This is a genomic window from Geodermatophilus arenarius, assembly GCF_042654585.1.
GTDB classification, from domain to species: domain Bacteria; phylum Actinomycetota; class Actinomycetes; order Mycobacteriales; family Geodermatophilaceae; genus Geodermatophilus; species Geodermatophilus arenarius.
In genome coordinates, this window is the sequence record NZ_JBHSGR010000021.1 from 55,762 (window position 1) to 99,284 (window position 43,523).

Consider the following 43,523-nt stretch of genomic DNA (forward strand, 5'->3'; position numbering starts at 1 on the left):
CCGAGGTCGGGGTTGTCGGCGGCGATCTCGCCCAGGATGCCGTTGGTCAGGCCGGCGGCGGTCCAGCTGAACTGGGCGGTCTGGACGGTGATGCCGTCGCCACCGCCGCTGCCGGTGCCACTGCCACTGCCACTGCCACCGGAGCCCGCCTCCTCGCTCGTGCACCCGGCGAGGGCTGCGGTCAGCAGGGCGGTGAGCACCACGGCGGAGGTGCGGGGGCGGAGGGGAGTGTGCTGCATGGGGTCCTCTTCCTGGGGACGTGGGCCCTGACGGGCCGCAGCAGGTGTGGGCACAGTACGAGGCGCAGGCCCCCTGGAGGAGCCTGCGCCTCGTACCGCGGTCGGTCGGGGAGGGCGGCGGCCGGGGTCAGACGGCGGCGGGCCCGACCGGGGCGTCGCCCCGGAGGGTGATGCGGTGCATGACACGGCGCTGGTCGCCGTAGTCGCGGTTGGCGTAGTGCACCGTCGACCGGTTGTCCCACATCACGACGTCACCGACGGACCAGCGGTGCCGCACGACGTGCTCCGGCTTGGTGATGTGCGCGTAGAACAGGTCGAGCAGGTACCGGCTCTCGGCGTCGGAGACGCCCTCGATGTGCGAGACGAAGCCGGGGTTGACGAACAGCCCCTTGCGGCCGGTCTCGGGGTGCACGCGCACGACCGGGTGCGCGACGGGGACGAGGGCGCGGTACTCCTCGCCCTCCCACTTCGTGCGCTCCTCGCGCTGGGCGATGTAGTAGCCGAACTCGCGGGTGCCGTCGTGCACGGCGACGAGCTGGTCGGCCAGGCGCTGCAGCGGCTCGGACAGCGAGCGGTAGGCCAGCTCCAGGTCGGCCCACTGGGTGTCGCCGCCGGTCGGCGGGAGGACGACGGCCCGCAGGACCGATCCCAGCGGCGGCCGGCGCACGAAGGTGACGTCGGTGTGCCAGACGTCGGCGAAGCCACCGGTCGCGCTGTCGAGCGCGTAGATCTCCGGGTGCTGCTCGTCGACGCCCGGGACGACCGGGTGCGACTCGGTGACCTCGCCCAGGCGGCGGCCGAGGGCGATCTGGCCGTCGGGGTGCAGGTCGTGCTGGCCGGCGAAGAACAGCACCTTGTACTCGGCGAGCGCGGCCCGGATCGCCCGGACCTGCTCGTCGGTGGCACGGGCGAGGTCGACGCCGTGGACCCGGGCGCCGATGGTCGGCTCCAGGCGCTCGAGGTCGAGGACGCCGCCGTCGAGGTCGGCGGGCGTGGTCGGGGCAGCAGCGAGCAGGGTCATGCGAGGTCTCCAGGGATGGGTGCGGACGAGCGGACGGGCCGAGGACCGGGGACGGGACTCAGGCCCGACAGAGCGCGCTCGCGCACCGCAGCAGGTCGACGTGCCGGCGCTCGACGAGCGCAATCCGCACAATCCCGACCGACTGCATGGGGATTACCGTAGCGGGTGTTCCCGCCTCCTGACGACTAGGGGTCCCGCCGTGTCCGTGCCCGGCTCGCTGTTCATCGACGGGACGTGGCAGGACGCCCGCTCCGGCCGCGTCCTGCGGGTCCTCGACCCGTTCGACGGGTCGCTCGTGGCCGCGCACGACGCCGCCACGCCCGGCGACGTCGACCGCGCGGTCGCGGCGGCGCGGGCGGCGTTCGAGTCCGGGAAGTGGTCCGGCCTGCCCGCGGCCGAGCGCGCGGACCTGCTGCACCGCACCGCGGACCTGCTGGTCCGCGACCGCGAGCACGTCGCGCTGCTGGAGACGCGCGACACCGGCAAGACCCTGCGCGAGAGCCGGGCCGACGTCGACGACGTGGTCGCGGTGCTGCGGTACTACGCCGGGCTGGCGGTCGTCGACGTCTCGCGGGTGGTCGACGCGGGCCCGGGCGTCGACAGCCGGGTCGTCGCCGAGCCCGCCGGCGTGTGCGCGCTGGTCACGCCGTGGAACTACCCGCTGCTCGAGATCTCCTGGAAGCTCGCCCCCGCGCTCGCGGCCGGCTGCACGGCGGTGGTCAAGCCCAGCGAGCTCACGCCGCTGACCACCGCGCACCTGCTGTCCCTGCTGGCCGAGGCGGGTCTCCCCTCGGGGGTGGTCAACCTGGTGCTCGGCGACGGGGAGGTGGGGGCGGCGCTGGTCGCGCACCCCGGCGTCGACCTGGTCAGCTTCACCGGCGGCACCGCCACCGGCCGCGCCGTCCTGCGCGCCGCCGCGGACACCGTGAAGCGGGTGCACTGCGAGCTCGGCGGCAAGAACCCGAACGTCGTCTTCCCCGACGTCGACGTGGACGTCGCGGTCGACAACGCCCTGTACGCGGCGTTCCTGCACGCGGGGCAGGTCTGCTCGGCCGGCTCGCGGCTGATCGTGCACGCCGACGTGCACGACGCCGTCGTGGCCGGCCTGGTCGCCGGCGCGGAGGCGATCCGGCTCGGCGACGGGCGGGACGAGCGCACCCAGTCAGGGCCGTTGATCTCGGCGGCGCAGCGGGCGAGGACCGAGGGGATGGTCGCCGGGGCCCTGGCCGACGGCGCGGTCCTGGCCGCCGGCGGACGCCGTCCGGAGGACCCCGCGCTGCGGGACGGCTTCTTCTACCGGCCGACGGTGCTGACCGGGTGCCGGCGGGACACGGCCGTCGTCCGCGAGGAGGTCTTCGGCCCGGTCCTCACCGTGGAGACCTTCACCGACGAGCAGGAGGCGGTCGCGCTGGCCAACGACACCGTGTACGGCCTGGCCGGGGCGGTGTGGACCGGCGACGACGAGCGCGCCGAGCGGGTGGCCGCCGCCCTGCGCTGCGGCACGGTGTGGATCAACGACTACCACCCGTACGTCCCCGGGGCGGAGTGGGGCGGGCGCGGGCAGTCCGGCGTCGGGCGGGAGCTCGGGCCCACCGGGCTGGCCGAGTACCGCGAGCTCAAGCACGTGTGGCGGCGGCGGTCGCCGGGCCGCAGCGGCTGGCTCGACTGAGCTCCGCCCGTCGGGCCGGGCGGGTCAGCGGGCGGGCACCAGCTCGGCGACCAGCGCGCGGACCCGCCGCTCGATCTCGTCGCGGATGGGCCGCACGGCCTCGACACCCCTGCCGGCCGGGTCCTCGAGCTCCCAGTCGAGGTAGCGCTTGCCGGGGAAGACCGGGCAGGCGTCGCCGCAGCCCATGGTGACGACGACGTCGGAGGCCTCGACCGCCTCGGTGGTGAGCACCCTCGGCCGCTGGGCGGTGACGTCGATGCCGACCTCGGCCATGGCCTCGACGGCCGCGGGGTTGACCCGGTCGGCGGGCAGGGAGCCGGCCGAGCGCACCTCGACGGCGTCCCCGGCGAGGTGGCGCAGCCAGCCGGCGGCCATCTGGGAGCGGCCGGCGTTGTGCACGCAGACGAACAGGACACTGGGGCGGGCGGTCACGGGACCACCGTCGCAGACGGGGGCTTGACCGCCCGCACGATCGCGCCGTGCAGGCCGGGCGCGACCTCGTGCGTGAAGGTGACCGAGGCGTCGGCGAAACCGGCCGCGGCCAGCCCGTCGAGGTACTCGGACCGGGACAGGGCGCCGGCGATGCAGCCGACGTGGGAGCCGCGCTCGGCGCGCTCGGCCGGGCTCACGGAGTCCTCGGCGACGACGTCGGAGATGCCGATGCGCCCGCCGGGGGCGAGCACGCGGAACGTCTCGGCGAGCACCGCGGCCTTGTCGGTCGACAGGTTCACGACGCAGTTGGAGATGACGACGTCGACGCTCGCGTCCTCGAGCGGCAGGTCCTCGATGGTGCCCCTGCGGAACTCCACGTTCGTCGCGCCGGCCTCCGCCGCGTTGGCGCGGGCGAGGCCGAGCATCTCGTCGGTCATGTCCACGCCGTAGGCGAAGCCCGTGGGGCCGACGCGGCGGGCCGAGAGCAGCACGTCGATGCCCCCGCCGGAGCCCAGGTCGAGCACCCGCTCCCCCTCCCGCAGGTCGGCGACGGCGACCGGGTTGCCGCAGCCGAGCGACGCCAGCACGGCCTCCTCGGGGAGCCCCTCGGTGGCTTCGGCGTCGTACAGGCCGGCGCCGAAGCGCCCGTCGTCCCCGGCCGCCGGACCGCAGCAGCCGCCGACCTCCTGCGCGGCCGCGGCGTAGCGCGCCCGGACCTGCTCCCGCAGGTCCGCCTCCGTCCCGGTCATGGCCCCTCCACGCATCGATGGACGTCGATGACAGGACGGTGCCACACACATCGACGCCTGTCGATATCGACGTCCGTGGATGTCCGGTGCGACACTGGCGCCGTGCCGACGTCGCTGCCGCTCACCCCGGGGACGGACGCGTGCTGCGCGCCGCCGGTCCGCGCACCCCTGAGCGCCGCGGACGCCGCCACCCTGGCCGGGACGCTCAAGGCCGTCGCCGACCCGGCGCGGCTCCGGCTGCTGTCGCTGGTGGCCGCCCACGACGGCGGTGAGGCCTGCGTCTGCGACCTCGTCGAGCCCCTCGGCCTGTCCCAGCCGACGGTGTCGCACCACCTCCGGGTCCTCGTCGACGCCGGCCTGCTCACCCGCGAGAAGCGCGGCGTGTGGGCCTACTACGCGCTCGTGCCCGGCGCTCTGGACTCCCTCGCCGCGGTCCTCACCACCGCCGCGTCCTGAGTCCGCGCCCCGGTACCCGTCGACGTCCGGGGATGCGGCGGGCAGCATCGGGTCATGGACGAGCAGTCGGTCCGGGCCGCGCTGGAGCACTACATCCGTCACAGCGCGGCGGGCGACGAGGACCGCGCCAGCGAGATCTACCACGAGGACGCCGTCCTCGAGTTCCCGCAGTCCGGTGAGCGGTTCGAGGGCGTGGCGAACTTCCGGGAGTGGCGCCGGGAGTACCCGGCCCAGGTCGACCTCGAGATCGTCCGTGTGCGGGGGCGGGACGACTTCTGGGTGGTGGAGGTGCGCGCCCGCTACGACGGTGGCCCGTGGATGTACGGACCGGCCGTCTACGAGTTCCGGGGAGACCGGGTGTCCCGCGAGACGATCTACGTCGGCGAGGCTTGGGAGGCGCCCGGGTGGCGGGCGCGCTGGCGGGCGGCACCCTGATCCTGGAGTGGCCCGACTCACGGGCTGACCTGCGGGGACGTCCCGCGCAGGGGCATCGGCCGGGGCGTCGCGGTGTTGTACCCGTCGATGACCGCACCCGCCCTGCTCGGGGCCCCCTCCCCCACCCGCCTGTGGACGCCCAGCCGCGTCCTCGTCACCCGCTCGGCCGCCGAGCGCCCGCACGGGCAGCGCGTCCTGCGCCGCCTCGAGGCCGCCGGCGTCGACGCGATCGACCTGCTGCCCGGTGACCGGCTGCCCTCGCTGCGCGGTGACGACGACCGCGCGGCGTTCATGGCCGCCAAGGACACGATGGCGCTGGTCGTCCCGCCGCCGTCCAAGCGCCGGCTGCAGCCGATCCCGCCGTCGGCGGACTTCCGGCTCGACCTGGCCGAGGGCTGCCCCGCGCACTGCCAGTACTGCTACCTCGCCGGGTCGCTGTCCGGCCCGCCGATCACCCGCGTGTGGGCCGACCTCGACGAGGTGCTCGAGGGCCTCGACGACTACGTCGGCCGGGGCCGCATCACCTCCGGCACGCTCGAGCGCGGCGGCGAGGGGACGACGTTCGAGGCGTCCTGCTACACCGACCCGCTGGCGATCGAGCACCTCACCGGCGGCCTGGCCCGCATGGTCGAGCACTTCGGCACCCACGCGTGGCCGGGCCCCGTGCAGCTGCGGGCGACCACCAAGTTCGACGACGTCGCCGGGCTGCTGGACCTGCCGCACGGCGGGCGCACCCGGCTCCGGTTCAGCCTCAACGCCGCCCCTGTCGCCCGCCGGTTCGAGGGCGCCACGGCCCGGGTCGGGGCGCGCATCGCCGCCCTGGCCGCCGTCGCCCGCGCCGGCTACCCGGTCGGCCTGACCATCGCGCCGATCATGCCGGTGGACGGCTGGCGCGAGGAGTACGGCGCCCTGCTCGACGCCGTCGCCGCGGCCCTGCCGGCGGACGCCGACCTCACCGTCGAGTGCATCACCCACCGGTTCACGCCGGGCAGCAAGGAGACGCTGCTCGACTGGTACCCGCGGACGAAGCTCGAGATGGACGAGTCGACGCGCACGCTCAAGCGCGGGAGGTTCGGCTCGGTCAAGCACGTCTACCCGAGGGAGACGATGGCCGAGCTGCGCCCCTGGTTCGAGGCCGCCGTCGCCGACCGGTTCCCCCGGGCCCGCTTCCTCTACTGGACCTGAGTCCGCCCGCGATCATGGCGCCGGGACCGTGCCGGACGGCCGGCGGCGGTCACGGCGCCATGATCGTCGGGCCAGGCGACCGGGATCAGGCGGCCGGGATGAGGCCGTTCGGGTCGAGCACGTACTTCTTCGCCGCGCCCTGGTCGAACTCCTGGTAGCCGCGCGGCGCCTCCTCGAGCGGGATCACCGTCGCGTTGACCGCCTTCGCGATCTGCACCCTGTCGTGCAGGATCGCCATCATCAGCTGGCGGTGGTAGCGCATGACCGGGCACTGGCCGGTGGTGAACGCGTGCGACTTCGCCCAGCCCAGGCCCAGCCGGATCGACAGCGACCCCTCCTTCGCCGCGTCGTCGACCGCGCCCGGGTCGCCGGTCACGTAGAGGCCCGGGATGCCCAGCGCGCCGCCGGCCCGCGTGATGTCCATCAGCGAGTTGAGGACCGTGGCCGGCGCCTCGCGGGAGGCGTCCGAGCCGTGCCCGCGCGCCTCGAAGCCGACGGCGTCGACGCCGCAGTCCACCTCGGGCGTGCCGAGGATCTGGTCGATCTGGTCCTTCGGGTCGCCCTGGGAGACGTCAACGGTCTCGCAGCCGAAGCTGCGGGCCTGGGCCAGCCGGTCGGCGTTGAGGTCGCCGACGATGACGACGGCGGCACCGAGCAGCTGCGCCGAGGCGGCCGCCGCGAGCCCCACCGGGCCGGCGCCCGCGATGTAGACCGTCGAGCCGGTGCCCACGCCGGCGGTGACGCAGCCGTGGTAGCCGGTCGGGAAGATGTCCGACAGCATCGTCAGGTCGCGGATCTTCGCCAGCGCCTGGTCCCGGTCGGGGAACTTCAGGCAGTTCCAGTCCGCGTAGGGGACCATCACGTACTCGGCCTGCCCGCCGGTCCAGCCGCCCATGTCCACGTAGCCGTAGGCGGAGCCGGGGCGGTCGGGGTTGACGTTCAGGCAGATGCCGGTCTTGCCCTCCTTGCAGTTGCGACAGCGGCCGCAGGCGATGTTGAAGGGCACGCTGACGATGTCGCCGACCTCGAGGAACTCGACGTCGGGCCCCTTCTCCACGATCTCGCCGGTGATCTCGTGGCCGAGGACGAGCCGCTCGGGCGCCGTCGTCCGGCCGCGGACCATGTGCTGGTCGCTGCCGCAGATGTTGGTGGCGACCGTCCGCAGGATGACCCCGTGCGGCGTCTTGCGGCCGACGTTGGCCGGGTTGACCCCGGGTCCCTCCTTGAGCTCGAGCCCCGGGTAGTCCAGGTCCGCGACCTCGACCTTGCCCGGACCCATGTACATGACCGCCTTGTTCGCCACGGACGTGCCTCCTCTCGGCAGCCGGCACGGCGCTGTGCCGGACACCGTCTCCGTCGCCGCGCCGGCCGGCGCAGCCCTGGTGCCGCTCCCCTCGCCAGGACGGGACTCCTGGTCTCGGGGTCCGGCGGGGAAAGAGTGTGGCCCGGGTCACGGGACGGTCTCGGCGGCGACACCGACCCCTTCCCGGACCACGGCACGTTGCGACGTACCGTCGCCGGTCGTGCTCGTACTGCTCCCGCCCTCGGAGACCAAGTCCCCGGACGGCGACGGCGCCCCGCTCGACCTGACCGCCCTCTCCACGCCGGAGCTCACCCCGCTGCGCGCGCGGCTGGTCGAGGCGCTGGTCCGGCTGGCCGCCGACCCGCCCGCCGCCCGCGCCGCGCTGGGCCTGTCCCCCGGCCAGGACGCCGAGCTGGCCCGCAACGCCGCGCTGTGCACCAGCCCCACCAGGCCCGCGCTCGAGCGCTACACCGGCGTCCTCTACGACGCCCTCGCCGTCCGCACCCTGACGCGCGCGCAGCGGGCCCGGGCCGACCGCCGGCTCGCCGTCGGGTCGGCGCTGTTCGGCCTGGTCCGCGCCACCGACGCCATCCCGGCCTACCGGCTGTCCGCGGGCTCCGCGCTCCCCGGGCTGCCCACCCTCCGCACCCTGTGGCGCCCGCTCCTCGGCCCGGTGCTCGCGGACTCCGGTGAGCTCGTCGTCGACCTGCGCAGCGGGGCCTACCAGGCGCTGGCCCCCGTCCCGGGCGCGGTCACCGTCGACGTCCTGAGCGAGCGGGCCGACGGCAGCCGGACCGTGGTCAGTCACGCCAACAAGGCCCACAAGGGCCGGGTGGCCCGCCTGCTGGCCACGACGACGGCGGAGCCGGACGACGCGGGCCGGGTGCGGACGCTGCTGCGGCGGGCGGGGTTGCACGTGGAACACGACGGCGCGGACGCGCTGACCCTGGTCCTGCCCACGGCGGCATGAGGGGCGCGTCGTCACGTCGCGTGACGGCGAAGGGTTCGTCCCGTGATCCCTGTTGGCCGCATGGGGCGTCGCTTACGATGTACACGGCGTGCGGACCCAGAACCGGCCGGACCGCCGGTGTACGAGGAGTCGGCCGCGAGCCGGGCGAAGGGTTTCGGTGGACGACACGTCTGAGCTCCCCGGGGAGCCGCACGTCCCGGGTCTGCGCGACGCCGCCGAACTGCTCAAGGCCGACCGCCCACGCACCGAGGCCGCGCGCCGGTTGAGGCTGCATGACGCCAGCGTCGTCCTCGACCGCCTCGCCGAGCTCGCCGCCCGGCTGGTCGGCGCCCCGGTCGCCCAGCTGTCCCTCCTCGACGACGTCCAGGTGGTCGTCAGCGGCGCCGGGCTGCCGCCGGGCACGGTCGGCAGCGAGGTCCCGCTCGAGACGACCGCCTGCGCCGTCGCCGCCGCCGAGCGCGCGCCCCTCGTCGTGCCCGACGCCCACGCCGAGCCCCGCGCGGCCGAGCTGCCGCAGGTGGCCGCCGGGGCCGTCGGCGCCTACCTCGGCGTCCCGCTGGTCGACTCCGCCGGCCACACGGTCGGCGTCCTGTGCGTCGTCGCCCCCGCCCCGCGGTCGTGGTCGGACACCGACGTCGCCACCCTGCGCCAGCTCGCCGCGGCCGCCGTCACGGAGCTGGAGCTCGCGGCGCTGCGCACCGAGTACGAGAGCGACCGGCTGCGCTGGGGCCTGGCCATCGACGCCGCCGGGATCGGCACGTTCGACTGGGACCTGGTCACCGGGGAGCTGACCTGGGACGCGCGGCTGGTCGAGATGTTCGGGTACGCGCCCGAGGAGTTCGGCGGCACCATCGAGGACTTCAACGCGCGGGTCCACCCCGACGACCTGCCGCGGGTCACGGACGCGCTGCAGGCCAGCATCGACAGCCGCGGCGACTACGAGGCCGAGTACCGCGTGGTCTGGCCGGGCGGCGAGACCCGCTGGGTGCAGGCCCGCGGTCGCACGCTGGCCGACGAGCGCGGCGCGGCGACCCGCGTGCTCGGCGCCGCCTACGACACCACCGCCGAGCGGGCCGCGGGCATGCGGGTCACCCGCGTGCTCGAGGCCATGCCGGCCGGCTTCTACTCCCTCGACCGCGAGTGGCGGTTCACGCACGTCAACGCCGAGGCCGAGCGGCTGCTGGGCCGCAGCCGCGAGGAGCTGATCGGCCAGGAGCTGTGGACGGCGTTCCCGGCCGCGGTCGCCAGCGCGTTCGAGGAGAACTACCGCGCCGCCGTGCGCACCGGGACGCCGGTGCAGTTCGACGCGCACTACCCGGCGCCGCTCAACGGCTGGTACGAGCTGCGCGCCTGGCCCAGCCCCGAGGGACTGTCGGTCTACTTCCTCGAGGTCACCGAGCGCCGCCGCGTGCAGGACCGCGCCGAGCGCGCCGCCCAGCGGCTGGCCCTGCTGGCCCAGGTCAGCGCCGAGCTCGCCGGCGCGCTCGACCCCCAGACCGCGACCGGGCACCTGCCGCGGCTGGTGGTCCCGGCGCTGGCCGACTGGTGCATCGTCACCGTCGTCGACCCCGACGGCCGCCCGCGCGACGTCGGGCACTGGCACGCCGTCCCCTCGCAGCGCGCCCTGGTGGAGCGCTACGCCGCGGTCCGGCTCGACGCGATGCCGGCGACCGCGCCGCTGATGCGCGCCCTGCTCACCGGCGAGCCGGTGATGGAGCGCGGCGAGGCCGTGCGCGACCTGCTCACCGAGGGCGACGCCCGCGACCTGCTGACCGCGCTGGCCCCCGAGTCGGCGATCGCGATCCCGCTGCGCGGCCGCGACCGCACGCTCGGCGTCATGACGCTGTACTGGCGGGCGGGCTGGACGCCGCGCGACGAGGACCTGGCCACCGCCCAGGACGTCGCCGACCGGGCCGGCCTGGCGCTGGACAACGCCCGCCTCTACGGCCAGCAGCGGGCGCTCGCCGAGGGGCTGCAGCGCAGCCTGCTCACCGAGCCGCCCGAGCCCGACCACGCCCAGATCGCCGTCCGCTACCTGCCGGCCGCCGAGGCCGCGCGGGTCGGCGGGGACTGGTACGACGCGTTCCTGCAGCCCGGCGGCGCGACGATGCTGGTCATCGGCGACGTCGTCGGCCACGACACCGAGGCCGCGGCCGCGATGGGGCAGCTGCGGGCCCTGCTGCGGGGCATCGCCACCTACAGCGACGCCGGCCCCGGCGAGGTGCTGCGCGGCCTGGACGCCTCGATGGCCGTGCTGCAGACCCGCGTCCTCGCCACCGCCACCGTGGCCCGCTTCGAGCAGACCCAGGACGAGCGGGAGCGCGGCGTCACCCGGATGCGCTGGGCCAACGCCGGGCACCTGCCGCCGCTGGTCATCAACCCCGACGGCAGCGTGGCCGAGCTGGCCACCTGGCGCGGCGACCTGCTGCTCGGCGTCGACCCGGACGCCCGCCGCGAGGAGTCGGTGGTCACCCTCGACCGCGGCGCCACCGTGCTGCTGTTCACCGACGGGCTCATCGAACGCCGCGACGCCGACCTCGACGCCGGCATGGCCCGGCTGCGCGAGGCGCTGCGGGAACTCGCCGGGCAGCGGCTGGACGACCTGCTCGACGAGGTGCTGTACCGGCTGGTGGACGGCCGGCCCGAGGACGACGTCGCGCTCGTCGCGGTCCGGCTGCACCCGCAGGACCGGCCGCGCCCGCCCGACGCCGGCCCCAACCGGGTGCCCGACGTCGTCCCCGAGGACCCGGCGAGCCCGACGCTGCGCTGAGCACTCCGGCGAGGCTGAGCACTCCGGCGAGGCTGAGCACTCCGGCGAGGCTGAGCACTCCGGCGGGCCCTCGGCGGTCCGGAGGGCCCGCCGGCCCCGCGCTCGTCCCGCGCAGGCCCGGCGCCGGATCCGGTCAGGAATCGAGAAGCCCCCGGCACCCGCCCCTCCCTAGCGTCGGTGGCACGACCCCGCAGAGCACCGAGGGAGCTGGAGATGCCCACGGAGGACGTCGAGCAGGAGTCCACCGGCTTCACCGCCGAGGAGCGCGCCGCGATGAAGGAGCGCGCCGCCGAGCTGCGCGCCGAGGGGAGGAGGGGCGCGAAGCGGGCCGACGGCCTGCAGGCCGTCCTGGACCGGATCGCGGCCATGGACCCCGGGGACCGGGCGCTCGCCGAGCGGGTGCACGTGGTGGTCACCACGCACGCCCCTCACCTGGCCCCCAGGACCTGGTACGGCATGCCCGCCTACGCCGACGCGGACGGCAAGGTCGTCGTCTTCTTCCAGGACGCCGGCAAGTTCGGCTCCCGCTACGCGACCCTCGGCTTCAACGACCCCGCGAGGCTCGACGACGGCGACCTCTGGCCGGTGTCGTTCGCGCTGACGGGCTGGAGTCCCGAGGTGGAGGAGCGGGTCACCGCGCTGGTGCGGACCGCCACCGCCTGACCGGGTCCGTCACTCCCGCTGCCTGTCCCGGCGGACGGTCACCTTCCGGCCCTTGACCGTGCTGGCGCGCAGCGCGGTGACGACCTCCTCGGCGGCGGCGGCGGGCACCTCGACCAGGCTGAACCGCTCGGCGATCTCGATCGCGCCGACGTCGCGGCCGCGCAGCCCGGTCTCCCCCGCGATCGCGCCGACCAGGTCGCCCGGGCGGACGCCGGCGCTGCGGCCGGCGCCGATGAACACCCGCTCGGTGTCGCCGCCGCCCGACCGGGAGCGCGGCGGGCGGCCCTGGCCCCGGTCACCGCGGTCGCCGTCCCGCCGCGGGCGCTCCGGGCGCAGGGTGACCTCGGGGATCTCCTCGTCGTCGTCCGGGCCGGTGGTGGCCTCGTGGGCGAGCTTGACCGCCGCCAGGGCCACCTCCACGACGTCGAACTCGTCGGTGAGCGTCTCGACGACGGCGCGGAACCGCTCGAGGTCGTCGCCGAGCAGGCTCTCCCGCAGCGCGGCGCGGGTCAGCTCCAGCCGGCGGGCCCGCAGGTCGGCGACCGTGGGGACGCGTTCCACGTGGATCGGCGCGCCGGTGACCCGCTCGATCGTCTTGAGCATCCGGTGGGCCCGCGGCTCGACCAGCGTGATCGCCACGCCCTCGCGGCCGGCGCGGCCGACCCGGCCGATGCGGTGCACGTAGGTCTCCGCCGCGGCCGGGACGTCGTAGTTGACGACGTGGGTGAGCTGCTCGACGTCCAGCCCGCGGGCGGCGACGTCGGTGGCCACCAGCAGCTCCGCGGTGCCCGACCGCAGCCGGCCCATCACCCGGTCCCGCTGCTCCTGGCTCATCCCGCCGTGCAGCGCCTCGGCGCGGTAGCCGCGGCCGTTGAGCGTCTCGGTGAGGTCGTCGACCTCGTCGCGGGTGCGGCAGAAGACGATGGCCGCCGTCGGGCTCTCGACGTCGAGGACCCGGCCCAGCGCCGCCGGCTTGGCCGCCCGGGCGACGACGAACGCCGTCTGCCGGACCCGCGGCGCCTCACCCGCCACCGGCACCTCGCGGGCGACCTGGATGCGCAGGGGGTCGCGCAGGTGGCGGCGGGCCATGCTGTCGAGCCGGCGCGGCATCGTGGCGCTGAACAGCACCGTCTGCCGCTCCTCGGGCACCTCGTCCAGCAGCGCCTCGAGGTCCTCGGCGAAGCCCATGTCGAGCATCTCGTCGGCCTCGTCGAGCACCACGGTGGCGACGCCGCCCAGGTGCAGGCTGCCCCGCTGCAGCAGGTCCAGCGCCCGCCCGGGGGTGGCGACGACGACGTCCACCCCGGCCTCCAGCGCCCGCAGCTGCCGCGGGATCGGCTGGCCGCCGTAGACCGGCACCACCCGGGCGCCGAGGTCGCGGCCGTAGCGGTGCAGCGCCTCCGACACCTGGATAGCCAGCTCGCGGGTGGGCACCAGGACCAGGGCCAGCGGGTCGCCGCCGGGGCGGTCGTCGGGCAGCCGCTGCAGCACCGGCAGCGCGTAGGCGGCGGTCTTGCCGGTGCCGGTGGCGGCCTGGCCGAGCAGGTCGCGGCCGGCGACCATCGGCGGCACCGCCTCGCGCTGGATCGGGGTCGGCTCCTCGTAGCCGAGGCGCGACAGCGCCGCCAGGAGCTCCGGCCGCAGGCCGAGGTCGGCGAAGGTCCCGCCGTCGGGGGCAACCGTCTCGTCGGCCTGCTGCTGGGTGTCCTCGCCGTCCACCCGCCCAGTGTCCGGCACGGTGGCCCACCCCCGGCACGGCACCCCGGCGTGGCACCCTCCCCCGGTGACCCCCGCACCCGCCGTCGACGACGACCTCTGCCTGCTCCCGGCCACCGAGCTGGCCGCGCTCGTGCGCGGGAAGGAGGTCTCGGCGCGCGAGCTGCTGGAGGCGCACCTGGCGCGCATCGAGCGGATCGACCCGCAGGTCAACGCGATCGTCACCCTGGACGCCGAGGGCGCCCGGGCCGCGGCCGACGCCGCCGACGCCGCGCTGGCGGCCGGGGAGGAGGTCGGCCCGCTGCACGGCCTGCCGGTGGCGCACAAGGACACCCACGCCACCGGCGGCATGCGGACCACCTGGGGCTCGCCGCTGCACGCGGACACCGTCCCGGCGCGCGACGAGCTCGTCGTCGAGCGGCTGCGCCGGGCCGGCGCGGTCCGGGTGGGCAAGACCAACGTGCCGGAGTTCGCGGCCGGCTCGCACACGTTCAACCCGCTCTTCGGCGCCACGCACAACCCGTGGCGGCACGGGCTGTCGGCCGGCGGGTCCAGCGGCGGCGCGGCGGCCGCGCTCGCCGCAGGGCTGGTGCCGGTGGCCGAGGGCAGCGACATGGGCGGCTCGCTGCGCAACCCGGCGGCGTTCTGCGGCGTGGTCGGGCTGCGGCCCACGCCCGGGCGGGTGCCGACCTGGCCCGCCGGGCTGGGCTGGGCGACGCTGTCGGTGCAGGGGCCGATGGGCCGCACGGTCGGCGACGTCGCGCTGACGCTGTCGGCGATCGCCGGGCCCGACCCGCGGGTGCCGATCGCGCTGTCCGAGGACGGCGCGTCGTTCGCCGCGCCGCGCCCGGCGGAGCTGCGCGGCCTGCGGGTGGCCTGGACGCCGGACCTCGGCGGGCTGGTGCCGGTCGAGCCGGAGGTCACGGGCGCGCTGGCGGAGGTGCCGCGGCTGCTCGAGGCGCAGGGCGCCGTCGTCGAGGAGGCCTGCCCCGACCTGCGCGAGGCCGACGAGGTGTTCGGCACCCTGCGGGCCTGGCTGTTCGAGGCCACCTACGGCGAGGTGGTGCGCCGCTCGCCGGAGCAGGTGAAGGAGGCCATCCGGCGCAACGCCGCGCGCGGGGCGGCGCTCAGCGGGGCCGACGTCGCCCGGGCCGAGCTCGCGCACACCCGGCTGCACGAGCAGGTGGTCGGCTTCTTCGACCGCTTCGACGTGCTGCTGGCGCCGACCACCCAGGTGCTGCCGTTCCCGGTGGAGCAGGAGTACCCCACCGAGGTCGCGGGCGTGCCGCAGGCGGACTACCTGGGCTGGATGCGCTCCTGCACGCTGGTCTCGGCCACCGGGTGCCCGGCGCTGTCGCTGCCCGGCGGGTACACCGGCGACGGCCTGCCGGTGGGCCTGCAGGTGGTCGCCGCGCCGCGGGCCGACCTGCGCCTGCTGGAGGTGGCCGCCGCGCTCGAGCAGGTGCTCGGGACGCCCCGCCTGCCCGCGCTCTGACGCCGTCTGCGGCTCTCTAGCCCCGGCGCTAGAGAGCCGCAGACGAGGGCAGCGACGGCCTCAGCGACGGACCGCCCGGGGCGGCGGCGGGGCGATAGGGGTGTCGGAGGACTCCTCCAGCACGTCGGCGGCCGAGCCGACGATCAGCGGGTCGGGGTCCCCGACGACGTCGCAGTCCTTGTCGTCGTAGTCCAGCCGGCACAGCACGTGCCGCATCGCCTCGAGCCGGGCGCGCTTCTTGTCGTTGCTCTTGATGACCGTCCACGGCGCGTGCTGCGTGTCGGTGTGGAGGAACATCGCCTCCTTCGCCTCGGTGTAGGCGTCCCACTTGCCGAGGCTGGCGAGGTCGGTGGGCGAGAGCTTCCACTGCCGCACCGGGTCGATCTGCCGCACGACGAAGCGGCTGCGCTGCTCCCCGCGGGACACCGAGAACCAGAGCTTGAACAGCAGAATGCCGCTGTCGACGAGCATCCGCTCGAACTCCGGCGCGTCCTGCAGGAACTGCCGGTACTGCTCGTCGGTGCAGTAGCCCATCACCCGCTCGACGCCGGCGCGGTTGTACCAGGACCGGTCGAACATCACGATCTCGCCGGCCGCGGGCAGGTGCTGCACGTAGCGCTGGAAGTACCACTGCGTCTGCTCGCGCTCGGAGGGCTTGTCCAGCGCCACTACGCGGGCCCCGCGCGGGTTGAGGTGCTCGGTGAACCGCTTGATCGTGCCGCCCTTGCCCGCGGCGTCCCGCCCCTCGAAGACGATGACCAGCTTCTGCCCGGTGTCCTTCACCCAGCTCTGCATGTGCAGCAGCTCGATCTGCAGGCGGCGCTTCTCGATCTCGTACTCCCGGCGCTCCATGCGCTCGGTGTAGGGGTAGCCCTCGCGCCAGGTCTCGACCCGCCGCCCCTCGGGGTCGAACAGCTCGCGGTCGTCGTCCCAGTCCTCGTCGCTGTCCTCGTCGGGCAGGGCGTTGAGCCGCCAGCGGCTCAGGTCGAGGACCTCGGCCTCCTTCGGCGCCTCGGTGGTGCCGGGAGGGTCCCCTCCCCGGTCCTGCACGGCCTCTTCCTGCGCGGCACCTTCCTGCGCGGCACCTTCCTGCGCGGCATCGCGGTCGACGGCGGTGTCGGGCTGCACGGGGTCCCCCTCCCGGGTCGGTCACGTCCGGGACCGGCCGTACCCCACCCTGGACCGGGCACGCCCGGGGCGCGACGGGGCGGGCGCCCCGGACTCGAGCACGTGCGCGACGGCGTACTCGGCGAGCGCGGCCAGCGCCCGGGCGTCGCGGCCGGGCGCGAGGGCGGGCAGCAGGTGGACCTCGACGACGCCGCCGTCCACCTCGCGGACGGCGACCGGGCAGACGGCGGCCTGCGCGTCGACGGCGGGGGCGAGCGCGCGGGCGCGGAACCGGCCGGGGTCGTCCCCCTCCGCCGGGCCGCCGGGGTGCGCGGTGACCGTGCCCCCGGCGCGCAGCAGGGCCGTGACCCCGGCGCGGACGGCGCCGCTGCCGTCGTCGACCAGCAGCCCGCCCCGGCGGGCGAGCGCGCGCAGCAGCGGGGTGCCGGCCAGCGCGGCGTCGACCACCGGGGTGCCGGGGACGACGGTGGCCAGTGCGAGGACGTCGGTCCAGCCTGCGGCGTTGGCGACGACGAGCCGGGGGCCGCGCGGCCAGGCGAGCGCCGGGTTGACCACCCGCACGCGCAGGCCCCGCGCCAGGAGCAGGTCGGCGGCGGTGCACACCCGCAGCCGCTGCTGCCGGCGCGCGCCGCCCCAGGTCGCGGTGGCGGCGCGGACGGCGGTGCGGGCGAGCACCGGGGTCATCGCGGTGCGGGCGAGCACCGGGGTCATCGCGGTGCGGGCGGGGGACGGGGTGCCGTGGTCCACGGGGCCCTCCAGGTTCCGGGACGGGGATCCGCGCGCCAGGGTCGGTGCCCCGGGTGTCCGCCGGGTGACGCCGGTGCGGAGATCCCGCGACGGCCCGGGGAACCCCTCCACGGCCGGGGCCCGGGACCGGCGGTGCGCCGGCCCCGGGCCCCGGGGTGGTGCGCTCAGCCGAACAGCACCGACGTCACGACGTCGTACAGGTGGGTGTTCGGGTAGTAGCCGGTCAGGTCCTCGCTGCCCGGGCCCTCCGCGGTGACGACGGTCGGGACGCCGGTGTGCGCGGTCGTCGTCCAGTCGAGGGCGAAGTCGTGGGCGCCCCCGGTGCCGGCGACGGCGAACGGGCCGTCCTCGCCGGACTCGGTGCCGCCCGCGATCGACGGGTCGAGGGTCCCGCCCGGGCCGCTCTCGTCCTCGGGGTCGACGTCCTCGATGGCGAGCCCACCGGTCTCGTGGTCGCCGGTCACGACCAGCAGCGTGTCCGGGTGCTCGGCCACGTACGCCCGGGCCACCGCGACGGCCGCGTCGAGGGACCGCATGGCCTCGAGCACGCGGGTGCCGTTGTCGTTGTGCGCCATCTCGTCGACGGCCTCCTCCTCGACGAGGAGGAAGAAGCCGTCCTCGTCCTGGGAGAGGACGTCGAGGGCCTTGGTGGTCATGTCGGCGAGCGACACGGCGGGGTCGAACTCGTCGCCCTGGCCCTCGGGCCGCTGCTGGAACATCTCCTCGTTGGCGAACAGCCCGAGCAGCGGGCCGGAGCCGGCGGCGGCGAACTCCTCGGCGGTGCTCACGTACTCGTAGCCCTGCGCCTGCGCCCGCGCGACCAGGTCGCCCTGGGTGCTGCGGGACACCTCCGGGTCCTCCGTGTCGCCGGTGCGCGGCGGGTGGGTGCCCTCGTCGCCGGCGGGCAGCCACCAGTCCTCGCCGCCGCCGAGGACCACCTCGGGCCGGCTGCGCTCCAGGTACTGGCGGGCGATGTCGTCCTGCGCGGCACGGTCGGTGCTGTTGGCGAAGAACGCCGCGGGGCTGGCGTCGGTGACCTGCGCGGTGGTCACGATGCCGCCGGCCAGGCCCGCGTCCTCCACCTGCTGCCCGACGGTCGGCAGCGGCTCGCCGTCGACGTCGACGCTGATCGCCCCGTTGTAGGTCTTCACGCCGGTGGCCCAGGCCGACGCCCCGGCCGCGGAGTCGGTGACCGTGTCCTCCGGGTCCCGCGCGTCGGTGGTCTGCAGGCCGGCGATCGGCAGCGAGTCCATCGCCAGCTGCCCGTCGAAGCCGACCTGGTCGAGCCGGGCGGCCTCGCGGTGGGCGGCGCCCATGCCGTCGCCGGTGATGAAGATGACGCTGCGCGGGTGCCCGTCCGCGTGGCCGCCGCCGTGTCCTCCGCCGCCGTGCGCGGATCCGCCCCCACCGGCGAACGCCCCCGTCAGGGGCAGCAGCGCGAGCGTGCCGCCGGCCACCGCCACCACGGTGGCCGTCCGCAGCCGCCGTCCTGTCCTCGGGTCGGTCATGGTCGTCCTCTCGTCGCCGGGCCCCCGGCGACCGGTCGCACCGCCGGGGGGACGCCCCACCGTGGGACGTGACCCGGGTCACTCGCGCAGGCGACGCACCACCGGCGTTCCGGGCCGCGGCCGGTCCGGTCGGACCGTGACGGACCGACCCCTCACAGCGACCGCACAGCCGCCTCCCAGCGGCGCCCGGTGGCGGCGCCGGTGGTCAGCGGCGGCGCAGGCCCCGCAGGGTCCGGACGGCGACCAGCAGCTCGGGCAGGTCGTGCCGGTCGCCGGCGGCGATGTCCGCGAGCTGGGCCGCGGCCCGCCGCTGGGCGGGGTCCCAGCCCTCCACCCAGCCCGCGACCAGGGTCGTGGCATCGGGGGAGGCGTCGTTCCCGCTCCCCCGCCCGGCCAGCACCTCGACGGCGAGCTCGGCCTGCTCGGCGGCCAGGTCGTCGCGCAGCGCCGCGCGAGCCATCGACGGCCAGCGCCGGTCCCGGGGCAGCGCCGTCACGAGCTCCCGCAGCGGCACCAGCGCCAGCCGCTCGGCCAGCTCCTCGGTGACCCGCCCGGCCAGCTCGATCGGCGCGCCGGTGCGCTCGGCGACGACGGCTAGGTCGAGGGCCGTCGGCAGCAGCGGCGCGGCCGCCAGCTCGCCCGCCAGCCCGGCCGGCACGCCCGCGGCCTGCAGCCGCCGCGCCCGCTCGGCGTAGGCGGCGGCCTCGTGGCCCAGCAGCCAGCCCGGCAGGCCGGCCCGCACCGCCGCCACGGGGCCGGCGAACCGCTCGGTGAGGGCGGCGATCCCCGCCGCGGGGTGCGCGCCGATCTCGGGCAGCCGCAGCAGCCACCGCGCCGCCCGCTCGGCCAGCCGGGTCGCCTCGGTGCGCAGCTCCACCTGCACCGGCGCGGGCACCCGGTTGTCCAGCGGCCGGACGGCGTCCCACAGCCGGTCGACGTCGAACACCGCGCGGGCCACCGCGTGCGCCCGGACGACGGCGGCGAGGTCGAGCCCGCTCTCCTCGGCCAGCCGGAACAGCCCGGTCACGCCGGCGGTGTTGACCGCCCGGTTGGTCAGCGCGGTGGCGATGATCTCCCGGCGCAGCGGGTGGGCCTCGACCGCGTCGGGGAACCGCTCGCGCAGCGGGGCCGGGAAGTACTCGCGCAGCAGCCGGGCCAGGGCGGGGTCGTCGGGCAGGTCGGAGCCGAGGACGGCGTCGCCCGCCTCGAGCTTGGCGTAGGCCAGCAGCACCGACAGCTCGGGGCTGGTCAGCGCGTGCCCGTCGCGGCGCCGCTGGGCGAGCGCCCGGTCGTCGGGCAGCGCCTCGACCGCGCGGACCAGCCGCCCCGACCGCTCCAGCGCCCGGATGAACCGCTCGTGCGCGTCGAGCAGGCTGCGCGCGGAGGTCACCTCGACGGCGAGCGCGGCGTTCTGCGCGTGGTTGTCGGTGAGGACGGCCGCCGCGACCTCCTCGGTCATGTCGGCCAGCAGCGCGGCGCGGCCGTCGGCGTCGAGCACGCCGGCCTCCACCACCTCGTTGAGCGCGATCTTGATGTTCACCTCGTGGTCGGAGGTGTCCACGCCCGCGGAGTTGTCGATGGCGTCGGTGTTCACCCGGCCGCCGGCCAGCGCGTACTCCACCCGCCCGCGCTGGGTGAGGCCGAGGTTGCCGCCCTCCCCCACCACGCGCACGCGCAGCCGGTGGCCGTCGACCCGGACGGCGTCGTTGGCCTTGTCGCCGACGTCGAGGTGGCTCTCGGTGGCGGCCTTGACGTAGGTGCCGATGCCGCCGTTGAACAGCAGGTCCACCGGGGCCAGCAGCACCGCGCGGACGAGCTCCACCGGGGAGAGCGTGTCGACGTCGGCGTCGAGGCCGAGCGCGGCCCGCATCGGCTCGCTGACCGGGATCGCCTTGGCCGTCCGCGGCCACACGCCGCCGCCCGCGCTGATCAGCGCGGGGTCGTAGTCGGCCCACGACGAGCGGGGCAGGTCGAACAGCCGCCGGCGCTCGGCGTAGGACGTCGCGGCGTCGGGGGTGGGGTCGACGAACACGTGGCGGTGGTCGAAGGCGGCCACCAGCCGGATGTGCTCGGACAGCAGCATCCCGTTGCCGAAGACGTCGCCGCTCATGTCGCCGATGCCGACGACGGTGAACTCCTGGCTCTGCACGTCGACGCCGAGCTCGCGGAAGTGGCGGGTCACCGACTCCCACGCGCCGCGGGCGGTGATGCCCATGGCCTTGTGGTCGTAGCCGACCGAGCCGCCGGAGGCGAAGGCGTCGCCGAGCCAGAACCCGCGCTCGAGCGCGACGGCGTTGGCGATGTCGGAGAAGGTCGCCGTCCCCTTGTCCGCGGCGACGACGAGGTAGGCGTCGTCGCCGTCGTGGCGGACCACCCGCTCCGGGGGCACGACCTTCCCGCCCACCAGGTCGTCGGTGAGCGACAGCAGCGCGCCGATGAACAGCCGGTAGCAGGCCTGGCCCTCGGCCAGGACCTCCTCGCGGGAGGCGCCCTCCGGTGGGGGGTTGCGGACGACGAAGCCGCCCTTGGCGCCGGTGGGCACGATGACGGTGTTCTTCACCATCTGCGCCTTGACCAGGCCGAGGACCTCGGTGCGCAGGTCCTCGCGGCGGTCGGACCAGCGCAGCCCGCCGCGGGCCACCGCGCCGAACCGCAGGTGCACGCCCATCACCCGCGGGGAGCTGACGAACACCTCGCGGACCGGGCGCGGCTCGGGCAGGTCGGGGACCGTCCGGCAGTCGAGCTTGATCGCCAGCGGCCCGCCCGCGTAGTAGGTGGTGCGCTGGGTGGCGAGGACGGCGGCCAGCAGGCTGGTGAGCACGCGGTCGGCGTCGAGGGTGTCGACCCGGCCGATGGCCTCGCGCAGCGACGCGGCCAGCGCCTCCTGGCGGGTGGCCCGGCCGGCCTCGCGCCCGGGCGAGAACCGGGTCTCGAACAGCGCCACCAGCCGCGCGACGACGTCGGGGTGGGCGGCCAGCGTCGTCTCCACGTACCGCTGGCCGAAGGGCAGCCCGGCCTGGCGCAGCCACTGCACGTAGGCGCGCACGACCGTCACCTGCCGCCAGTTGAGCCCGGCCAGCAGCACCAGCGCGCCCAGGCCGTCGTCCTCGGCGTCGCCGCGCCACACCGCGGCGACCGCCTCGGTGAACCGCTCGGGCAGCGAGCCGGGGAAGGGCAGCTCCCCGCCGGGGGCGGTCAGCCCGAAGTCGTAGATCCAGGCCGGTGGGGCGCCGATCCGGTCGATCTCGTAGGGCCGCTCGTCGACGACGTCGACGCCCATGTGCTGCAGCACCGGCAGCACGTCGGACAGCAGCAGCCGCTCCCCCACCCGGTAGACGGTCAGCCGCGGCTCGGTGGCGTCGGCACCGCGCGGTCGGCGCAGCCGCAGGCCGAGCTCGCCGGGCGGCAGCGCGTCGAGGCGGGCGAGGTCCTCGACGGCCGTCGCCGCCGGGAAGTCCTCCTGGTAGGCGGCCGGGAAGGCGTCGGCGATGCGGGCGAGGACCTGGTCGCCGTCCGGGCCGTACCGCTCGGCCAGGGCGTCGGACAGGTCGTCGGTCCAGCTGCGGGCGACGGCCGCGAGCTCCTGCTGCAGCGCCTCCGCGTCGACGTCGGGCAGCGCCGGCGTCCCGCCCCGGCCCACCGGCAGTCGGACGACGAAGTGCAGCCGGGCCAGCACCGACTCGGTGGAGCGGGCGGTGAACTCGATGTCCCGGCCGCCCAGGCGGGACAGCAGCAGCCGCTGCATCGCCAGGCGGACCTCGGTCGTGTAGCGGTCGCGCGGCAGGTAGACCAGCGCGGACCAGAACCGGCCGTAGGGGTCGAGGCGGAGGAACAGCCGGGTCTGCCGGCGCTCCTGCAGGTAGAGCACGGCCAGCGCCACCGGCAGCAGCTCGGCGGCCGACGCCTGGAACAGCTCGTCGCGCGGCAGGGTGTCCAGGACGTCGACCAGCGTCTTGCCGGTGTGGCTGTCGGCCGGCACGCCGGAGCCCTCGACCACCTCGGCGACGCGGCGGCGCACCAGCGGCACGTCGCGGACGTTGGCCGCCGCGGCCGCGGAGGGCAACAGCCCGACCAGCCGGTGCTGGCGGGCGGGGCGGTCGCCGTCGGCGGGCTCGGTCACCGCGACCAGGTCCAGCCAGGCGCGGCGGTGCACCGTCGAGCGGATGTCGGCCTTGGTGACCGTCAGCAGCGCCGGGCCCAGCGGGCCGGCGGCCTCCGGCAGCGCGGTCCCGGTGTCGCTGCGCAGGACGCCCAGGCCGGTGCCGGGGACGGCGCGCACGGCGGTCCCGACCTCGACCTCGCGGGCGCCGAGGAACACGAAGTTGCCGTCGGCCAGCCAGCGCAGCAGGGCCGCGGCCTCGGCGGGGTCGTCGGCCGGGTCGGCGGTGTCGGCGCTGCCGCGCTCCTCCAGCCGGGTGGCCAGCTCCAGCGCGCGGGCGGCGGTGCGCGGGGCGTCCTCGTCGACGGCGCGGACGTCGGCGAGCACGGTGCGCAGCCCGGCGACCAGGTCACCGGCGGCCTCGTCGTCGAGCGGGCCGTCCAGGACGGCGGCCATCCACGACTCGGCCAGCGCGTCGGGGCCGCAGCGGGCCACGGCCGTGCCGGGGCTGTCGCAGAAGGCCCGCAGCACGCCGGAGACGTCCCGCCGGACCACGACCACGGGGTGCACGACGTGCTGCAGCCCCACGCCCTGCCGGACCACCTCGGCGGTCACCGAGTCGACGAGGAAGGGCATGTCGTCGGTGACGACGAGCAGCAGCCCGCGCCCGTCGCCCAGCCGCTCGACGACGACGGTGGCCGCGCCCTGCGCCCGGACGCCGGCCAGCCGGAGGTGGCGCAGGGCCAGCCCGGCGAGGTCGGCCGGGTCGTGCCCGAGGACCTCGGCGGCCGGCTCGCTCCAGTAGTAGCGCTGCAGCAGGGCCGGGAGGTCCGCGGTGCCGCACCCGGCGGGCAGGTCGGGCCCGCCGTCGGCGTCGTCGGCGGCGGCGCGCGCGGCCTCGGCGAGCAGGGCCCGCTTCTCCTCGTTGGCGGCCTCGAGGGCGACCAGTCCCGGCGGGACGTCGTCCTCCGGTCGGTCGGGGACGACGGTGTCCACGCCGGTGGTGCTCATGTCCGGCGACGCTAACCCGCCCGTGCCACCTCGTCAGCGCGACGCGGCCACCCGGCGGGGTGACGTGCTGGAACAGCCCCGCTGCAGGGGCCCGCCGCGAGCCAGGTGACGCGCTGGAACAGCCCCGCTGCAGGGGCCCGCCGCGAGCCTGCGAGCGGTGGGGGGCAGCGGGGTCCTTCGTCTAGCGGTCCAGGAGCTGGTCGGCGGCCCAGCCGACGACGGCGAGGACGAGCCCGCCCAGGATCGCGGTGCCGAAGCCGTCGACCGAGAGCCGGTCCGACAGCGCGGCGGTGAGGCCGAGCAGCGCGGCGTTCACGACCAGGAGGAACAGGCCGAGGCTCAGCAGGATCGCCGGGAAGGACAGGAACCGCAGGATCGGCCCGACCACCGCGTTGACGACGGCGAACAGCAGCGCCACCCAGAGGAAGGTGCCGCTGACGCCGAGCGCCCCGTTCTCGTTGCCGTCGATCTGGATGCCCGGCAGCAGCCGCGTGAGGCCGTAGAAGGCCAGGGCCATGACGACGACCTTGAGCGCGAACCTGATCACGCGTCCACGCTAGTGGCCGGACCTGGCAGTCCCCTGGTCCTGCACGCCTCTACCGCTCTCTGGCGTCCGCGCTAGAGAGCCGTAGAGCGGCCTCGACGTGCGTGCGGGCGCGTCCGTGTGGGCACTGCGGACGGTGAGGGGGTGCGCCGTGGTGGACCGGCTGGTGGTCGTGGGTGCGTCCGCGGGGGGCGTGGACCCCCTGCGGCAACTGCTGGCGGCGTTGCCCGCCGACCTGCCGGCCGCCGTCGCCGTCGTCCTGCACCTGTCCCCCACCGGTGAGAGCCGGCTGCCGGAGCTGCTGTCCCGGGCCGGACCGCTGCCCGTGCGGCACCCCACGGAGGGCGGGGCCCTGGTGCCGGGGCAGGTCGTCGTCGCACCGCCCGACCGGCACCTGGTCGTGCGCGACGGCCGGGTGCACCTCACCCGGGGGCCGCGGGTCAACCGGCAGCGGCCGGCCGTCGACGTGCTGTTCCGCAGCGCCGCGCTGTCCCACGGCGCCGGCGTGGTCGCCGTCGTCCTGTCCGGCGCGCTCGACGACGGCGCCCTCGGGGCGGCCGCCGTCGCGGCGCAGGACGGCCGCGTGCTGGTGCAGGACCCCCGTGAGGCGCGGGTGTCCGCCATGCCCCGGGCGGCGCTGGCCGTCGTGCGCCGGGCCCGCGCGGCCCCCGCCGCCGAGCTGGGGCCGCTGGTCGCCGAGCTGGTCGGCAGCCCTGCTCCCCCGGCGCCCACCGCCGGCGCCCCGTCCGACGAGAGGAGTCCGCAGATGGCCGGCGGACCGACAGCCGAGACCGACCTGGGTGTCCCCGCGGCCCTCGGCTGCCCCGAGTGCCAGGGCGGCATGTTCGAGAACGCCGCCGACGGGTCGGTGAGCTGGACCTGCCACGTCGGCCACTCGTGGTCGGCGCAGAGCCTGCTCGAGGCGCAGCGCCAGGCCGTCGAGAGCGCGGTCTACAACGCCGCGTCGAAGCTGCTGGAGATCGCGTCGGTGCACCGCCGGCTGGCCGAGCTCGGCACCGGCGGCAGGGACGAGCACCTGCGCGCGGCCGAGCGGGCCGAGACGCGGGCCGCCCAGGTCCGCGGCGAGGCCGGCGGCGGCTGACCGGCGGTCAGCGCGCGGGCGTCTGCGTGTAGAGCGCGAGCCGCCAGCGGTCGCCGTCGCGGACGTAGAGGCTGCTCATCGCCCCGGTGAACGGCGGCTCCTGCTCGTGCCGCCAGGCCCGGCCGGTGTAGACCAGCGCCGCCGCGTCCGCGCCGGCGCGCACCAGCCGGACGTCGCCCAGTTCGTAGCGCAGCCACGGCGGGGAGGCGCCCAGGGCGGCGACGACGGCGGCGCGGTCCATCACCGTCCCGTCCGCGAGCACCATCAGGCCGTCGTCGGCCATCACCTCGCCGTAGAAGTCCCCGCCGGTCGCGTCGCACAGGGCGTCCCAGCCCCGCCGCTCCAGGGCGAGGAGCTCGGTCTGCACCTCGGTCTCCGTGTGGGTCCCCATGTGCCCGACCCTGGCCCGCGCAGGTGCCGGACGTCCAGCCCCCGGCCGACGTCGTCAGGTGAGCGGCAGGGCGTCGGCGACCAGGTAGAGGCCGAGCAGGAACAGCACCCAGGCCACCACCTCACCCGAGGTGCGCGACAGCCGGCCCTCGATCCGGGCCAGGACGGGCGTGAGCCGGTCGTGCAGCGCCGTGCGGAGGGCCAGCAGGACCAGCGCCGGCAGGACCATGAGCAGGCAGTAGCCCGCGAGCAGGGCCAGCGTCGCCGCCGGACCCGGTGCCGACGTCACGAGCAGGGCGATCGCGGCGAGGTAGGGCAGCATCGAGGCCGCCTCGATCCCCACCGCGGTGACGGCGAGGACGACGACCGCTCCGGGCGGGCCGTCGCCCCGGGCCCGGTCGCGCCACCGGCCCAGCCGCCCCGGTCCCCGGGCCGCCCGCGCAGCGCGCCGCCGCTCCTTGCCCTCCCGCGTCCACGGCTCCACGGTCAGCCCGAGCAGGACCAGGACGGCCCCCACGGCGAGTTCGGCGACGCGGCCGGCCGTGCTCTCCAGGGCTGCGCCGAGCGGTTCCAGCAGCACCCCGGCACCGAGGACGAGCGCGATCCCGAGCAGCAGGTACGCGCCGGCCACCGTGCCGAGGAAGAGCAGCACCCTGGCCACCCGGACCCGGCCGGGGGCCAGCAGCAGCCACAGCGGGAGGACGAGCGTGCCGACGCTGGTGCTGTCCACCAGGGCCAGGCCGGCCAGTGGCAGCAACAGGGCGATGTCCACGGCTCCTCCGGTGTCTTGGCAGCACACCTGTGCTGTTCTGCCAACGTAGCACAGTCGTGCTAGAACGAGGCCGTGCCCAGGACCGTCGACGCCACCGTGCGCCGGAGGCAGCTGGCCGAGGCCGTCTGGCGGGTCATCCGGCGCGACGGCGTCTCGGGCGCCTCGGTGCGCAACGTCGCCCGGGAGGCCGGCACGTCGACGGGCTCGCTGCGGCACTGGTTCGCCACCCAGGACGAGCTCCTGCACTTCGCGATGACCCTCGTGATCGAGCGCGCCCGGGAACGGGCGGAGGCGGTCGCGGCCGCCGGCGGGCCCCTGGTGCCGAGCCTGCTGCGGGTGCTGGAGGAGACCCTCCCCCTCGACGAGGAACGGCGCGCCGAGACGGAGGTCTGGCTGGCGCTCACCGCGCGCGCCCTGGTCGACCCCCGCCTGGCCGAGCTGCGCGACCGGTCGGCCGCCGACCTGCGCGCCTTCTGCGCCCACGCCGTGCAGGCCCTGGTCGCGGCCGGGGAGGCCCGCCCCGACCTGGACCCCGACCTGGAGGCCGAACGGCTGTACGCGGTCCTCGACGGCCTGGCCGTGCACGCCGTGACCCGGCCGTCCACGCTCCCGCCGGACCGGGCCCGGGAGGTGCTCGCGGCGCACCTGCGCTCGCTGGGCGACACGCCCTAGCCCGTTCTACCGATCTCTACGGCGGGGGCTAGACGGGGCCATACGGTGCTCGACGTGGACCCCGTCCGGAACCCCTACGCCCCCGGCGCGGGGCAGCGCCCGCCGGAGCTCGCCGGCCGCGACGACGAGCTGTCGGCCTTCGACGTCGTCCTGGAGCGGATCGCCCGCGGCCGGCCCGAGCGGTCGCTGGTGCTCACCGGGCTGCGCGGCGTGGGCAAGACGGTGCTGCTCAACCAGCTGCGGTCGGCGGCGATCGGCCGCGGCTGGGGCACCGGCAAGATCGAGGCGCGACCGGACCAGTCGCTGCGCCGGCCGGTCTCCTCGGCGCTGCACATGGCCCTGCGCGAGCTGCGCCACCCCGACCAGGAGTCGATGGACGCCGTCCTCGGGACGCTGAAGGCCTTCGCCCAGCGGCTGGCCCCGTCCGACGCGAAGCTGCGGGACCGCTGGCAGCCGGGCATCGACGTGCCCGCCACCACCGGCCGGGCCGACTCCGGCGACATGGAGATCGACCTGGTCGAGCTGCTCAGCGACGCCGCCGGGCTGGCCGCGGACGTCGGCAGGGGCGTCGCGCTGTTCATCGACGAGATGCAGGACGTGCAGGCCCCCGACGTCTCGGCCATCTGCGCGGCCTGCCACGAGCTGTCGCAGCAGGGCGCGCCGCTGATCGTCGTCGGCGCCGGCCTCCCGCACCTGCCGGCGGTGCTGTCGGCGTCGAAGAGCTACTCCGAGCGCCTGTTCCGCTACCTGCGCATCGACCGGCTGGACCGGCCCGCCGCCGACCGCGCGCTGCTGGCGCCCGCCGAGCGCGAGGAGGTCACCTTCGAGCCGGCCGCCCTCGACGCCCTCTACGCGGCCGCCGACGGCTACCCGTACTTCGTGCAGGCCTACGGCAAGGTCACCTGGGACGTCGCGGCGGCCTCCCCCATCACCGCCGACGACGTCGCGATGGCCGCGCCGGTCGCCGAGGCCGAGCTGGCGGTCGGGTTCTTCGGCTCCCGGTACGACCGCGCCACCCCGGCCGAGCGCGAGTACATGCACGCGATGGCCGAGCTCGGGGGTCCGGCCGGCGCCCCGGTGGCGACGTCGGAGGTGGCCGCGACGCTGGGCCGCAAGCCGGCGTCGCTGTCGCCGGCGCGCGACTCGCTGATCAAGAAGGGGCTGGTCTACTCCGCCGAGCGGGGGCAGATCGCCTTCACCGTCCCCCACTTCGGCCGCTACCTCCTGCGCCACCCGGACTAGCGGCCCGGGTGTCGCGTCGGCCTGGCAGGAGGAAGGCGTCCAGGTCGGCGGCGAGGGCCCGCGGGCACTCCCAGTTCGGGCAGTGGCCGGTGCCCTCGTGGATGCGCAGCCGGGCGTCGGGGAGCGCGGCCAGGAGCCGGTCCTGCTGCCCGCGGTCGAACAGCGCGTCCCGGTCGCCCCACACCAGCAGCGTCGGCGCGGTCACGGCCCCGAGCCGGTCGCGGTCGTCGACGGCCACCATCTCCTCCCAGGCGTCCCGGTAGACCCACCCCGGCGCCCGGCGGCCCTCCGCGACCAGTGCGTCGAAGAACGCCGGCTCCACCGGCCGGTACACCGCGCTCGCGGCGAACTCCCGCACGAAGCCCTCGGGGACGTCGTCGGGCAGGTCGGCGATCGCCGCCCGCACCTCCGCGGCCAGCCGCCCGCCCACCCGGTCGGCCGAGTCGACGAGCACCATCCGGTCGACCAGCCCGGGGTGCTCCTCCGCCGCCCGCCGCACCACGAAGCTGCCGTGGGAGTGGCCCACCAGGTGCGCGCGCCCGATCCCGAGCACCTCGCACAGGGCCACCAGGTCCTCGGCGAGCCGGTCCACCGCGTAGCCGGCCCGCGGGTGGTCGGACCCGCCGAACCCGCGCTGGCTGTAGGCGACGACGTGCAGCCGCGGGTCCAGGTGCGCGAGGACGCGGCTCCAGGAGAACCAGGAGTCGGGCCAGCCGTGGACGAGGACGACGACCGGCCCGCCGGGGTCCCCCTGCTCCACGGTCTCCAGCCGCAGCCCGCCCGGGAGGGTCACGGTGCGCGGGCGGAGGGTCTGCGTCGTCCCGGACACGGGGCCTCCCCGGAGCCGTCCCCCCGCACGGCCACGGTAGGGGCGGAGCCCTCCCCGCGGGCCGGTCGGATGCGGCAGGGGCGGCCGCTTCTGCCGCCCGGACGGTTGTTGCGCGCAACCGGGGGCAGGAGCGTCCCGCGCCCGACGTCGTCGAAGCCGGTCTGTGGGGTCTGCTGGGCGGCGCCGCCCTGGTGCTCGGGGCGCTGGTCGCCTGGTTCGTGCGGGTGCCGCAGGCGGTGATCGCCTCGGTCATGGCGTTCGGCTCGGGGGTGCTCATCTCCGCCGTCGCCTTCGACCTGGTGGAGGAGGCCGCCGACACCGGCGGGCTGGGTCCCACCGCGATCGGCTTCCTCGGCGGCGCGGTCGCCTACCTCGCCGCGAACGCGGTGCTGGCCCGGCGCGGCGCCCGGCACCGCAAGCGGTCGGGCGGGGCGGGGAGCGAGCAGCAGCCGTCGGAGGGCGAGCAGGGCGGCAGCGGCGCGGCGATCGCCGTCGGCGCGCTGCTCGACGGCGTCCCGGAGTCGGTCGTCCTGGGGCTCGGCCTGCTCGGCGGCGGCGCGGTGAGCGCGCCGGTCCTGGCGGCGGTCGTCATCTCCAACGTGCCCGAGGGCCTGTCCAGTGCCGCCGGCATGAAGGCCGGCGGACGGCCGGCCGGCTACGTCTTCGGGGTCTGGGGCGGCATCGCGGTGGCCAGCGGCCTGGCCGCGCTGGTCGGGTACGCCGCCCTGGGCAGCGCCCCGCCCGAGGCCATCGCCGTCATCACCGCCGTCGCGGCCGGCGCCATCCTCACGATGATCGCCGACACGATGATCCCGGAGGCCTTCGAGCAGACCCGCACCTGGACCGGCCTGATCACCACCGCGGGGTTCCTCGTCGCCTTCGCGATCGAGCGGCTCGGCGCGTGAGCGGGCAGGGTGGGCCCGTGGCAGAGGCACGCGACCCCGTCCGCATCAGCGTCCCCGTCGACGGCGGCGAGCTGTCCGCCCTGCACTGGGCCGCCGACGCCCCCGGCTCCCCCATCGCCGTGCTGGTCCACGGCATCACCGCCAACGCGATGGCCTGGGCGCGCGTGGCGGCCGCGCTGGCCGGCGAGTTCGAGGTCGTCGCCCCCGACCTGCGCGGGCGGGCCGGCTCGGCCGGGCTGCCCGGCCCCTACGGCCTGGAGCGGCACGCCCGGGACGTCGCCACCCTGCTCGACCGGTTCGGCGCCGACGACGACGCCGGAGCCGACGCCACGGTGGTCGTCGGCCACTCGATGGGTGCGTTCGTGGCCGCGATGGCCGCGGCCGGCCCGGCCCGCGACGAGGTGCACGGGCTGGTCCTGGTCGACGGCGGGCTGGCCCTCGCCCAGCCCCCGGGCGCCGACGTCGACGCGATGCTCTCCGCCGTCCTGGGCCCGTCGCTGGACCGGCTGTCGACGTCGTTCCCCGACGTCGCCGCCGTGCGCGCGTTCTGGGCGCGGCACCCCGCCGTGGGCCCGTGGGTGGACGTGCCCTCGGTGGCCGCCTACCTCGCCCGCGACCTCGCCCCCGGCGGGCCGCCGCTGCGCAGCGCCTGCGTGCCCGAGGCGGTCCGCGTCGACGGCGGGGACGTGCTGCTCAACGAGCGCGTGCTGGAGGCCACCACCGCCCTGCCGGTGCCCGCCACCCTGCTGTGGGCCACGCGCGGCCTGCTCGACCAGACGCCCGGCCTCTACGACGAGGTGCGCCTGGCCTCGCTCGGGCTGGAGCCGGCCGGCATCACCGCGCGCGAGGTGCCCGGCACCAACCACTACTCGGTGCTGTGGGCCGAGGAGGGCGTCGCGGCGATCGCGGACGAGGTCCGGGCGGCCGCCGCCCGGACCTGATCAGGCGGGGTGGCCGAGCAGCGGGGGCAGCACCTCGGGCCCGGCCTCGGCCGGGCGCTCCCCGCCCACCGGGTGCGCCCGGACGGCGAGCACCGCGACGTCGTCCTCGGCGCCGTCGCCGAGCATGCTGGCCAGCAGCCCGTCGCACAGGTCGGCCAGCGACGAGCCGGCCGCGGCCTCGACCAGCCGGCGGAGCTCCTCGCGGCTCTCGTCGAGCGGCACGCCACGCCGCTCGAACAGCCCGTCGGTGAACAGCAGCAGCGTGCTGTCCGCCGGGATGACGTCGTGCCCGTCGGCGCGGGGGCCGCGCCAGCCGATGCCCAGCGGCGGGCCGACCGGCGCGGAGAGGTCGCGGACGGTCCCGTCGGGCAGCAGCAGCATCGGCTCGGGGTGGCCGGCCGTGGCCCAGCGCAGCCGGCGCAGTCCCACGGCCGCCTCGGCCGGGGTCTGCTCGACCCGGCACACCAGCGCGGTGGCCATCGCGGGCACGGCGAGGCCGACCAGGGCGTGGTCGACCCGCCGCAGCACCCCTGCGGGCTCCTCCAGCCGGTCGAAGGCGATGGCGCGGACCAGCGTCTTGACCTGCCCCATGGCCGCGGCGGCCTCGATGTCGTGGCCCATGACGTCGCCGATCACCAGCACGGTGTCGCCGTCGGGCTGCAGGAACGCGTCGTACCAGTCACCGCCGATGGACACCCCGCGGGTGGCGGGCCGGTAGCGGACGGCGAGCTCGAGGTGGTCGGGCTGCACCGGCGGGGACAGCAGACTGTGCTGCATCCGCTCGGCCACCTGCTGGGCGGCGCTGGCCAGCCGGGCGTTGTCCAGGGCCAGCGCGGCCCGCCGGGAGGCGATCTCGGCGGTGCGCAGCTCGGCGTCGGTGTGCGGGCCCCGCTCGGGCCCGTTGACCAGCGTGAACGCGCCGAACACCTCGCCGCGGGCGAGCAGCGGGAAGGTGGCGACGGCGGACACCCGCAGCGGCGCCAGCGCCTCGCGGCTGGCCTCGTCGGCGACCATCACCCGGACGTCGTCGTCGGTGACCTGCGGGAGGACCACCGGCCGCCCGCTGGCCAGCGCCGTGGGCACCGGGGCGTTGGGCCGGTTGCTGCGCACCCGCAGGTCGGCGTAGCGGTGCATCGCCGGCACCATCGCCGGGTCGCTGTGCGCGCGGCCGACGTCGCGGCGGGTGCCGTCGGGGTCGACGACGCTGACCAGGCACCAGTCGGCCAGCAGGGGCACGACCAGGTCCGCGAACCGGGCGACGGCCTCGTCGACGTCGGTGGTCGACGTCATCGCCTGGCTGATGTCGCCGAGCAGCACCAGGTGGCGGGCCGACACCTCGGCCCGCGCCGCGGCCGCGGCCGCCTCCGCGGCGGCGGACTCGCGGGCCGCGACGGCCGCGGCGCGCTCCTCCTCGGTGCGCCGGCGCTGCGTGACGTCGTCGTAGGTGACCACCAGGCCGGCCCCGGTGAGGAACGCGTCGGCGCGGAACCACCGCCCCAGCGGGGGGAAGAACGCCTCGGTGGTGCCGGACTCGCCGGTCTCGCGGACGTGCCGGTACAGCTCCTCGAACGGTCCCCCGACCGCCTCCGGGAACTCCTCCCAGATGCCCCGGCCCTGCAGCCCCGCGACGGTGCGCTCGAGGACCGCGGCCCCGGCCGGGTTGACGTAGCGGAACCGCCAGTCGTCGTCGAGGACGAACAGCGGCCGGTCCATGCCCTCCACGGCCTGGACGAGCAGGTCACTGGGCGGCGGAGCGGCGCCGTCCGGGGTCATGGGGCCATGCTGCCCCATCCCCGGCGGCCGGCCCGCCTGCGGTCCCTCGTCGTGGGGAACGGTCCGGCGCGGACCCGTTGGCAGCGCGGCCCGGGCGCGGAACGATCGGGGCCGGCCCGTGGCGTCCGGCACCCGTCCGCCGGTGCGGACGGCCGGCGAGGAGGTGCGGGCATGGCCGATCCGCTGCCGGCCCCGCCCGCCGGTCCGGGAGCGGGGTGGCGGCAGGACGCGCAGCACCGGGCGACCGTGCCCCTCGCCTGCCGGCTGCCCGACCCCGCGGCCCTCGCCGCCCTGGCGGACCGCCTGCCGGCCGCCGTCCTGGCGCTCGACCCGGCCGGCCGGCTGACCTGGCTCAACGCCGCCGCAGCGCGGCTGCTGGGCGGCACCGCCGCCGGGCTGACCGGCCGGCCGCTGGACGACGGCGTGCCCGGCGCCACCGGCCACGTCCTGGCCCAGGCCTGCTCCGAGGCGGCCGCCACCGGCGAGCCGGTGACCGTCGCCGCCGGGGACGGCTGGTACGAGGTGCGGGCCCTGCCCGGGCCCGAGGGGCTCGCGGTGACGGTCACCGACGTCACCGCCCGGCGCGCGGTGCAGGAGCAGGCCGACCGCGCCGCGGCCCGCGCGACCCTGTTGGTGCGGGTCAGCGGGGAGCTCTCCGGCGCGCTCGACGGCGTCTCGGCGCTGGGCCGGCTGGCGCGGCTGGTGGTGCCGGTGCTGACCGACGGCTGCGTAGTCACCGTCGTCGACCGGGAGGGCCGCGCCCGCGACGTCGGCTCCTGGCACGCCGACCCCGAGCGCCGCGAGCTGCTGGCCCGCTACACCCGGGTGCGGCTGGAGCGCATGTCGCCGTCCTCCCCCGTGGCGCAGGCACTGCGCGCGGGCACGCCGCTGACCACCTGCGTCGCCGACGTCCTGGAGGACATGACCGACGAGGACGCGCGCGAGATGCTGCGCGGCCTGCGCGCGGAGTCGGTGGTGGTCCTCCCCCTGCCCGCCGAGTCGCGGACCGTCGGCGTGCTCACCCTCTACCTCGACGCCGGCCGCACGCTGAGCGAGGCCGACCTCGCCACCGCGCGGGCGGTCGCGGTGCAGGCCGGCCGCGCGGTGGACCGGGTCGGGCGGCAGAGCCGGCAGATCCAGCTGGCCGAGGCGCTGCAGCGCAGCCTGCTCACCGACCCGCCGTCGTTCCCCGGACTGGAGGTCGCCGTGCGGTACCTGCCGGCGGCCGAGGCGGCCCGGGTGGGCGGGGACTGGTACGACGCCTTCTCCTCCCCCACCGGCGACCCGGTCGTGGCGATCGGCGACGTCGTCGGCCACGACACCGCGGCCGCGGCGACGATGGGCCAGCTGCGCGGCCTGCTGCGGGGGATCGCGCACGCCCGCGGCGCCGGTCCCGCGGAGGTGCTGCACGGCCTGGACGAGGCCATGGCGGACATGCACCCGGAGACGCTGGCCACGGCCGCGGTCGCCCGGCTGGAGGACGGCGGCCGGCGGCTGCGGTGGGCCAACGCCGGGCACCCGCCCCCGGTGCTGCTGCTGCCCGGCGGCCGGGTCGTCGCGCTCGACCACGGCGACCCGATCGGCGACCTGGCGCTGGGCGTGGACGCGACGGCCGAGCGGCGCGAGTCGGCGGTCGCCCTTGTCCCGGGGACGACGGTGCTGCTGCACACCGACGGGTTGGTGGAGCGGCGCGGCAGCACGCTCGACGCGGACACCGCCCGCCTGCACGACGTGCTGGCCGGGCTCGCCGGCCGGCCGCTGCCGCAGCTGTGCGACGAGCTGCTCGCCCGCCTGGTGCCCGGCCCGCCCGAGGACGACGTCGCGCTGCTCGCGGTGCGCGTCGGGGCGGGGTGAGCCGAGATCCGGCTCACCCCGCGGAGGCAGGTGGGCGCCGGCAGGGTTGGGCCGCCGGCCGGCTGGGCACCGAGTCATCGTCCGAGCAACAGGACGACGACGGAGAAGAGGTCATGGGCCGACTGACCTGGCCGCTGCGCCCGCTGCCCGACGGGCGCGGCGAGCTGTGGCGCCGGGACCTGAGGGGCCTCGCCGAGCTGCCCGCCGCACGGGCCGGCCTCCGCGACCACCTCAGCAGCGTCGGCTTCCCGCGGGACGACGACCCGGCCACCGACCGGATGATCCTGGCCTTCGACGAGCTGGCCTCCAACGCGCTGCGGCACGGCGTCTCGCCGGTCGTCGCGACCGTGGTGGCCGGCTCCGGCGGCTGGCTGCTCGACGTGAGCGACCGCGACCCCGACACCATGCCGGCGCCCGCGGTCGGCCGGGACCCCGCGCAGGGCGGGCTGGGTCTCTACCTGGTGGCCCGGCTGTCGGTGGCCCACGGCTGGTACGTCGACGACGGCTGCAAGCACGTGTGGGCCTGCCTGCCGACGACCTTCGAGGAGTGCGCGGCCACCGCCTCCTGAGGACGCGGGCGCGCCCGGGGCGGCGGGGAGGGCGGTCCCTGCGCCGCCCCGGGGCGGCCGGTGCGGGCGCTCCCGGCCGGGTCCCGGCCGGGAGCGCCCGTCGGTCAGGAGGGGACCACCAGCGACAGCCGGCCCTTGCCGTAGCCGGGGACCTCGACGGCGAGGTCGAGCCGGTTGAAGGCGGCGAGCATGCCGGCGACGTCGCCCGGCAGGTCGTCGCCCGGCGCGTACAGCTGGTAGAGCTTCGAGTGCGGGGCACCGGGCACGTTGAACAGCGCCGACAGGACGTTGACGACCTCGTGCAGGGCCTCGGTGAGCATGGCGGTGAGCTCCCCGTCCTCCTCCACGACGTCCTGGACGCCGCCCGGGGGCAGCAGGGCCAGCGCGCCGCCGGTCCAGGCCGACAGCGGCAGGTCCATGACGCACAGCGCGTTGACGGCCATGGTCGGGCTGACGTAGACGGCCACCGAGACGGGGTCCTTCTCGGTCGGCGTCACCGGGGCGCCCGGCGTCACCGCGACGGGCTTGCCGACGAGGCCGGACAGCATGTCCTTGACGGCCTTGGCGTCGGGCAGGACGACGGTCAGCGGCGCGGTCACGCGAGCACCCCGTCGAGGTGCTCGGTGAAGGTGTCCGCGGTGAACGGCTTGGCGATGAGGAACAGCGCGCCGGCGTCGGCGGCCTTCTCCCGCATCTCGGCCGACCCCTCCGAGGTCACGAAGCCGAACGGGACGGTCGAGCCCGAGCCGCGCAGCGCCTGCAGGCACTCCAGGCCGCTCATGTTGGGCATGTTCCAGTCCGACAGGACCAGGTCCGGGCTCTCGCTCTGCACCTTGTCGTAGGCGTCGCGGCCGTCCTCGGCCTCGACGATGTCGTGGTCGTCGTAGCCGGCCTGCCGCAGGGTGCGGATGACGATCTGCCGCATGACGCGGCTGTCGTCGGCGACCAGGATCTTCACAGGGGCACCTCGTTCTCTTCCTCGGCGTGCGACTGCACGGAGACGGTCAGGGGCTCACCGCGCCACAGGACGGCGACGCGGCAGGTGTCGGCCTCGCGGCCGGCAGGCGGGGTGGCGCCGGTCTCGGGCAGGCCGAGCACCGACGGGCCGGGGAGGACGGCCTTGACGTTCCCGCCGACGACGTTGGCGAGCTCGCCCAGCGCGTCGTCGACGTCCTCCTCCTCGAGCGCGGCGGGGGCGTGCTCGCGGAGCAGGGCCCGGGTCAGCTCCTGCGCCGTCCCCCGGCCGCAGGTGAGCACGACGGCGCCGGTCCACGGGCCGACGATCTCGACCCAGGCGCTGCGCGTGTCCGCGGGCAGCGGCGCCGGCAGCGGGACGAGCACCTCGTCCTCGCCGACGAGCGCGCACCACGCCTGCTCGGTGATCCCCTGGACCGTCGCCTCGTCGATCAGCTCGCGGACCGCCGGCGGGCGGTCGGACGCGCGGCGGCGCAGCCCGGTGTCCGGACGGATCACAGCGAGACCTCCTGCGGGAGCAGGCCGAGCAGCGCGAGCTTGTCGCGGATGGCGTCGGCGGTGAACGGCTTGATGACGTACTCGTGGGCGCCGGCGGCCAGCGCGCGCACGATCTGGCCGTGCTCGCTCTCGGACGTGACCATCACCAGCGTCACCGCGCGCCAGGCCGGGTTGGCGCGGACGGCGTTGACGAACTGCAGGCCGTCCATCACCGGCATGTTCCAGTCGATCGTGCAGAGGTCGGGCACCCAGCCCTCGTGGAGGACGTCGAGCGCCTCCTGGCCGTGGCCGGCCTGCCGGGTCTCGTAGCCGAACCCCTCGAGGGTCCCGGTCACGATGCGCCGCATGGCGCGGGAGTCGTCGATCACCAGAGCACGCACGGTCATGCCCCCTTCAGCGGGCGGTAGGCGGAGCTGCGGCCGAGCACGACCCGGCTCCAGGAGTCGTCGACGCCGAGGGTGGTCTCGGCGGCACCGAGGAACAGCCAGCCGTCGGGGCGCATGAGCTCCCGCACCCGGCGGAGGATCGCCTGCTTGGTGGGCAGGTCGAAGTAGATGAGCACGTTGCGCAGGTAGACGACGTCGAACGGGCCCATCCGCGGCAGCGGGGCGGCCAGGTTGCACTCCCGGGCGGTGACCATGCGGCGCAGGCCCGGGGCGACCTCCCACTCGCTGCCGGCCCGCTGGAAGTGGCGGACCAGCATCGGCGCGGGCAGGCCGCGGTTCACCTCGAGCTGGCTGAACCGGCCGGCCCGGGTGCGCTCCACCATCTCGCGGGAGATGTCGGTGGCCGTGATCGAGACCCGCGCCGAGGCGTTGGGCAGCGCGTCCTCGAGCAGCATCGCGACCGTGTAGGGCTCCTGGCCGCTGGAGCAGGCGGCCGACCAGATCTGCAGCCGCTCGGCGGGACCGCGGGCGGACAGCAGCGAGGGCAGCACGGTCGAGGTCAGGGCGGTGAACGGGTCGCCGTCGCGGAACCACGAGGTCTCGTTGGTGGTCAGCGCCTCGACGATGGAGCGGGTGTCGTCCGGGCGGGGGCGGCTGCGGACGGAGTCGACGAACGCGTCGACGTCGGTCAGCCCCATCCTGCGGGCCAGGGGCAGCAGGCGGGCCTCGACGAGGTACTCCTTGCCCGGCGCGAGGACGATCGCGCTCTCCCGGTGCACCAGCTGGCGCACCCAGTCGAAGCGGGTGGCGGTGAGGGTCATCGTGGTGCTCCCGTCGCGTGGATCAGGGGGGCGGGCTGCGGCGGGATGCCGGGGACGGCGCGGCCGAGGTGGCGGGTGATCGCCTCGGCGACGCGGTCGAGCGGGAGGACCTCGTCGGCGAGGCCGGCGGAGGCGACGGCGCCGGGCATGCCCCACACGACCGAGGTGGCCTGGTCCTGGACGACGACGGTGCCGCCGGCGTCGCGGACGGCACCCGCGCCGCTGCGGCCGTCGGAGCCCATGCCGGTGAGCACCACGGCGAGGACGGCGCCGTCGTAGGCGGTCACCGCGCTCCGGAACAGCGGGTCGACGGCGGGCCGGCAGAAGTTCTCCGGCGGGCCCTGCGACAGGACCGTCGTCGCGCCGCGGCCGGTGCCGCGCACGGTGAGGTGGTGGTCGCCGGGGGCCAGGTGGACGGTGCCGGGCAGCAGCGGCGAGCCGTCGGCGGCCTCGACGACGCGCAGCGCGGAGAGGCGGTCCAGCCGCTGGGCGAACTGGCGGGTGAAGACCGGCGGCATGTGCTGCACGAGCAGGACCGGCACCGGGAGGGCGGCCGGCAGCGCGGGGAGGACCCGGGCCAGCGCCTCGGGGCCGCCGGTGGAGGAGCCGATGACCAGCACCGCGGGCGCCTTGTGCGGCGCGCTGCGCGGCGCCGGCGGGCGGGGTGCGACGGGGGCCGCCACGGGGCGGGCCGCGCCGAGGCCGACCGGGCGCCCGGTGAGGGCCTTGATCTTCGGGATGAGCTGCTCGCGGACGCTCTCCATCGACTGCGCGACGCTGCCGACGTTGGCCGGCTTGGTGACGTAGTCGTTGGCGCCGGCGGAGAGGGCGTCGAGGGTCGCCGCGGCGCCGCGCTCGGTGAGCGTGCTGAACATGACGATCGGCACCCGGTCGCGGCGGGCCCGGATGGCGCGGACCGCCTCGATGCCGTTCATCTCCGGCATCTCGATGTCCATCGTGACCAGGTCGGGCTTGAGCGCGTCCAGCTTGACGAGCGCGAGCCTGCCGTTGACCGCCGTGCCGACGACCTCGATGGCGGGGTCGGAGGACAGCACGTCGGTCACGATCTTGCGGACGACGACCGAGTCGTCGACCACCAGCACGCGGATCGGGTCCACACGTCCTCCTGCTCCGGCGACGACGGCCGGCGGGGGCCGTCGTCGGGGTCTCGGCAGCGCGGCGGGGGGCCTCAAGGTCAGCTCCGGGCTGTTCCGGAACGTCCTCGGGCGTCCCACCCGCATCGCCTGTCCCAGGAGTTGTCGGCCGTCCCACCCGCCGGGTTGACGCGGGCAGCGCAACCGTTACGGGGTGGGCGGTGACCACGGGCCCCGCGGGGACTTGTCGACCCGCGTGCCGGTGGCGGGGAGCAGCCGGCGCGCGCCCGACCTGCGCGGCCCCGGGGATCGGCGGGTCGACCCTCGGCTCGTCGCCGCTCCCGGCGGCGTGTCACCCCGTGCCGGCGGCGACGACTCGATTCTCGACCGGGAGGCGGCGGGCGGTCGGGCGCCCGCGCGGCTCAGCGGCCGGTGGCGCGGTGCCAGGGGGCGAGCAGCACGCCCAGGGCGCTCGCGTCGAGCAGGTCGCCCATCGTCAGCGCCTGGACGACGCCCGCGAGGGCGTTCCACGAGCCCGTGGCGCCGTCGTGGGCGTCGAGGCCGCCGTCGGCGAACGCGCGGACGGCGAGCAGCTGGGCGGTGGCGAGCGTCCGGGTGCGGCCGGAGACGTGCGCGGCCCACGCGGCCTCGTGCATGGCGGCCGCCCACGGGCGCCGGGTGGCGCGGCCCTCGTCGACGGCGGCCCGCCAGCGCTCGCGGCCGCGGGCGTCCAGGCCGGCGAAGGTGGCCAGCAGCGAGCTCAGCTCGGGCGTGGCCGGGCCGAGGTCGGCGTCCGCGCCGCGGGTGCCGGCGTCCGGGACGGCGGCGTGGAACGGCGCCACCAGCTCGCGGTGCACGAGCCGCGGCAGCATGTCGGCGGCCCACTCCCCCACCGCGGCGTCGGCGAGGACCTCGGCGGCCTGCTCGCGGACGTCGTCGTCGGCCTGGGTGAACGCGCCGTGCTCGGGGCCGAGGACGTCCTCGCGCAGCAGCCGCTCCAGGGCCGCGGCGTTGCCGATGGTGCCGCGCTCGAGCTGGGCGACCAGGACGGCGGCGCGGTCCTCCCCCGGCTCCGGGGACACGGAGCGCAGCTGGGGCACCGCGGCGGCGAGCTCGCGGGCGCGGCGGGCGCGGACGGCCAGGACGGTGCGCTGGTCGCGGTCGGCGCCGCGGGAGCGGGCACCATCGGCGATCGCGGTGAGCTCGGCGGGGCCGGCGGTGAGCCCGGTGAGCAGCACGTCGGCGACGGCGCGGCCGGCGGGCAGCCGCACCAGGTCGAACCCGAGCGTCGCGGCACTGACCAGCGAGTACGGCACGTCTCCCCCTCCGACGGCACCGCCGTCGAGCAGGCGGTCAGCCCATGCTCGCGGTGATCACCCCGCAACGCCACGCGGCCGTCACCCGATCGCCGGAGGGGCGAGGGGTGACGGCCGCGTGTCGGAACCGGTCGGGTGAGGCGTCAGTGACGCTGTGTCACGCGCCGACCGCCTTCTGCACGTCGAGCGCCAGGAGCAGCTGCCCGTCGAGCTTGTAGGCGCCGCGGATGAGCTCCCGGGCCTGCCCGTCGAGGGTGTCCGGCGGGGCCTCGAAGTCGGCCGCGTCGACGTCGACGACGTCGGCGATCGAGTCGACCAGCAGGCTCACCGCCTCGCCGTGCAGCCGCACCACGATGACGACGGCGTCGGTGCCGGCCGGCCGCGGCGGGCGGCCCAGCCGCTCGCGCAGCTCGATGGCGGTGACCACCTGGCCGCGCAGGTTGATCAGCCCGGCGACGGCCGGCGGGGCCAGCGGCACCCGGGTCAGCTTCTGGCTGCGCAGCACCTCCTGCACGTGCTCCACCTCGACGCCGTACAGGTCGCCGTCGAGCCGGAAGGTGGCCAGCTGCCCGCTGGTGGCGCGGGTGGCGGTCTCGATGGTCACGTCAGACCTCCAGCAGAGCGGACGCGGGGGAGTGGTCGTCGGTGGCGTAGAACGCCGGGTCGGCCGCGAGGATCGCGGCGCGGACGTCGAGCAGCTCGGTCACCTTGTCGCCGAGGACGGCGGAGCCGAGCAGGCCCATGTCGTCGATGTCGCTGCGGACGGCGGCGCCGCCGTCGACGATGTCGAGGATCTCCTCGACGACGATCGCGACGCTGCGGCCGTGGTCGCTGTAGACGATGACCTCGAGCACCTCGCGCTCGCTCGTGCCGTAGGCGCCCAGGTGCCGGTCGAGCCGGACGATCGGCAGGATCGCGCCCCGGTACTGCACGACCTCCCGGTTGCCGACCCGCTCGACGGCCTCGGCGCGCACCTGCTCGAGGCGGGTGACGGTGTCCAGCGGGATCGCCACGCGGCGCCCCTCGCCGATCGCGGCCAGCAGCATGCGCTGGCGCTCGGTCTCGCCGCCGCCGGTGCCGGCGGCGGCCGCCCCGCGGGCCTCCTGCCGCTCGCTGCTCTCGGTGCGCAGCGCGCGGCGGGCCAGGGCCTGGACGTCGAGGATGAGCGCCACCGCGCCGTCGCCGAGGACGGTCGCGCCGGAGTAGAGGCCGATCGCCTTGAGCTGGCCGCCGACGGCTTTGACCACGATCTCCTCGGTGTTGATGACCCGGTCGACGACGAGGCCGAAGCGCCGGCCCTCCGACCGCAGGACCGCGATGACGACGTGGCCGTCGTGCCGGTCAGAAGCGAGGCCGAGGACGTCGGTGAGCCGGACGAGGGGGAGCAGCTCGCCGCGCAGCCGGTAGACCGGTGCGCCGCCGACCTCCTCGACGGCGTTGGCCGCCTTCTCGGCGTCGAGGCTGACCAGCTCCTGCAGGCTGATCTGCGGGATGGCGTAGCGGTCGCCGGCGCACTCCACGGTCAGCGCCGGGACGATCGCCAGGGTCAGCGGGATGCGCAGCCGGCAGACGGTGCCGCGGCCGGGCTCGGACTCGACCTCGATCGTGCCGCCGATGGCCTCGATGTTGGTCTTGACGACGTCCATGCCGACGCCGCGGCCGGAGACGTTGGTGACCGCGGCGGCCGTGGAGAAGCCCGGCAGGAAGATGAGCTGGAAGACGTCGGCCGGGCTCATCCGCGCCAGCTGGTCGGCGGTGACGAGGCCGCGCTCGACGGCCTTGGCACCGACCTTGACCGGGTCGATGCCGGCGCCGTCGTCGGCGACCTCGACGACGACCTGCCCGCTCTCGTGCTTGGCGCGCAGGGTGAGCACGCCCTCGGCGGGCTTGCCGGCGGCGCGGCGGCGGTCGGGGGCCTCGATGCCGTGGTCGACGGAGTTGCGGACCAGGTGGGTCAGCGGGTCCTTGACCGCCTCGAGCAGCGTCTTGTCCAGCTCGGTGTCCCGGCCCTCCATCTCCAGGCGGACGCTCTTGCCGCACTGGATGCCGAGGTCGCGGACGACACGCGGCAGCTTGGACCAGATGTGGTCGATCGGCTGCATGCGCGTCTTCATGACGCCCTCCTGCAGCTCGCTGGCGATGAGGTTGAGCCGCTGCGAGGCGCGCACCAGGTCGGTGTCGGTGGAGCGGCCCACGTACTGGACGATCTGGTTGCGGGTCAGCACCAGCTCGCCGACCAGCAGCATCAGCGAGTCGAGCAGGTCGACGTCGACGCGGATGGTCGAGTCGGCGACGGCGCGGCGCTGCTGAGCACCCTGGCCCTCGGGGCGGGCGGCCCCGGCCGGCAGGCCGCCGTCGGCGTGGTCGTCGTGCACCTCGTCGTGGTGCTCGTCGTGCACCTCGTCGTGGACGGGCTCGGGCTCCGTCTCGGCGGCCGCCTCGACCACGGCCTCGGCGGCCGCGACGACCTCCGCGGCGGCCTCCGGAGCGATCTCCGGGGCGATCTCCGGGGCGACCTCGGCGGGCGCCCCGGCGACGGCGACGGGCGCAGGGGCGGGGGCGGGGGAGTCCTCCATGGCCGCACTGATCTCGGCGACGACGGCGGAGACATCCACGCCGCCCTCGCCGCCGGTGGCCTCGATGGAGGCGAGCAGCGAGCGGACGGTGTCGACCATCCGCAGCAGCACGCTGGTGCGCTCGGGGGTCAGCGCGAGGACGCCGTCCCGCAGCCGGGAGAGCATGTTCTCCCCGACGTGGGTGACCTCCTCGAGCCGGCCGAAGGCGAGGAAGCCGCTGGTGCCCTTGATCGTGTGGATGGTGCGGAAGATGCTCGAGAGCCGCTCGCGGGAGTCGGGCTCCTGCTCGAGGGCGACCAGGTCCGTGTCGAGCTGGTCGAGGTTCTCGTGGCTCTCGACGAGGAACTCCTCGACGATGTCGTCCAGACCGTCCACCGTTGCCTTCTCTCTCGCGTGCAGGGGACGGATCCGTCCCCGGATGGTCTTCGGCGGCCCGCCGTCGGACTCAAGGTGAGCGCCGGGCGGCCGCGGGGGTGTCGGGGCGCCTCCCGCGGCCGGCCCCGGAGGCCGGCCGCGGGAGGTGGCCCCCTGCCGGGCCCCGCCGCGGGCGTGCGGGCGGTGGGGGCAGGGGCGGCCCTCTCAGTACGTGAAGCGGGCGACGCTGGTGCGCAGGTCGGCGGCCATGCGGGAGAGCTCGTCGACGGCGGTGCGCGTCTGGGTCAGCGCCT

The 43,523-nt window shown here is 76.3% G+C and carries 39 protein-coding genes (1 of these 39 running past the window's edge); 15 read left to right on the plus strand and 24 right to left on the minus strand.

The features are described from left to right. Nucleotides 1-239: the start of a glycine betaine ABC transporter substrate-binding protein gene (locus tag ACFO3M_RS17760; RefSeq protein ID WP_387991787.1), read on the minus strand. Its footprint begins 745 nt before the window's first position; 239 of the gene's 984 nt are visible here — the first part of the coding sequence; it begins with the start codon at nt 237-239; its stop codon lies beyond the left edge, outside the window. A 127-nt stretch (nt 240-366) separates the two neighbouring features. Then, nucleotides 367-1,260: a TauD/TfdA dioxygenase family protein gene (locus ACFO3M_RS17765; protein WP_387991790.1), complete on the minus strand. Its 894-nt coding sequence runs from the start codon at nt 1,258-1,260 to the stop codon at nt 367-369. 199 nt (nt 1,261-1,459) lie between these two features. Between ACFO3M_RS17765 and ACFO3M_RS17770 the strand changes: the two genes are divergently transcribed. Then, nucleotides 1,460-2,929: an aldehyde dehydrogenase family protein gene (locus ACFO3M_RS17770; protein WP_387991793.1), complete on the plus strand. Its 1,470-nt coding sequence runs from the start codon at nt 1,460-1,462 to the stop codon at nt 2,927-2,929. Between the two features lie 24 nt (nt 2,930-2,953). Here the strand turns inward: ACFO3M_RS17770 and ACFO3M_RS17775 are convergent, their stop codons facing one another. Beyond that, on the minus strand, nt 2,954-3,361 hold the full coding sequence (locus tag ACFO3M_RS17775; RefSeq protein WP_387991796.1) for an arsenate reductase ArsC: 408 nt from the start codon (nt 3,359-3,361) through the stop codon (nt 2,954-2,956). Continuing rightward, nucleotides 3,358-4,110: an arsenite methyltransferase gene (arsM, locus tag ACFO3M_RS17780; protein ID WP_387991799.1), complete on the minus strand. Its 753-nt coding sequence runs from the start codon at nt 4,108-4,110 to the stop codon at nt 3,358-3,360. Before arsM ends, ACFO3M_RS17775 begins: the two co-directional genes overlap by 4 nt. Nucleotides 4,111-4,212: 102 nt before the next feature. Here arsM and ACFO3M_RS17785 point away from each other — a divergent pair, with 102 nt between their 5' ends. The 3 genes from ACFO3M_RS17785 (at nt 4,213) to ACFO3M_RS17795 (ending at nt 6,186) form a co-directional block, all read left to right on the plus strand. After that, complete coding sequence (locus ACFO3M_RS17785; RefSeq protein ID WP_387991802.1) at nt 4,213-4,566, plus strand: ArsR/SmtB family transcription factor; 354 nt, start codon at nt 4,213-4,215, stop codon at nt 4,564-4,566. A gap of 54 nt (nt 4,567-4,620) precedes the next feature. Then, nucleotides 4,621-5,001, plus strand: a complete 381-nt coding sequence (locus tag ACFO3M_RS17790) for a nuclear transport factor 2 family protein (RefSeq protein WP_387991805.1) — start codon at nt 4,621-4,623, stop codon at nt 4,999-5,001. Nucleotides 5,002-5,088: 87 nt separating this feature from the next. Then, the gene (locus ACFO3M_RS17795) at nt 5,089-6,186 is read left to right on the plus strand and encodes an SPL family radical SAM protein (protein ID WP_387991808.1); all 1,098 of its coding nucleotides are present in this window, start codon (nt 5,089-5,091) and stop codon (nt 6,184-6,186) included. A gap of 85 nt (nt 6,187-6,271) precedes the next feature. Here ACFO3M_RS17795 and fdhA read toward each other — a convergent pair whose 3' ends face one another. Next, a complete protein-coding gene (gene fdhA, locus ACFO3M_RS17800) occupies nt 6,272-7,489 on the minus strand; it encodes a formaldehyde dehydrogenase, glutathione-independent (protein ID WP_387991811.1) in 1,218 nt (405 codons plus the stop codon). Between the two features lie 220 nt (nt 7,490-7,709). Here fdhA and yaaA point away from each other — a divergent pair, with 220 nt between their 5' ends. From yaaA to ACFO3M_RS17815, 3 genes are all read left to right on the plus strand, one after another. After that, nucleotides 7,710-8,459: a peroxide stress protein YaaA gene (yaaA, locus tag ACFO3M_RS17805; protein ID WP_387991814.1), complete on the plus strand. Its 750-nt coding sequence runs from the start codon at nt 7,710-7,712 to the stop codon at nt 8,457-8,459. Nucleotides 8,460-8,616: 157 nt separating this feature from the next. Beyond that, a complete protein-coding gene (locus ACFO3M_RS17810) occupies nt 8,617-11,229 on the plus strand; it encodes a SpoIIE family protein phosphatase (RefSeq protein WP_387991817.1) in 2,613 nt (870 codons plus the stop codon). A gap of 213 nt (nt 11,230-11,442) precedes the next feature. Continuing rightward, nucleotides 11,443-11,892: an iron chaperone gene (locus ACFO3M_RS17815; protein ID WP_387991820.1), complete on the plus strand. Its 450-nt coding sequence runs from the start codon at nt 11,443-11,445 to the stop codon at nt 11,890-11,892. Between the two features lie 9 nt (nt 11,893-11,901). Here ACFO3M_RS17815 and ACFO3M_RS17820 read toward each other — a convergent pair whose 3' ends face one another. After that, the gene (locus tag ACFO3M_RS17820) at nt 11,902-13,611 is read right to left on the minus strand and encodes a DEAD/DEAH box helicase (RefSeq protein WP_387991823.1); all 1,710 of its coding nucleotides are present in this window, start codon (nt 13,609-13,611) and stop codon (nt 11,902-11,904) included. Nucleotides 13,612-13,675: 64 nt separating this feature from the next. Between ACFO3M_RS17820 and ACFO3M_RS17825 the strand changes: the two genes are divergently transcribed. After that, nucleotides 13,676-15,103, plus strand: a complete 1,428-nt coding sequence (locus tag ACFO3M_RS17825) for an amidase (RefSeq protein WP_387991826.1) — start codon at nt 13,676-13,678, stop codon at nt 15,101-15,103. Between the two features lie 60 nt (nt 15,104-15,163). Here the strand turns inward: ACFO3M_RS17825 and ppk2 are convergent, their stop codons facing one another. From ppk2 to ACFO3M_RS17850, 5 genes are all read right to left on the minus strand, one after another. Beyond that, nucleotides 15,164-16,231 carry a polyphosphate kinase 2 gene (gene ppk2, locus ACFO3M_RS17830; RefSeq protein ID WP_387991829.1) on the minus strand — a complete coding sequence of 356 codons (1,068 nt, stop codon included), beginning with the start codon at nt 16,229-16,231 and terminating at the stop codon, nt 15,164-15,166. A 21-nt stretch (nt 16,232-16,252) separates the two neighbouring features. Further along, nucleotides 16,253-16,978, minus strand: a complete 726-nt coding sequence (locus ACFO3M_RS17835) for a lysophospholipid acyltransferase family protein (protein WP_387991832.1) — start codon at nt 16,976-16,978, stop codon at nt 16,253-16,255. A 164-nt stretch (nt 16,979-17,142) separates the two neighbouring features. Beyond that, a complete protein-coding gene (locus tag ACFO3M_RS17840; RefSeq protein ID WP_387991835.1) occupies nt 17,143-18,486 on the minus strand; it encodes an alkaline phosphatase in 1,344 nt (447 codons plus the stop codon). Between the two features lie 205 nt (nt 18,487-18,691). Continuing rightward, nucleotides 18,692-23,596 (minus strand): NAD-glutamate dehydrogenase, encoded by a 4,905-nt coding sequence (locus ACFO3M_RS17845; protein ID WP_387991838.1) that lies wholly within the window; start codon nt 23,594-23,596, stop codon nt 18,692-18,694. 181 nt (nt 23,597-23,777) lie between these two features. Then, nucleotides 23,778-24,143 (minus strand): phage holin family protein, encoded by a 366-nt coding sequence (locus tag ACFO3M_RS17850; RefSeq protein WP_387991841.1) that lies wholly within the window; start codon nt 24,141-24,143, stop codon nt 23,778-23,780. Nucleotides 24,144-24,291: 148 nt separating this feature from the next. Between ACFO3M_RS17850 and ACFO3M_RS17855 the strand changes: the two genes are divergently transcribed. After that, nucleotides 24,292-25,242 (plus strand): chemotaxis protein CheB, encoded by a 951-nt coding sequence (locus ACFO3M_RS17855; protein WP_387991844.1) that lies wholly within the window; start codon nt 24,292-24,294, stop codon nt 25,240-25,242. 7 nt (nt 25,243-25,249) lie between these two features. Here ACFO3M_RS17855 and ACFO3M_RS17860 read toward each other — a convergent pair whose 3' ends face one another. Both ACFO3M_RS17860 and ACFO3M_RS17865 read right to left on the minus strand, forming a co-directional pair. Further along, nucleotides 25,250-25,633, minus strand: a complete 384-nt coding sequence (locus ACFO3M_RS17860) for a nuclear transport factor 2 family protein (RefSeq protein WP_387991847.1) — start codon at nt 25,631-25,633, stop codon at nt 25,250-25,252. Between the two features lie 54 nt (nt 25,634-25,687). Beyond that, on the minus strand, nt 25,688-26,404 hold the full coding sequence (locus ACFO3M_RS17865) for a GAP family protein (RefSeq protein ID WP_387991850.1): 717 nt from the start codon (nt 26,402-26,404) through the stop codon (nt 25,688-25,690). A 72-nt stretch (nt 26,405-26,476) separates the two neighbouring features. On the opposite strand from ACFO3M_RS17865, the gene ACFO3M_RS17870 reads away from it, so the two are divergent. Together ACFO3M_RS17870 and ACFO3M_RS17875 are read left to right on the plus strand one after the other, a co-directional pair. Then, nucleotides 26,477-27,076 (plus strand): TetR/AcrR family transcriptional regulator, encoded by a 600-nt coding sequence (locus ACFO3M_RS17870; protein ID WP_387991853.1) that lies wholly within the window; start codon nt 26,477-26,479, stop codon nt 27,074-27,076. A gap of 54 nt (nt 27,077-27,130) precedes the next feature. Continuing rightward, nucleotides 27,131-28,318 (plus strand): AAA family ATPase, encoded by a 1,188-nt coding sequence (locus ACFO3M_RS17875; protein ID WP_387991856.1) that lies wholly within the window; start codon nt 27,131-27,133, stop codon nt 28,316-28,318. Here ACFO3M_RS17875 and ACFO3M_RS17880 read toward each other — a convergent pair. Beyond that, nucleotides 28,272-29,147: an alpha/beta fold hydrolase gene (locus ACFO3M_RS17880; RefSeq protein WP_387991859.1), complete on the minus strand. Its 876-nt coding sequence runs from the start codon at nt 29,145-29,147 to the stop codon at nt 28,272-28,274. The genes ACFO3M_RS17875 and ACFO3M_RS17880 overlap by 47 nt on opposite strands. Nucleotides 29,148-29,338: 191 nt before the next feature. Between ACFO3M_RS17880 and ACFO3M_RS17885 the strand changes: the two genes are divergently transcribed. Next, entirely contained in the window at nt 29,339-30,052 is a 714-nt protein-coding gene (locus ACFO3M_RS17885) for a ZIP family metal transporter (protein ID WP_387991862.1), read from the plus strand. A 17-nt stretch (nt 30,053-30,069) separates the two neighbouring features. Beyond that, nucleotides 30,070-30,993 carry an alpha/beta fold hydrolase gene (locus ACFO3M_RS17890; protein WP_387991865.1) on the plus strand — a complete coding sequence of 308 codons (924 nt, stop codon included), beginning with the start codon at nt 30,070-30,072 and terminating at the stop codon, nt 30,991-30,993. Here ACFO3M_RS17890 and ACFO3M_RS17895 read toward each other — a convergent pair whose 3' ends face one another. Further along, entirely contained in the window at nt 30,994-32,766 is a 1,773-nt protein-coding gene (locus ACFO3M_RS17895; protein ID WP_387991868.1) for a SpoIIE family protein phosphatase, read from the minus strand. A 171-nt stretch (nt 32,767-32,937) separates the two neighbouring features. Here ACFO3M_RS17895 and ACFO3M_RS17900 point away from each other — a divergent pair, with 171 nt between their 5' ends. Both ACFO3M_RS17900 and ACFO3M_RS17905 read left to right on the plus strand, forming a co-directional pair. Further along, complete coding sequence (locus tag ACFO3M_RS17900) at nt 32,938-34,620, plus strand: SpoIIE family protein phosphatase (RefSeq protein ID WP_387991871.1); 1,683 nt, start codon at nt 32,938-32,940, stop codon at nt 34,618-34,620. Between the two features lie 113 nt (nt 34,621-34,733). Next, the gene (locus ACFO3M_RS17905) at nt 34,734-35,189 is read left to right on the plus strand and encodes an ATP-binding protein (RefSeq protein ID WP_387991874.1); all 456 of its coding nucleotides are present in this window, start codon (nt 34,734-34,736) and stop codon (nt 35,187-35,189) included. A gap of 104 nt (nt 35,190-35,293) precedes the next feature. On the opposite strand, the gene ACFO3M_RS17910 is transcribed toward ACFO3M_RS17905, so the two are convergent. The 9 genes from ACFO3M_RS17910 to ACFO3M_RS17950 all read right to left on the minus strand — a co-directional run bounded on the left by ACFO3M_RS17910 (nt 35,294) and on the right by ACFO3M_RS17950 (nt 43,230). Then, nucleotides 35,294-35,788, minus strand: a complete 495-nt coding sequence (locus ACFO3M_RS17910; RefSeq protein WP_387991877.1) for a hypothetical protein — start codon at nt 35,786-35,788, stop codon at nt 35,294-35,296. Continuing rightward, nucleotides 35,785-36,147 carry a response regulator gene (locus ACFO3M_RS17915; protein WP_387991880.1) on the minus strand — a complete coding sequence of 121 codons (363 nt, stop codon included), beginning with the start codon at nt 36,145-36,147 and terminating at the stop codon, nt 35,785-35,787. Before ACFO3M_RS17915 ends, ACFO3M_RS17910 begins: the two co-directional genes overlap by 4 nt. Further along, a complete protein-coding gene (locus ACFO3M_RS17920; protein ID WP_387991883.1) occupies nt 36,144-36,662 on the minus strand; it encodes a chemotaxis protein CheX in 519 nt (172 codons plus the stop codon). The genes ACFO3M_RS17915 and ACFO3M_RS17920 overlap by 4 nt, the downstream gene beginning before the upstream one ends. Further along, nucleotides 36,659-37,048 (minus strand): response regulator, encoded by a 390-nt coding sequence (locus tag ACFO3M_RS17925; RefSeq protein WP_387991886.1) that lies wholly within the window; start codon nt 37,046-37,048, stop codon nt 36,659-36,661. The genes ACFO3M_RS17920 and ACFO3M_RS17925 overlap by 4 nt, the downstream gene beginning before the upstream one ends. Continuing rightward, nucleotides 37,045-37,869, minus strand: a complete 825-nt coding sequence (locus ACFO3M_RS17930) for a CheR family methyltransferase (RefSeq protein WP_387991888.1) — start codon at nt 37,867-37,869, stop codon at nt 37,045-37,047. Before ACFO3M_RS17930 ends, ACFO3M_RS17925 begins: the two co-directional genes overlap by 4 nt. After that, nucleotides 37,866-38,987, minus strand: coding sequence for a protein-glutamate methylesterase/protein-glutamine glutaminase (locus ACFO3M_RS17935; protein WP_387991891.1), 1,122 nt, complete (start codon nt 38,985-38,987; stop codon nt 37,866-37,868). The genes ACFO3M_RS17930 and ACFO3M_RS17935 overlap by 4 nt, the downstream gene beginning before the upstream one ends. Nucleotides 38,988-39,385: 398 nt before the next feature. Next, the gene (locus ACFO3M_RS17940) at nt 39,386-40,279 is read right to left on the minus strand and encodes a hypothetical protein (RefSeq protein ID WP_387991894.1); all 894 of its coding nucleotides are present in this window, start codon (nt 40,277-40,279) and stop codon (nt 39,386-39,388) included. A 157-nt stretch (nt 40,280-40,436) separates the two neighbouring features. Next, nucleotides 40,437-40,883, minus strand: coding sequence for a chemotaxis protein CheW (locus ACFO3M_RS17945; protein ID WP_387991897.1), 447 nt, complete (start codon nt 40,881-40,883; stop codon nt 40,437-40,439). Between the two features lies 1 nt (nt 40,884). Next, entirely contained in the window at nt 40,885-43,230 is a 2,346-nt protein-coding gene (locus ACFO3M_RS17950; protein WP_387991900.1) for a chemotaxis protein CheA, read from the minus strand. Between the last annotated feature and the right edge of the window lie 293 nt (nt 43,231-43,523).

Coding starts and splice junctions, on each gene's coding strand:
- ACFO3M_RS17795 (WP_387991808.1), top strand. CDS start 5,089: ATGACCGCACCCGCCCTGCTCGGGGCCCCCTCCCCCACCCGCCTGTGG.
- ACFO3M_RS17790 (WP_387991805.1), top strand. CDS start 4,621: ATGGACGAGCAGTCGGTCCGGGCCGCGCTGGAGCACTACATCCGTCAC.
- ACFO3M_RS17925 (WP_387991886.1), bottom strand. CDS start 37,048: ATGACCGTGCGTGCTCTGGTGATCGACGACTCCCGCGCCATGCGGCGC.
- ACFO3M_RS17815 (WP_387991820.1), top strand. CDS start 11,443: ATGCCCACGGAGGACGTCGAGCAGGAGTCCACCGGCTTCACCGCCGAG.
- ACFO3M_RS17765 (WP_387991790.1), bottom strand. CDS start 1,260: ATGACCCTGCTCGCTGCTGCCCCGACCACGCCCGCCGACCTCGACGGC.
- ACFO3M_RS17930 (WP_387991888.1), bottom strand. CDS start 37,869: ATGACCCTCACCGCCACCCGCTTCGACTGGGTGCGCCAGCTGGTGCAC.
- ACFO3M_RS17900 (WP_387991871.1), top strand. CDS start 32,938: ATGGCCGATCCGCTGCCGGCCCCGCCCGCCGGTCCGGGAGCGGGGTGG.
- ACFO3M_RS17845 (WP_387991838.1), bottom strand. CDS start 23,596: ATGAGCACCACCGGCGTGGACACCGTCGTCCCCGACCGACCGGAGGAC.
- ACFO3M_RS17840 (WP_387991835.1), bottom strand. CDS start 18,486: ATGACCGACCCGAGGACAGGACGGCGGCTGCGGACGGCCACCGTGGTG.
- ACFO3M_RS17905 (WP_387991874.1), top strand. CDS start 34,734: ATGGGCCGACTGACCTGGCCGCTGCGCCCGCTGCCCGACGGGCGCGGC.
- ACFO3M_RS17860 (WP_387991847.1), bottom strand. CDS start 25,633: ATGGGGACCCACACGGAGACCGAGGTGCAGACCGAGCTCCTCGCCCTG.
- ACFO3M_RS17895 (WP_387991868.1), bottom strand. CDS start 32,766: ATGACCCCGGACGGCGCCGCTCCGCCGCCCAGTGACCTGCTCGTCCAG.
- arsM (WP_387991799.1), bottom strand. CDS start 4,110: ATGACCGGGACGGAGGCGGACCTGCGGGAGCAGGTCCGGGCGCGCTAC.